This is a genomic window from Sporosarcina sp. JAI121 (assembly GCF_013408665.1).
GTDB lineage: Bacteria > Bacillota > Bacilli > Bacillales_A > Planococcaceae > Sporosarcina.
Window position 1 is genome coordinate 1,792,893 of record NZ_JACCCL010000001.1, and the last position, 57,671, is coordinate 1,850,563.

54 protein-coding genes, 1 other RNA gene and 2 other annotated features (2 of these 57 cut by a window edge) are annotated in these 57,671 nt (G+C 43.2%); of the genes, 7 read left to right on the forward strand and 48 right to left on the reverse strand.

What is annotated here, in order from left to right; genetic code table 11:
• The 11 genes from prmA to HDC33_RS08470 all read right to left on the reverse strand — a co-directional run.
• On the reverse strand, window positions 1-856 hold the 5' portion of the coding sequence (prmA, locus tag HDC33_RS08420) for a 50S ribosomal protein L11 methyltransferase (protein ID WP_179392692.1). The gene continues 89 nt to the left of window position 1, outside the view; 856 of the gene's 945 nt are visible here — the first part of the coding sequence; the start codon lies at window positions 854-856; the stop codon falls past the left edge of the window.
• 14 nt (window positions 857-870) lie between these two features.
• The gene (gene dnaJ, locus HDC33_RS08425) at window positions 871-1,995 is read right to left on the reverse strand and encodes a molecular chaperone DnaJ (RefSeq protein ID WP_179392008.1); all 1,125 of its coding nucleotides are present in this window, start codon (window positions 1,993-1,995) and stop codon (window positions 871-873) included.
• A gap of 239 nt (window positions 1,996-2,234) precedes the next feature.
• Window positions 2,235-4,055, reverse strand: a complete 1,821-nt coding sequence (dnaK, locus tag HDC33_RS08430; RefSeq protein WP_179392009.1) for a molecular chaperone DnaK — start codon at window positions 4,053-4,055, stop codon at window positions 2,235-2,237.
• Window positions 4,056-4,184: 129 nt separating this feature from the next.
• Window positions 4,185-4,760, reverse strand: a complete 576-nt coding sequence (gene grpE, locus HDC33_RS08435) for a nucleotide exchange factor GrpE (RefSeq protein WP_179392010.1) — start codon at window positions 4,758-4,760, stop codon at window positions 4,185-4,187.
• Entirely contained in the window at window positions 4,757-5,812 is a 1,056-nt protein-coding gene (gene hrcA / locus HDC33_RS08440; RefSeq protein ID WP_179392011.1) for a heat-inducible transcriptional repressor HrcA, read from the reverse strand. Before hrcA ends, grpE begins: the two co-directional genes overlap by 4 nt.
• Window positions 5,813-5,907: 95 nt before the next feature.
• On the reverse strand, window positions 5,908-7,041 hold the full coding sequence (gene hemW, locus HDC33_RS08445) for a radical SAM family heme chaperone HemW (protein WP_179392012.1): 1,134 nt from the start codon (window positions 7,039-7,041) through the stop codon (window positions 5,908-5,910).
• Between the two features lie 115 nt (window positions 7,042-7,156).
• Complete coding sequence (gene lepA, locus HDC33_RS08450) at window positions 7,157-8,980, reverse strand: translation elongation factor 4 (protein WP_179392013.1); 1,824 nt, start codon at window positions 8,978-8,980, stop codon at window positions 7,157-7,159.
• 615 nt (window positions 8,981-9,595) lie between these two features.
• Window positions 9,596-10,954, reverse strand: a complete 1,359-nt coding sequence (locus tag HDC33_RS08455; RefSeq protein ID WP_179392014.1) for an arsenic transporter — start codon at window positions 10,952-10,954, stop codon at window positions 9,596-9,598.
• 314 nt (window positions 10,955-11,268) lie between these two features.
• Window positions 11,269-11,946, reverse strand: a complete 678-nt coding sequence (locus HDC33_RS08460; RefSeq protein ID WP_179392015.1) for a DUF2642 domain-containing protein — start codon at window positions 11,944-11,946, stop codon at window positions 11,269-11,271.
• Between the two features lie 100 nt (window positions 11,947-12,046).
• Window positions 12,047-13,645, reverse strand: coding sequence for a DUF2642 domain-containing protein (locus tag HDC33_RS08465; protein ID WP_179392016.1), 1,599 nt, complete (start codon window positions 13,643-13,645; stop codon window positions 12,047-12,049).
• Window positions 13,646-13,724: 79 nt separating this feature from the next.
• A complete protein-coding gene (locus HDC33_RS08470) occupies window positions 13,725-14,213 on the reverse strand; it encodes a hypothetical protein (protein ID WP_179392017.1) in 489 nt (162 codons plus the stop codon).
• Between the two features lie 737 nt (window positions 14,214-14,950).
• Here HDC33_RS08470 and HDC33_RS08475 point away from each other — a divergent pair.
• Both HDC33_RS08475 and HDC33_RS08480 read left to right on the forward strand, forming a co-directional pair.
• Window positions 14,951-16,036: a CotH kinase family protein gene (locus tag HDC33_RS08475; protein ID WP_179392018.1), complete on the forward strand. Its 1,086-nt coding sequence runs from the start codon at window positions 14,951-14,953 to the stop codon at window positions 16,034-16,036.
• A gap of 71 nt (window positions 16,037-16,107) precedes the next feature.
• Complete coding sequence (locus tag HDC33_RS08480; RefSeq protein ID WP_179392019.1) at window positions 16,108-16,488, forward strand: SET domain-containing protein; 381 nt, start codon at window positions 16,108-16,110, stop codon at window positions 16,486-16,488.
• Between the two features lie 291 nt (window positions 16,489-16,779).
• On the opposite strand, the gene spoIIP is transcribed toward HDC33_RS08480, so the two are convergent.
• Complete coding sequence (spoIIP, locus tag HDC33_RS08485; protein ID WP_179392020.1) at window positions 16,780-17,568, reverse strand: stage II sporulation protein P; 789 nt, start codon at window positions 17,566-17,568, stop codon at window positions 16,780-16,782.
• Between the two features lie 43 nt (window positions 17,569-17,611).
• Entirely contained in the window at window positions 17,612-18,655 is a 1,044-nt protein-coding gene (gene gpr / locus HDC33_RS08490; protein WP_179392021.1) for a GPR endopeptidase, read from the reverse strand.
• A 291-nt stretch (window positions 18,656-18,946) separates the two neighbouring features.
• Here gpr and rpsT point away from each other — a divergent pair, with 291 nt between their 5' ends.
• Complete coding sequence (rpsT, locus tag HDC33_RS08495) at window positions 18,947-19,198, forward strand: 30S ribosomal protein S20 (RefSeq protein WP_179392022.1); 252 nt, start codon at window positions 18,947-18,949, stop codon at window positions 19,196-19,198.
• A 48-nt stretch (window positions 19,199-19,246) separates the two neighbouring features.
• On the opposite strand, the gene holA is transcribed toward rpsT, so the two are convergent.
• On the reverse strand, window positions 19,247-20,263 hold the full coding sequence (gene holA, locus HDC33_RS08500) for a DNA polymerase III subunit delta (protein ID WP_179392023.1): 1,017 nt from the start codon (window positions 20,261-20,263) through the stop codon (window positions 19,247-19,249).
• 163 nt (window positions 20,264-20,426) lie between these two features.
• Here holA and HDC33_RS08505 point away from each other — a divergent pair, with 163 nt between their 5' ends.
• Window positions 20,427-20,561 (forward strand): YqzM family protein, encoded by a 135-nt coding sequence (locus HDC33_RS08505; protein WP_179392024.1) that lies wholly within the window; start codon window positions 20,427-20,429, stop codon window positions 20,559-20,561.
• Between the two features lie 55 nt (window positions 20,562-20,616).
• Here HDC33_RS08505 and HDC33_RS08510 read toward each other — a convergent pair whose 3' ends face one another.
• The 11 genes from HDC33_RS08510 to HDC33_RS08560 form a co-directional block, all read right to left on the reverse strand.
• Window positions 20,617-22,887, reverse strand: coding sequence for a DNA internalization-related competence protein ComEC/Rec2 (locus tag HDC33_RS08510; RefSeq protein ID WP_179392025.1), 2,271 nt, complete (start codon window positions 22,885-22,887; stop codon window positions 20,617-20,619).
• Between the two features lie 17 nt (window positions 22,888-22,904).
• On the reverse strand, window positions 22,905-23,468 hold the full coding sequence (locus HDC33_RS08515; RefSeq protein WP_179392026.1) for a ComE operon protein 2: 564 nt from the start codon (window positions 23,466-23,468) through the stop codon (window positions 22,905-22,907).
• A 59-nt stretch (window positions 23,469-23,527) separates the two neighbouring features.
• Window positions 23,528-24,199: a helix-hairpin-helix domain-containing protein gene (locus HDC33_RS08520; protein WP_218843182.1), complete on the reverse strand. Its 672-nt coding sequence runs from the start codon at window positions 24,197-24,199 to the stop codon at window positions 23,528-23,530.
• Between the two features lie 187 nt (window positions 24,200-24,386).
• Window positions 24,387-25,127 (reverse strand): class I SAM-dependent DNA methyltransferase, encoded by a 741-nt coding sequence (locus HDC33_RS08525; RefSeq protein WP_179392027.1) that lies wholly within the window; start codon window positions 25,125-25,127, stop codon window positions 24,387-24,389.
• Window positions 25,124-25,471, reverse strand: a complete 348-nt coding sequence (rsfS, locus tag HDC33_RS08530; protein WP_179392028.1) for a ribosome silencing factor — start codon at window positions 25,469-25,471, stop codon at window positions 25,124-25,126. Before rsfS ends, HDC33_RS08525 begins: the two co-directional genes overlap by 4 nt.
• The gene (gene yqeK / locus HDC33_RS08535) at window positions 25,468-26,043 is read right to left on the reverse strand and encodes a bis(5'-nucleosyl)-tetraphosphatase (symmetrical) YqeK (RefSeq protein ID WP_179392029.1); all 576 of its coding nucleotides are present in this window, start codon (window positions 26,041-26,043) and stop codon (window positions 25,468-25,470) included. Before yqeK ends, rsfS begins: the two co-directional genes overlap by 4 nt.
• Window positions 26,033-26,602 carry a nicotinate-nucleotide adenylyltransferase gene (locus tag HDC33_RS08540; RefSeq protein WP_179392030.1) on the reverse strand — a complete coding sequence of 190 codons (570 nt, stop codon included), beginning with the start codon at window positions 26,600-26,602 and terminating at the stop codon, window positions 26,033-26,035. Before HDC33_RS08540 ends, yqeK begins: the two co-directional genes overlap by 11 nt.
• A 15-nt stretch (window positions 26,603-26,617) precedes the next feature.
• Window positions 26,618-26,908, reverse strand: coding sequence for a ribosome assembly RNA-binding protein YhbY (yhbY, locus tag HDC33_RS08545; protein WP_179392031.1), 291 nt, complete (start codon window positions 26,906-26,908; stop codon window positions 26,618-26,620).
• Between the two features lie 2 nt (window positions 26,909-26,910).
• Window positions 26,911-27,738, reverse strand: a complete 828-nt coding sequence (gene aroE, locus HDC33_RS08550; RefSeq protein ID WP_179392032.1) for a shikimate dehydrogenase — start codon at window positions 27,736-27,738, stop codon at window positions 26,911-26,913.
• Window positions 27,739-27,760: 22 nt separating this feature from the next.
• A complete protein-coding gene (gene yqeH, locus HDC33_RS08555; RefSeq protein WP_179392033.1) occupies window positions 27,761-28,861 on the reverse strand; it encodes a ribosome biogenesis GTPase YqeH in 1,101 nt (366 codons plus the stop codon).
• A gap of 2 nt (window positions 28,862-28,863) precedes the next feature.
• Window positions 28,864-29,379, reverse strand: a complete 516-nt coding sequence (locus tag HDC33_RS08560) for a YqeG family HAD IIIA-type phosphatase (RefSeq protein ID WP_179392034.1) — start codon at window positions 29,377-29,379, stop codon at window positions 28,864-28,866.
• A gap of 268 nt (window positions 29,380-29,647) precedes the next feature.
• Here HDC33_RS08560 and sigK point away from each other — a divergent pair, with 268 nt between their 5' ends.
• Window positions 29,648-30,349 carry an RNA polymerase sporulation sigma factor SigK gene (gene sigK / locus HDC33_RS08565; RefSeq protein WP_179392035.1) on the forward strand — a complete coding sequence of 234 codons (702 nt, stop codon included), beginning with the start codon at window positions 29,648-29,650 and terminating at the stop codon, window positions 30,347-30,349.
• Between the two features lie 428 nt (window positions 30,350-30,777).
• Here sigK and mtnN read toward each other — a convergent pair whose 3' ends face one another.
• The 15 genes from mtnN to cymR form a co-directional block, all read right to left on the reverse strand.
• Complete coding sequence (gene mtnN, locus HDC33_RS08570; RefSeq protein WP_179392036.1) at window positions 30,778-31,470, reverse strand: 5'-methylthioadenosine/S-adenosylhomocysteine nucleosidase; 693 nt, start codon at window positions 31,468-31,470, stop codon at window positions 30,778-30,780.
• Window positions 31,471-31,566: 96 nt separating this feature from the next.
• Window positions 31,567-32,274, reverse strand: a complete 708-nt coding sequence (locus tag HDC33_RS08575; protein WP_179392037.1) for a DUF1510 family protein — start codon at window positions 32,272-32,274, stop codon at window positions 31,567-31,569.
• Between the two features lie 209 nt (window positions 32,275-32,483).
• The gene (greA, locus tag HDC33_RS08580) at window positions 32,484-32,960 is read right to left on the reverse strand and encodes a transcription elongation factor GreA (RefSeq protein WP_179392038.1); all 477 of its coding nucleotides are present in this window, start codon (window positions 32,958-32,960) and stop codon (window positions 32,484-32,486) included.
• Window positions 32,961-33,063: 103 nt separating this feature from the next.
• Entirely contained in the window at window positions 33,064-33,702 is a 639-nt protein-coding gene (udk, locus tag HDC33_RS08585) for a uridine kinase (protein ID WP_179392039.1), read from the reverse strand.
• Between the two features lie 63 nt (window positions 33,703-33,765).
• Window positions 33,766-34,401: an O-methyltransferase gene (locus HDC33_RS08590; protein ID WP_370457428.1), complete on the reverse strand. Its 636-nt coding sequence runs from the start codon at window positions 34,399-34,401 to the stop codon at window positions 33,766-33,768.
• Window positions 34,402-34,426: 25 nt separating this feature from the next.
• A complete protein-coding gene (gene mltG, locus HDC33_RS08595; RefSeq protein ID WP_179392040.1) occupies window positions 34,427-35,551 on the reverse strand; it encodes an endolytic transglycosylase MltG in 1,125 nt (374 codons plus the stop codon).
• A 94-nt stretch (window positions 35,552-35,645) separates the two neighbouring features.
• Window positions 35,646-35,942 (reverse strand): DUF1292 domain-containing protein, encoded by a 297-nt coding sequence (locus HDC33_RS08600; protein ID WP_179392041.1) that lies wholly within the window; start codon window positions 35,940-35,942, stop codon window positions 35,646-35,648.
• A 13-nt stretch (window positions 35,943-35,955) separates the two neighbouring features.
• Window positions 35,956-36,372 (reverse strand): Holliday junction resolvase RuvX, encoded by a 417-nt coding sequence (gene ruvX / locus HDC33_RS08605; RefSeq protein ID WP_179392042.1) that lies wholly within the window; start codon window positions 36,370-36,372, stop codon window positions 35,956-35,958.
• Complete coding sequence (locus tag HDC33_RS08610) at window positions 36,369-36,641, reverse strand: IreB family regulatory phosphoprotein (RefSeq protein ID WP_179392043.1); 273 nt, start codon at window positions 36,639-36,641, stop codon at window positions 36,369-36,371. Before HDC33_RS08610 ends, ruvX begins: the two co-directional genes overlap by 4 nt.
• Window positions 36,642-36,723: 82 nt before the next feature.
• Window positions 36,724-39,357, reverse strand: coding sequence for an alanine--tRNA ligase (gene alaS / locus HDC33_RS08615; protein WP_179392044.1), 2,634 nt, complete (start codon window positions 39,355-39,357; stop codon window positions 36,724-36,726).
• Window positions 39,358-39,499: 142 nt separating this feature from the next.
• Window positions 39,500-39,706: a binding site (T-box leader), on the reverse strand.
• A 61-nt stretch (window positions 39,707-39,767) separates the two neighbouring features.
• The gene (gene recD2 / locus HDC33_RS08620; RefSeq protein WP_179392045.1) at window positions 39,768-42,218 is read right to left on the reverse strand and encodes an SF1B family DNA helicase RecD2; all 2,451 of its coding nucleotides are present in this window, start codon (window positions 42,216-42,218) and stop codon (window positions 39,768-39,770) included.
• A 15-nt stretch (window positions 42,219-42,233) separates the two neighbouring features.
• Window positions 42,234-42,899 (reverse strand): tetratricopeptide repeat protein, encoded by a 666-nt coding sequence (locus tag HDC33_RS08625; protein ID WP_179392046.1) that lies wholly within the window; start codon window positions 42,897-42,899, stop codon window positions 42,234-42,236.
• A gap of 13 nt (window positions 42,900-42,912) precedes the next feature.
• On the reverse strand, window positions 42,913-44,034 hold the full coding sequence (mnmA, locus tag HDC33_RS08630; protein ID WP_179392047.1) for a tRNA 2-thiouridine(34) synthase MnmA: 1,122 nt from the start codon (window positions 44,032-44,034) through the stop codon (window positions 42,913-42,915).
• A 22-nt stretch (window positions 44,035-44,056) separates the two neighbouring features.
• Window positions 44,057-45,199, reverse strand: coding sequence for a cysteine desulfurase family protein (locus HDC33_RS08635; protein ID WP_179392695.1), 1,143 nt, complete (start codon window positions 45,197-45,199; stop codon window positions 44,057-44,059).
• Between the two features lie 12 nt (window positions 45,200-45,211).
• The gene (gene cymR, locus HDC33_RS08640) at window positions 45,212-45,631 is read right to left on the reverse strand and encodes a cysteine metabolism transcriptional regulator CymR (protein ID WP_179392048.1); all 420 of its coding nucleotides are present in this window, start codon (window positions 45,629-45,631) and stop codon (window positions 45,212-45,214) included.
• 130 nt (window positions 45,632-45,761) lie between these two features.
• On the opposite strand from cymR, the gene HDC33_RS08645 reads away from it, so the two are divergent.
• Window positions 45,762-47,048 carry a replication-associated recombination protein A gene (locus HDC33_RS08645; protein ID WP_179392049.1) on the forward strand — a complete coding sequence of 429 codons (1,287 nt, stop codon included), beginning with the start codon at window positions 45,762-45,764 and terminating at the stop codon, window positions 47,046-47,048.
• 395 nt (window positions 47,049-47,443) lie between these two features.
• Here the strand turns inward: HDC33_RS08645 and HDC33_RS08650 are convergent, their stop codons facing one another.
• The 5 genes from HDC33_RS08650 to hisS form a co-directional block, all read right to left on the reverse strand.
• Window positions 47,444-48,259 (reverse strand): DUF6612 family protein, encoded by an 816-nt coding sequence (locus tag HDC33_RS08650; RefSeq protein WP_179392050.1) that lies wholly within the window; start codon window positions 48,257-48,259, stop codon window positions 47,444-47,446.
• A gap of 127 nt (window positions 48,260-48,386) precedes the next feature.
• Window positions 48,387-49,154: a tRNA threonylcarbamoyladenosine dehydratase gene (locus HDC33_RS08655; RefSeq protein ID WP_179392696.1), complete on the reverse strand. Its 768-nt coding sequence runs from the start codon at window positions 49,152-49,154 to the stop codon at window positions 48,387-48,389.
• 95 nt (window positions 49,155-49,249) lie between these two features.
• Window positions 49,250-49,430: non-coding RNA, 6S RNA (ssrS, locus tag HDC33_RS08660), on the reverse strand.
• Window positions 49,431-49,511: 81 nt separating this feature from the next.
• Window positions 49,512-51,278, reverse strand: coding sequence for an aspartate--tRNA ligase (aspS, locus tag HDC33_RS08665; protein WP_218843184.1), 1,767 nt, complete (start codon window positions 51,276-51,278; stop codon window positions 49,512-49,514).
• A 19-nt stretch (window positions 51,279-51,297) separates the two neighbouring features.
• A complete protein-coding gene (gene hisS / locus HDC33_RS08670; RefSeq protein WP_179392052.1) occupies window positions 51,298-52,572 on the reverse strand; it encodes a histidine--tRNA ligase in 1,275 nt (424 codons plus the stop codon).
• A 60-nt stretch (window positions 52,573-52,632) separates the two neighbouring features.
• Window positions 52,633-52,868 (reverse strand) — a binding site (T-box leader).
• Between the two features lie 152 nt (window positions 52,869-53,020).
• Between hisS and HDC33_RS08675 the strand changes: the two genes are divergently transcribed.
• Entirely contained in the window at window positions 53,021-54,544 is a 1,524-nt protein-coding gene (locus tag HDC33_RS08675; RefSeq protein ID WP_255457381.1) for an N-acetylmuramoyl-L-alanine amidase family protein, read from the forward strand.
• Window positions 54,545-54,605: 61 nt separating this feature from the next.
• Here the strand turns inward: HDC33_RS08675 and dtd are convergent, their stop codons facing one another.
• The 3 genes from dtd to HDC33_RS08690 form a co-directional block, all read right to left on the reverse strand.
• Window positions 54,606-55,046 carry a D-aminoacyl-tRNA deacylase gene (gene dtd, locus HDC33_RS08680; RefSeq protein ID WP_179392054.1) on the reverse strand — a complete coding sequence of 147 codons (441 nt, stop codon included), beginning with the start codon at window positions 55,044-55,046 and terminating at the stop codon, window positions 54,606-54,608.
• Window positions 55,047-55,062: 16 nt separating this feature from the next.
• Window positions 55,063-57,261, reverse strand: coding sequence for a RelA/SpoT family protein (locus HDC33_RS08685; protein ID WP_179392055.1), 2,199 nt, complete (start codon window positions 57,259-57,261; stop codon window positions 55,063-55,065).
• A gap of 134 nt (window positions 57,262-57,395) precedes the next feature.
• A protein-coding gene (locus HDC33_RS08690) for an adenine phosphoribosyltransferase (protein ID WP_179392056.1) crosses the window boundary here: on the reverse strand, window positions 57,396-57,671 show its 3' portion. Its footprint extends 237 nt past the window's final position; the window shows 276 of its 513 coding nt (coding positions 238-513); the start codon falls outside the window, past its right edge — the gene reads right to left on this strand; it ends in the stop codon at window positions 57,396-57,398.

The following is a 57,671-nucleotide window of genomic DNA, read 5'->3' on the forward strand; positions in this document are numbered from 1 at the left end:
CTTTTACGAGATCGCGCTTCTGTCCGATGATTCCCGAAACGATGAACAACCCATCTTCCGGTAAAATGGTATATGCATCTTGGGAAAAGGACATGATAACTTCTGCAAGGATGTTTGCGATGATAATATCGGCCGGCACCTTTACAGAGTCCAATAGGTTGCCATGCGTAACCTCTACTATTTCTTCAACATTGTTCAATTTGATATTTTCTTTAGCTGCTACAACTGCAACTTGATCCAAATCGAGTGCTTGAACACGGGAAGCGCCCAGTAGCGCTGCTCCAATTGACAACACACCTGAACCCGTACCAACATCGACAACAGTATCGCCCGGCTCGACGTATTTTTCTAGCGCTTGTAAACACATGACTGTTGTTGGATGCGTGCCCGTTCCAAACGCCATGCCCGGATCAAGTTCAATGATCAATTCATCAGATTCGACAGGAGCATAGTCTTCCCAGGTCGGGACGATCGTAAAGCGGCCGGAAATTTTGACGGGATGATAGTATTTCTTCCATGCAGTCGCCCAATCTTCTTCATCGACTTCATTCGTTTGGATGGCATTTCCCCCGACATTCAACCCGAATTCAGACAAGCCTTCAATTGACTGACCAATGTCTTTCACAGTTTCTATAAGAAAACTATTTACGGGTAAATATGCTTTTAAGATAACGCCGTCTGCTGGAAAATCGTTTTTGTCGAGCGCCCATATTTCACCGTATCGATCCTCGTGGAGGCGATCGGGCTCTGCCGAATCTTCGATAACAACTCCGCTTGCGCCCGCTTCATGTAATATATTCGCTACTGCTTCAGTTGCTTCATGTGTCGTATGAATGGAAATTTCCGACCACTTCAATGAATTCATCCCTTTCAGTCGCCTTTGATTGACCGTTTGATTTTATCGAACAGTGAACTTGAGTACTCGTCCAGCGCATCTCCGCTGATTGCTGCAAATTCACGCATCAATTCTTTCTGTTTTTCCGTCATCTTTTTAGGCGTCAGCACTTTCACTACTACATGCTGATCTCCGATTCCCCGACCATGGACGTTTTTAACGCCTTTGCCTTTCAATCGGAAGCGTGTTCCTGTTTGTGTTCCGGCAGGGATTTTCAAGTTCACATTGCCTTGCACGGTCGGTACTTCGATTTCATCTCCGAGTGAAGCCTGCGGGAATGAAAGACTGAGTTCCAAATAGATATCATCTTCTTCACGGATGAATTTCTCATGCGGTTTCACACGGAATACGATATACAAATCGCCCGCCGGTCCTCCGTTGTGACCCGGTTCACCCTGGCCAGATACACGAAGTTGTTGACCATCGTCGACACCTTCAGGTATTGTCACTTTGATTTTCTTTCTTATCGTTACTCTGCCTGCACCATGACAAGTTGAACATTTTTCAGGAATTATTTTACCAGTTCCATGACAATGTGGACATGCCCTGCGATTGACCATCTGACCAAGCGGCGTGTTTTGAGTGACGCTGATTTGTCCGGAACCGCTACAATGGGTACATGTTTTAGGTGTCGTTCCTTTTTTGGCGCCCGAACCATCACAAGTCTCACATGTTTCTTCTTTTGGAATTTCAACTTCCGTTTCCTTCCCGAAAACAGCCTCCATGAAATCAATGTTCATCGAGTATTGTAAGTCATCCCCTTTTCTCGGGGCATTCGGATCACGTCGACGGGTATTCCCTCCGAAAAACGTACTGAATATATCATCAAAACCAAAGCCATCAGCACCGCCTCCACCGCCGAAACCACCAAATCCTTGGGTCGGATCAGTATGGCCGAATTGGTCATAATTCGCCTTTTTCGAGTCGTCGCTCAGCACTTCATACGCTTCGGTCACTTCTTTGAATTTCTCAACTGCATCATCCGCTTTGTTCAAGTCCGGATGGTATTTTTTTGAAAGCGAACGATATGCTTTTCTAATTTCATCCTTAGATGCAGATTTTGACAATCCCAATACATCATAATAATCTCTTTTACTCATTATTTCACTCTCCCGAAATACTTTGGATATCGTCTATTGTATCATTAATAACTGAAAAGCGTAAGCGCCTGGTCAGCCTCAAAAAGCGCTGGAAGTCTTGAAAGTAAAGGCGCTCTTTGGCTTTATCTTCAAGACTGAAGCGACTCGAGAGGCTAGGCGCTGAAGTCTAGATCGCACAAAAAAATCGGAAAAGCCAAAGCCGGAATATCGGACTTTGACTTTTCCGTCAACAATTACTTTTATTTATTAACTTTGTCGTCAACCTCTTCAAAATCAGCGTCAACTACGCTATCGTCTTGAGGTTCGCCAGCGCCTTCAGCTGCTTCAGCTGCGGCTTGTTCATACAATTTCATAGACATCTGTTGGACGATTTCATCCAATTTTTCTTTTTTCGTGCGAATAGCATCAAAGTCGCCGGCTTCAAGTGCGGCTTTCAGCTCTTCCTTAGCTTCTTCTACACTTTTCACTTCTTCTTCGGAAACTTTTCCTTCAAGATCTTTCAAAGTCTTTTCAGCCATGAATACGAGTTGGTCCGCCTCGTTTTTCAAGTCAGCTTCTTCTTTACGCTTTTGGTCAGCTTCAGCATTTGCTTCTGCATCTTTCACCATGCGTTCGATTTCGTCATCAGATAGACCAGAACTTGCTTGGATTGTGATGTTTTGTTCTTTTTGAGTTCCAAGATCCTTGGCTTTAACTGTTACAATACCGTTTTTATCGATATCGAATGTAACTTCGATTTGCGGAACGCCGCGCGGTGCCGGCGGAATATCCGTCAATTGGAAACGGCCAAGCGTTTTGTTGTCCGCAGACATCGGACGTTCCCCTTGTAATACGTGGATGTCAACTGCAGGCTGGCTATCAGCCGCTGTTGAGAATACTTGTGATTTGCTTGTCGGGATTGTCGTGTTACGTTCGATTAGTTTCGTAAAGACGTTACCCATCGTTTCAATACCGAGTGAAAGAGGTGTTACATCTAAGAGAACTACGTCCGTTACGTCTCCGCTCAAAATGGACCCTTGAACAGCTGCGCCAAGTGCAACCACCTCATCCGGGTTAACGCCTTTATATGGTTCTTTCCCTGTTTCCTTCTTGATCGCTTCTTGTACGGAAGGAATACGAGTCGATCCGCCGACAAGAATTACTTTATCGATCTCGGATGCCGCCAGGCCTGCATCTTTCAATGCCTGACGTGTAGGTACCATTGAACGTTCAACAAGGTGAGCAGTCAATTCATCGAATTTTCCACGAGATAGTGATATTTCTAGGTGAAGTGGACCTGCCTCGCCTGCTGTGATGAATGGAAGCGAAATTTGTGAAGTTGTTACACCTGATAGATCTTTTTTCGCTTTCTCTGCAGCGTCTTTCAAACGTTGCATCGCCATTTTGTCTTTCGACAAATCAATTCCGTTGTCTTTCTTGAATTCTTGAACAAGGAAGTCGATGATGACATCGTCAAAATCATCGCCGCCAAGTTTATTATCTCCAGCAGTTGATTTAACTTGGAATACTCCGTCACCAAGTTCAAGGATTGAAACGTCGAACGTACCGCCGCCAAGGTCATAAACAAGAATTGTTTCATCGTCATCTGTTTTATCAAGACCATATGCAAGTGCTGCAGCAGTCGGCTCGTTGATGATACGTTCTACTTCAAGTCCCGCAATTTTACCAGCATCCTGTGTTGCTTGACGTTGTGCATCGCTGAAGTAAGCAGGAACTGTAATAACCGCTTTCGTCACTTTTTCACCCAGGTACTCTTCTGCATAGCCTTTCAAGTACTGAAGAATCATTGCAGAAACTTCTTGTGGCGTATATTCTTTGTCTTCAGCTTTTACTTTAAAATCTGTTCCCATATGTCTTTTAACTGACATGATTGTGTTTGGGTTCGTGATTGATTGGCGTTTCGCAACTTCTCCGACTTGACGTTCGCCGTTTTTAAATGCTACGACGGATGGCGTTGTACGGTTACCTTCCGGATTTGGAATAACTTTCGGCTCTCCGCCTTCATAAATTGCTACCACTGAGTTTGTTGTCCCTAAGTCAATACCGATAATTTTGCTCATAATAAAATTCCTCCTATTAAAAATGCTTATTATGTAAGTTGAAATAATGAACTCCATTACCCCGCCGCGGCGCTAGAAGCCTTAGCTCAGTTTATACAAAGGTTTCAATACTTCAACTTAACTAGTTCTTTATTCGTTCACTTTAACCATCGCTGGTCGAAGGACACGATCTTTCAACATATAGCCTGCTTGCATTTCTTCAAGTACGATGCCCGATGGTTTATCCTCATCTTTACCTGTCATGATCGCCTGATGGAAATTCGGATCAAATTCCTGATCTAGTGCTTTGATTTCGACAAGTCCTTCATCTTCAAGGGCTTGAACGAAAGTACGATAGATCATATCTAGTCCCGTCAACATTGTTTGCGCCTCTTCGGTTTTCGTTTCGACAGTAAGTGCCCGCGCAAAGTTATCAAGAACCGGAATCAGATTCGTCACGACGTTTTGGGCGCGATATTTTTGCAGCGCTTCTTTATCAAGAGAGGCTCTTCTTTTGAAATTTTCATAATCCGCAAGAAGTCTGAGGCGTTTGTTCTCTTCCTCTTGCAGCTTTTCTGTCAGTTCTTGCACAATAGTGTCATTCCCGTTCTCAACGATTTCAATCTCTTCAACTTTTTCATCAGAATCGATTGTTTCGTTTGCTTCTTCGGAAGCTTCCACTACAGTTTTGCCGTTCTCTTCTACTTCATCATTTACATTCGTCATTGGTCGTTCCTCCCTGCTGTTCCGCCGCCTATTGTCAGCCTAGCCAATTCTCTGGACAAATCACTACTCATTAAATCGAGCATCGTGATGACTCTTGCATAGTCCATCCGTTTGGGTCCGATGATTGCGATGGAACCCGTCATATTGTCGCCGGCTGAATATGTCGCTGTAATCACACTACAATCTTCCATCGCATTGTGATTGTTTTCAGAACCGATGCGGACATGAATACCTGTCATACCTTCCTGGAAAAACGTCATAGCCGGAACACCTTTGTCCATCAGTTCAAAAAATGTTTTCATCTTATGGATATCATTGAATTCAGGTTGTTTCATCATATTCATCTTACCGCCAAAAAACAGGCGTTCCTCCGGTTCGATTGAAATCGCCCGTTGGAATGATGCGAATAAGTCGCCCGCATGATGGATATGACGCTCCAATACTGTTTTCGATTCCTCAACGAGCATCTTTTGGAGATTGACGAGCGGTGTGCCGATGAGCCGTTCGTTCAAGATGTTCACCATTTTTTCAATATCTGATGAGGTGAATCCCTCCGGTACGTTGAAGAGCCTATTCTCAACACGGCCATTGTCTGTGACAATGATTGCAACAGCCGTTTTCTGATCCAATGGAACAACTGAAAAACGTTTTACTGCATGCAATGATGTATCGGGACCGAGTAGAATCGATGTGTAATTCGTTAAATCGGAAAGTATTGTCGCCGATTTGCGTATTAACTCTTCGGTTTCCACTACTTTTTCCCGAAAAATCGAGCGTAAGTGAATACTGTCCTCCGTGTTGAGCTTTTCTGTCGTTAATAGATGGTCGACATAAAATCGATACCCTTTTTCGGATGGTATTCTGCCGGATGAAGTATGGGTCTTCTCAAGATAACCCATCTCCTCAAGGTCAGCCATTTCATTCCTTATTGTTGCTGGACTGAATGGGGCTTCCGGCTTTTTGGATAGCTGCCTCGATCCGACGGGTTGTGCGGACTCGATGAAATCGTCAACCGTCAGTTGCAATATAAGCAATTGTCTGTTCGTCAACATAATCATCACTCCTGTTAGCACTCCGTGACTTCGAGTGCTAATACTACTGATAATTTAACAAATACAAATCGGCATGTCAACGAATAGACTCTACATTATTTAAGAAATTGTTGGAATACGTCGTTTCCTCTGTAAACGCCCCGTTGCGTCAACTTCAACGCATCATCCAACCGTTCAACCAGTCCATTTTGAATTAATGATTGCAAAGTTTCGCCGTAAACATCGTCGATTGATTTTCCAAACTTGATTTGGAATGAAGAAACGGATACGCCATCAGTTTTACGGAGCCCAAGAAACATCTCTTCTTCCATCGCTTCTGTTTCCGTTACTACATGTGTCTGTTGGAGCGGTCGTTCTCCCGACATTGTTTTCTCCATATATTTTGTAATCGGCCCGATGTTGGAGTACCTCGTTCCACTTATATACCCGTGTGCGCCAGCACCAACACCTGCGTATGTGGCATTTTCCCAATAGAGGAGATTATGGATCGACTCGCTACCCGGAATTGCAAAATTACTAATTTCGTAGCGCTGCCGTCCTCTACGCTCCATATGATCAATAAGCATCGTGAACATTTCTGTTTCGATATCCTCACCAGGCAGCGGCAATTTGCCTTTATTCATCAAGTTGTAAAAGACGGTTTTCGGTTCAACTATGAGCGAGTATCCTGAATAATGAGGGAGATCAAGCGCAGTCGCCTGTACAAGAGTGTCATGCCATTGAGCGATTGTTTGACCCGGCAACCCATAAATCAAGTCGATGCTTATATTGTCGAATCCTGCTTTTCTCGCTTCACCAACAACGCGCGCAGCATCATCTGCTCCATGCGTTCTGCCAATTTTTTTCAAAAGATCCGCGTCAAATGACTGGACACCAATACTCAACCTGTCCACACCGCCATTTTTCAGAACGGTCAATTTACCGTATGTCAGTTCATCCGGATTTGCTTCCGTCGAGAACTCTTTCAATGAACTCACATCTACATATTCATGGATAATCTCTAGCAGCCGCTCAAGTTGGTTTTCGGACAGTGAAGTCGGTGTACCGCCTCCTAAGAAAACCGTCTCAACTTCTTTGAATGAAACGCCTTCCTGCCGCATGATGGCCAGCTCTTGACCCATCGATTCTATATATTCATCGACCGGCTGGTTTTTAAAAAACACTTTATTGAAATCGCAGTAATGACAAATTTGATGGCAAAACGGGATGTGGATATACATACCCCTCATTCCGTCACTTCCTTCCTTAACTATTTATAAGCGCAAGCAAGCGCCCGTTCAGATGCGATAGAGTCCAGACACGGAAAAAAGAGGGCTTGAAGCCCCCTTTTTCTTCGTTTATTAATTATTCCTCGTCCATCTTCAAGACAGCCATGAACGCTTCTTGCGGCACTTCTACCGACCCTACTTGTTTCATACGCTTTTTACCTTCTTTTTGTTTATCAAGCAATTTACGTTTACGGGAGATATCTCCGCCGTAACATTTGGCGAGGACGTTTTTCCCCATCGATTTGATTGTGGAACGTGCAACAATCTTTTGTCCGATCGCTGCCTGTACAGGCACTTCAAATTGTTGTCTCGGGATTAATTTCCGTAACTTTTCAACAATCGCTTTCCCGCGGTCATACGAAAAGTCTTTATGGACGATGAAACTGAATGCGTCAACTTGCTCCCCATTTAGGAGGATGTCCATTTTAACGAGTTTCGATTGTTTATAGCCAATTAGTTCATAGTCGAGTGAGGCATACCCTTTCGTACTTGACTTCAACTGATCAAAGAAATCATAAACGATTTCAGCAAGCGGCAATTCATAGATGATGTTGACACGGGTTGAATCCAGATAATCCATCGTCATGAAGTTTCCGCGTTTTTGTTGACACAATTCCATTACGGACCCGACATACTCGTTCGGCACCATAATGGATGCTTTTACATACGGCTCCTCGACATAATCGACTTTCTGCGCGTCCGGCATCATAGCAGGGTTGTCCACTTTCAATTCGGTACCATCCGTCAGGACGACGTTATAAATAACACTCGGCGCCGTTGTAATCAGGTCAATATTAAATTCGCGCTCAATTCTTTCCTGAATAATTTCCATATGCAGCAGTCCAAGGAATCCACAACGGTAACCGAAACCGAGTGCCTGTGATGTTTCCGGCTCGTATTCAAGTGCTGAATCATTCAATTCAAGTTTTTCCAATGCATCGCGAAGATCATTGTATTTGGACGTATCAATCGGATACAATCCGCAGAACACCATCGGATTCATCCGGCGGTATCCAGGCAACGGTTCACTCGCCGGATTTGTCACGGTCGTAATCGTATCTCCGACCCGTGTATCTCCGACATTTTTTATGGAGGCGGATAAATAGCCGACATCTCCGACAGTCAATTCTTCTCTCGGTGATATTTTCGGTGTGAAGACACCGATTTCAAGAACTTCAAACTCTTTGCCAGTCGCCATCATATGAATCTTATCGCCCGGCTTAACTGAGCCTTGCATGATTCGGATGTTGACGATAACACCTTTATACGGATCATAATGAGAATCGAAAATCAACGCTTGGAGCGGAGCATCCGGATCCCCTTGCGGAGCGGGAACTTTCTCGACAATCTGTTCCAGTATATCTTCAATTCCAATTCCCGCTTTTGCGGATGCAAGTACCGCTTCAGAAGCATCCAATCCGATAACGTCTTCTACTTCTTTTCTCACACGTTCCGGATCAGCAGCGGGCAAATCGATTTTGTTGATGACCGGCAATATTTCAAGATCATTATCAAGTGCCAAATAAACGTTTGCCAGCGTCTGCGCTTCAATACCTTGAGCCGCATCGACGACAAGGATTGCACCTTCGCAGGCCGCAAGACTTCGGGACACTTCATATGTAAAGTCGACGTGCCCAGGCGTATCGATTAGGTGGAATGTGTACTCCTGCCCGTCCTTCGCCGAATACGTCAGCTGTACTGCATTCAATTTAATGGTAATACCGCGTTCGCGTTCAAGATCCATGGAATCCAATGTCTGGGTTTTCATTTCCCTTGATGTCAATGTTTGGGTCTGTTCTAAAATCCGATCCGCCAATGTTGATTTCCCATGATCGATATGGGCGATGATGGAAAAATTTCGAATGTTTTTTTGGCGTGCCGCTCTCTGTTCATGATTCATATCAGTTCACTCCTATTTTAACTAAATAAATTATAGCAGATATCCGTCCATCTTGTTATATATTTATGTTAAAACCTTTGTATACCAGGCTTTATAATGACTCTACTTAAACTGATTTCGTACTAATCTATAAAAAGAACAATAAAAACCCTTTTTTTATCAAAGTACCGAAAAAATATCACGGCACCCTCATTCTTAATACCAAGCTAAATGGAATTAGTTGTATAGTAGTAAATAGTATTCTTATCAAGAATTACCGTTATTAATCGATAAATTTTTAGTTTAACCGGATTATATGGTACCCTTTCCCACTAATAAAACATATACATACAAGGAATGGCTTCAAATTAGAAATGAGGATCCTTATTAATTACTTCTTGAAATCACCTAACTTTTTCACTGTTCTTCAAAGTTGGGAATAAGACGTTATTAACAATGGATTCTTTTATACGTTGTCGGATTTTTCTTAAATTCTATCGAGCCTATCTTAATGTAAAGTCCATGAACTTGTATTGGATTCACCTTAGTTTTCTTTGATATAATTAATAGTAGCAGGAAATGTTTTCATTAGGACACTTCCTGCTTCACTTGATATAAATATTTTTTATTGTAATCTTAATTGGCAAAAACCAATTGGACCCAGAAATATAACAATGTCAATGTTACGATTGTTGTTATTGGAATGACAATCAACGTTACGCTTAGGTAATCTTTCCAAGTAACTTTAATTTTGTTTTTTCTAAGGATATGCATCCAAAGAAGGGATGCAAGCGTTCCAATAGGTAGTAGCAAAGAACCCATGTCACTGCCAATGATATTCGCAAGATATATGGTCTTTAGTGTAATCGGATCTAGCCCCATTTCAGTCAAGGTAATCGTCCCAATCATTAATGCAGGATGGTTATTAAAGATGTTAGATAGCATTGAAACTAACCCTCCCATGATGAAACTTGCTTGAAATAACCCTTGATTTACAATTGGCTCACATAATTGCACTAGTAACGCTGTTAGTCCCACATTATGCAAGCCATAAATAATCACATACATAGAAAAGGCGAAAATAAGAATTTGCCAAGGAGTTTTCTTCAGTATATCTACAGGGTTAGTCCGTAAATGATACCATCGCCAAAAAAGTAGAGCGGCCGATCCGAGCACAGCTACAATTTCAATAGGGACGTTAACAAAAGATGCAACAAAAAGTAGACAACGCATGATAAAGACAAATAATAATATCTTCATCATGAATTTAGTACGTTTTTGTTTTGTTTCAACCGAAATCTTCGTCTTTAGGGGGTGGAAATTTTTACTAAAAAAGACTTCTTCAACATCATTTAAAGAATTGGGTAATTTTTTCGGGAGTCTATTTCTTAGAATCAAATACATTAGGCTCGACATAAAAAACAAACCTATTGTTGCCGGGACAAACATCATTGCCGTATGCATCCAAAGTGACATCTGAACAATTTCCAACGCGATCAAGTTAACGATATTACTTACTCCTATCGGTGCACTTGAAGCTGTTGCAATGAGTGCCCCACTTAAGAGATAAGGAATTTGTTGATGAGGTTTTAGTTGAAGATTTTTAAGTAATAATAGTAATATAGGCGTAGTAATTAGAATACTCCCATCATTATTAAACAACAGTGTCATCAAAAAACACAATATCTGAACATTCCAGTAAAGACGATACCCTGAACCTTTCGATAGTTTTGCAAGATATGCGGCTGCCCAATGGAAAAAACCGAAACTCTCCAATATAACAGCCATAACAATCGTTGCAATGATTGTTATGGAGGCACCCCCAATTTTATCGATGATATCCATGATATCCGCTTGTGACACAATCCCTGTTAATAGAATTATTGCCGCACCGATTGAAGCGGGCCAGGCCTCATTCATTCCTCTAGGTCTCCAAAATATGACTAACATTGTTGTTAGGAACACCAAACCGGTGATTACAATTTGAAAACTCATACATTTACATATCCCTTCTTTTCAATAGAATAATATCCTCTTATTGTTTGTCCGTTTCTTTTATGTATATTCGCCTCAATCGAATAGGAACGGGATGTATGTCCAATCCTTTCAAAATGTATATATGTTTGAAAGGAACAGTTTTACACATTAACTGGACAACCGTTCGTATAATGGATGAAAAATAGAATACGGAGAACTTGTCCAAAAAAAAATAGGCTGTCGATAGTTTCTCGTCAGCCCGAAAAGGGTCCTCCCCTTCTTACTATCTTCAATTAGAAGCAAATAACGTATTAATGGAATGCAACAGGGGTCTACACTTTATGCAGCGTTTTAATATGTTGAAGGTTTACATAAATGGAGTTCTTCCTAGCTGTTTGAATCTCAACGATTTGACCTTCTATATTATTTAATTTCCCTATAAAACTTTTATTTCCATCAATATTAAATACAACAATCTCACTGGCAAGCTTTTCAACTTGAACTTCAAAGGTGTTTGGCAATAATTCTTGATCCGATTGTATCGTAGTCTTCCGGTCATCCAGGCCGTAGGGTTTTTCATTTTGAGAATATGGAATCAGCCATTTCAAATGACTTAATGCAATATACATGGTCTTATAAATGGGAGAATCGAATACTAGATAGTCACTCATGATACTTGAAATACAACCATGCAGGGTATGACCGCCTGTGACATAAATTTCAACATATTTCCCTTTAGCTTTTAAAAGTACCTCTCCAAAAGTCAAATCTTCGTTATTTTCATCCGAAATAATGCTGGGGAACTCCATTGGGGCTTTTAAATCGTCTTCATTATCACGGTCAACTGCAAAGTTTTGAATATGAACTAGGGGAATGTAGACAAAGTCTATTCCGTTAAAAAGCACAATCATATCGCTGCCTAGGTCAATAACGGTCCCCTTTAGTTGTTTCTTCCCGGAAACTTCAATTTGAACAACTTCGTTAATAAGACTTTGAATAATTTTATTCAAATTCACATCTCCTTCCTGCCTACTAGCTACACTACCCATGCTTTTCAATTAAATAAATGGGGACCTTTCTACAAACCATTTATTTACGTAATACTCGTTTTCAATCATTAAACTCACGATACATCTTTGCTGCATGCTTCATTAAAGCGGAGTATTGCATTTCTTCTATCGATTTTTCTTCTGATGAATTTGTTTGCTTTTCAGGAATATGATAGGTATTTGTTTCCGCGTGCTTCATAAGTGCATAATATTGCTTCTCTAACATTTCTTTTTCATTTTTCGGATTTTCTTGAAGTTGAGGCATAGCAGGAGTATTTGCTTCAACGGATTCAATTTCTTCGTAAAAAGCTGGTAATACACTTTCTTCAGCAATGCTGTTTTGTTGTGTATTTGCGTACTTATTGCTATTCATGGTGCTCCATGTGTTTAAAAGTTTCCTCCTATTTTTACGTTTGAACTCAGGTTTAGTAATGTTAAATTGCTCTTTTTTTATAAAGCATTCAGCGGATCTTACAACATCCAGGTGACCCACTTCAAACGGTTGGACTTCATTCTTATTCACTAATTCATTTGTAACCTTTTGCAATAAGTTGAAACCTTCTTCAGTCTCAAGCTTTGAACTTACTTGTAAAATTTCATCCAAAACATTCTTTACTTCCGTTGATTCCGCGAAGGGCTTTTCATTAAAAGTCGTTTCAACATATTGTAATGGAGTCATTTTGATTGTTAGTTGTTTATCATTTGCGTTATCTCGCTGAAATTCTGTCACTTGTTCTCCCTTCGGAGTATCGGGTTGGTCATGTGTGTCGTGATCACTTAATGTAACGGTTTCTTGAATGAAATCTACGTGTCGCTCAATATCAATATCAACACCCAGGGAGTCAGATGTTACTTCCGCTTCTATCTCTATTTCTACTTCTGGTTCTGCTACTACTGCTAAATCTACTTCTACTTTCGTTTCTACCTCTACTTCCACTTCAACTGCTGTCTTTGGTTGAACTTTTGTATGTGCTTTAGCATCATTTTCAACTACCGCTATTCCTTCTAGGGGGGCACCCGCAAAGAGAGCTTCAGTACTTGTTGCTGAATCCATTTTGTTTGTCGTTTGTAAATGTTTAACGGCATCTCGCTCTTCGGCATGAACCTCCTGTAACTCATTTAAGAAGGAATCAGACTTTTCCCTTGATGCATCTTCCGTAAGAGGAGTCTGTTGTGTGTTGGATGTGATTGAATTTAAGATATTCTGTTGTTCCAGATAATTAATTTTTTTGACCTGATCATCGTTTATTGTGCTATAAATGTTGGATATAATGGATTTTTGGATATAGAGTTGTTCCGTATTACAAATTACGGTAATGTAATTTTCAAATATTCCGCTTAACACCCCGAAAAACACCTGATTGCCGACGCTATTTACGTAGACCCAGTTGTATTTCAAAGCGTTCAAAACATCTACTAAGTAGTTTCTATCAAGATATGGTGTATTTTTTGGCGAAACGTAAAAATCTTTAGCATTTTTTGAAAGGGCCCGGATATGTTGGAGTGCAAAGTAAAAAACATTTTGATCAACTTCAACAACTAGATGGTCTTGTTTAACATCTAACAAAATTCCTTTTATTAATTGATCGTCACTAAGATACAATCCAATTTCCATATCTATAAGGCCGGCTAAAGCTTTTTCAAATTTTCGCTCATGCAATTTTTTGGCCCTCCTTCATAGAATAGCGTCGCTTCTGACAAACAGAAGCGACGAATGTATCAAATAACTATTTACTTTTTCACTTCGAGTCTTTTGATTTATTATCTTTTCCTTGATTACTATCTTCGTCTGTTTTCGTTTTTTCGATTTTGACTCCGTAGCTAATATTCCTGATATGAAAAAGGGAGACTCGGATAATCTCTTCGTTTGCGACGATTGTTACAAAATCATCAGAAACAATGTCCATTATACCCTCTAGTGCTTCTGGTCCTCCGCGGTTGATTTTTACCCATCGAAGTGTTAATTTCCCCAAAACACTCTTGAAATCTTTAGCTTGAATGAATGTAAAGTCATCAGGAATTTCAACGGCAAGTTGCACTTGATCTTTTGCATTATAAGTTAGGCTTTTAATGTGCTGTGTATTGTAATAGATGATTCCTTCCTCTGCGTTAAGTAATGTAATGTAATCCTCGTCTGCTGCCAGTAACTTACCAATACGTGATTCAGGTCCCCCTCTATCGACTTTAATTACTCTATCAACCAGTGAGTGTATCATTTCCGTATTCATTAAGTTCCAACCTCCTTTTATCGTGTCCTGCTATCTATATGTATCTTAGGTTGAGAAGGTTATGGTCATTTGCCCAGTTCAAATAAATGGGCCAAGTACAAATATTTTTTATAATATAGGCCGAGCAATTATATCTCCCGCTCTTTTTCAGTTTTTGAAGAACCTTAATATGCATAAATTTAACTTCATACTATATTAGTAGTCGTCATGGTTTGCGTACTAACAGAGCATTATTACTATTAAGTTTTCCAATATGTCAAAGCAATCTATGCCCCATCAGATTTCCTGCCGACACAGTAAAAATAGTATTGAATACAATGGTATAGACTATAAAAAGAAGGTGGGATTTTTATGCCAAAAGGAAAAAAAGCTAGAGGTCGCCGTTCAAATTCAGGTTCTAATTCTACAGGTAATACATCGACGGGCTCTGGTTCAAGAGATTCTACATCGACGGGCTCTGATTCAAGAGGTTCTACATCGACAGGCTCTGGGTCAAGAGGTTCTACATCGACGGGTTCTGGGTCAAGAGGTTCTACATCGACGGGCTCTGGGTCAAGAGGTTCTACATCGACAGGCTCTTCTTCGAGAGGTCGACGGAAGGGTCGACGTAAAGGACGTCGTTGACGAAAAGAAAAAGACTACTTCCTCCTAATCAAGGAGGAAGTAGTCTCTATTTTCAAAACCTGTTGGCCGTTCACTAAATAAGCGGATTGAATAACAGAAAGGGAAGAGATTTTATGTCCTATCTAATTCCATCTTATTCTTTAAAAATTGAAGACGAGAATTTAGAAGAATTACGGAGCGATTTATGGAATAATGAACCTGTTCCCGCTGATTTGATAGTGGAAGGTGTCACCTATGATATCGATATTGCCTATAGGGGCTCTTACACACGTAAATTTCGTAAAAAATCTTATCGTGTCGAGTTCATTGATCCAAAAATGTTCTCCGGTGCCCGCGAAATTCATCTTAATGCAGAGTATAGAGACCCCTCTCTAATCCGCAATAAACTTTCTTTCGACTTCTTTCATGATCTCGGGATTCTAGTACCGCATAGTCAACATATTAATTTATCCCGCAATGAGTTCCATAAAGGTGTTTATTTACAGTTGGAATCCGTTGATGAATTTTTCTTAAAAAAGAGATGTCTTCCAATGGGTCCTATTTTTTATGCAGTCAATAATAATGCCAACTTTTCCTTGATAAGAGACGAGAAGATGAAAACATCGCTTCTTTCGGGTTATCAACGAGCTTTTGGAAACCAATCGGACGATAACATCCTCCAGGAACTTATACTTAAAATAAACACCATACCTCTTTCTGATTTCTCTACTGAAATTTGCCGGTATATCAATATCGATACACTTTTACGTTGGCTCGCAGGAGCTGTTTGCACAATGAATAACGATGGATTCACTCATAACTATGCGTTATACCATAACAGCGAGACGTGTTTGTTTGAAATCATCCCTTGGGACTATGATGCAACTTGGGGCAGGAAAGTCAACGGAGGAATCATGTCGTTCGATTACGTTCCTATTGAAGGGAAAAAGAACAATCACCTCCTCTATCTCTTAATGCGTGTCCCAGAATTCCGCAAACTATATAGAAACATCTTGGAAGAAATTTTGGAAACTAAGTTTACAGTTGACTATATGGAAAATAAAATAGTTACTCTACACAAATCCTTACGTCCACACATCCTTCTCGATCCATATAAAAAGAACGCTATTGATACATTTGACAATGAACCTGATTTTATCTATCAATTTATTCGCAACCGCAACAGTTATTTGAAAAAACACCTTGTGAAATTTGATTAAATGAGCACTTACTTTATCATCCTAAAATCACTCAATATAGTGATCAGAAGTTTTTGAAAGGAGATACTTCGGTGTTACCAATTTGTATAAAAGATACAGGAAAGTACGGCAGGGGAATATTCGCCACACGCGATATTAAAAATGGCGAACTAATTGAGATTTCGCCCGTTTTAACATCAAGTAAAAATGACTGGAAATATCTAGAGAAGACAGTACTGTATGATTACTGCTTCACTTGGGGTGAAAATTACGAACATACAGCGATTGCTCTTGGATATGGATCGCTATATAATCACTCTTATTCCCCAAATGCGATGTTTACAAATAACATAGACAATCTGTCGATTGATTTTTATGCGATTGCGGATATTAATGATGGTCAGGAAATTACGATCAATTACAATGAAGACCCTGAAGATAAATCACCATTATGGTTCGATGTAATAGTTTAAACTGGTAGTTTCATTGACATCACGACAATCATTATTTGCGATAAATATTCGGTATGAATTGTCTGTGCCGACATACATTTGGAGTTACACAAGTTAACAATTTGTGTAACTCTATTATTTTGAAGCCAAGTCAGGCCTGAAAGTTTAAATAGTTATTCGATTCATTAACCCCTAATACATACTTCAGAACATGCAACTGTAAATAAAAAAATACCATATGAATAATTGATACCTAAGGTTTACAAATGAAGTCGTTTCTACTATGAACTATTACAATGAACAGCTATTAAATCACTGTTCGACACTGTTGGATTTTTCAATGACAGTTGCGGCGGCCTTCGCAACCACAGCAATTGTACGATTCAGTTCATCTTCCTTGTTCCCGATTCCACCTAATTCAAGAACTAGAAGTGACGCATCAAGGTCCTGATTGTACTTCCCATCAACACCCGCACCGTGCTTCATAACCAAATCTCGTGTAATCCCAGGGACAAGCAGCTCCATTTCATTTTTCAGTTGCACTGCTTTTGCACGATTACGCTCAAAATTCGGATGTTCCATCCCAATGACGAAAGCAACTTTCGCATATTTTTCTTCCTCAAACAAAGTTGTCGTTATATTCGGACCAACGGAATCCCTATGAAGATCAATTATCAGATCATATTTTTTATCCTTTATCTGCTTTTCAACATATGGACGAATCTTTCTATAAGCACCGGTGTGAGGCACTTCAACCGATAAAACATCTGTTTCAATTCCATTGAACAGTAATTGTGTCTTTAGTTTTTCACCAAACTTTGTAATGTTTTCCGTTTGGTGTGAAACTGTAATTTTCCCATCCTTCGCTTGCGTGACCGGCTTGAATGCTTCTGTCCAATGTGTGAAATAAAGTAATGCTTTACCATCTGCCGTTTGTGCTATTTCCTCTTCCATAATATTGGCTGCGTATACCATGTAAGAAGGCTCTTTCACAAGCTTGGAAGATTTCGCCGGCTGTCCCTCGGGTACTGTTGTGATAATCACGGGAAACAGGAATAGAAATAAAATAAGTGTGCCCCATATTTGCAGTGTTTTTTTCAAATGGCATCCCTCCGTATTCCAACTATATGCGTTGGAAAACGGCTCAATGACTGTTTTTTATATTGGAAATCCAGCCTCCTAACGTTTCAGCAATCGTATCTGCGTAAAGGGATACCCACGCATCAATCTCTTTTGGCGAAACAAACGTTCGAAGTTCATGGTTCGTCAATACTTCTTCAAACAGTTGGATGCGATCTTCGTGCGGCCATGTCGCCCAATCACCGAAAATCGGAAGTAGATTCGCTCGGTCGGCATCCTTATTTTCACTGTGCAGCCAAGGCGTCACGGAAAGGCGCGAAGATGGACTGTCTTTCTCTTCGATTTTTGAAGCGATATAACCGAACATCGTATTAATGGCATCCGCAATAAGTACGGGACCGTCGACGACTGTTGGTATTCCGATTGCGATTACAGGCATTCCAAGTGTTTCTTGTGATATCTCTTTTCTGCTATTGCCAACGCCCGATCCTGGATGGATACCCGTGTCCGTCAACTGGATTGTCCGGCATAACCTTGAGCTATCCCTAGCGGCCAGTGCATCGACAACAATTAATAAATCGGGTTTTATCTCTTTGGCAACGGCTCTTACGAAGTCAGCCGTTTCCAAGCCTGTCTGGATAGTGACACCAGGCGCATAAACATATACTTCGCTGCCTTCCTCTGAGTAGTAATCGGGGACGATTACCCGCAGGCGATCCATCGTAAGTGGACCTACCGCGTCGGGTGTGATGTCACGATTACCCAGTCCTATTAAAAGGATTTTACCTGTTTTAAGTGAAGGGCCATCCGCCAGCATTTCATCCAATTTATCAATCAATACCCTTGACATATCGACAAGCCCTTCCTGATCATCCGCTGTTAGTGCCGGGACTGTCAGCGTAATATAGGTCCCCTTTTTCTTACCAATCTTTTTTTCACCCTGGGCATCAACTTTTACAGATGTAACGATGACCCTGCCTAACCTATTTTCGCCAAATAAAACACCATCCGATTCTTTCAGCTTGTGTTTTTCATTTTCCGTCCGGTGGCGAACCATTTCTTCACTCTCATCTACAAGATCCGTTCGGTAAAAATCATACTTCTCCATGTAATCACCTCGCTTTCAAGTTTGTGTCATATGACAAGTAAATATTCTTTGTTCTTATATTAATTGTTTTCTTTGTAGCCGCCTTATGTCCAGGCCATAACCAGCGCCTTCCGCGCAAATATCGGCGCCACCCATCCTGCCTGATCCTTACATGACACATCTCATTTGATAGCTTGCGCATTTCTTGTTGCAATCTGGCGCTTGATTTGATAAAATTATGCTTGTTGTGAAAGAGATATCCGAAACTTCGTGGAAACACTCTTGCCTTACCTGAAACTGGAGGTGAATGAAATGCCAAACATTAAATCTGCGATCAAACGCGTAAAAACTAGCGCTGCTGCAAACGAGCAGAACTCGAATACGAAGCACGCAATGCGTACTGCTGTCCGTAAAGCTGAAGCTGCACTTGACGCTAAAGACGAGAACGCTACTGGACTTCTAAGAGATGCGATCAAAAAAATGGATACAGCTGCACGTAAAGGCCTTATCCATAAAAATACTGCATCACGTCAAAAAGCACGTCTTACTAAAAAAGCACTTTAATTCTTCATTGTAAGAAAGGCCGTCCGAATTCGGGCGACCTTTCTTTTTTTATTTCCTTAGGGGTTCCATGAAGAATAACTCCAAAATCCGTTCTCTCTTACCGCTTGACGATTTCAATTTATAGTCGATTCCCGCAAGTTTATTCAACACCAATAATAATCGTTCTGAATTCGGCAGACTTCTATTTTCCATCATTAATTTCACCCGGTATGGGTGGACACCTAACGTTTTCGCAATTTGATGCTGTTGATAGCCTTTTTTCTGTAATAATCCCACGTGTACCATCAACCTTACTTGACTCGCGATGAGTGACGTCAGCATAATCGGTTCCTCTCCATTGCGTAAGAGATCATGATAAATGGCAACTGTATCAGAAACCTTCCCCGAGACATATGCATCCGTTAATCGAAAAACATCCATCTCAGGCGTCCGTGGTACAAGCAACTCGATCACATCCGTTGTGATTTCTCCTTCACCGTTCAAATAGGTAGCCATCTTGAAGATTTCCGATGACAATGTCATAAGATCATCCCCTGCCATTTTCACAAGTAACTCGGCATCATTCGGACTGATTCGTGACCCGTTCGCACCAGCTTCCTGTTGGATCCATGTGAAAAGATCCTTTCCCTGCAGACGTTTTGACTCTATAACTGTCGCCTGTTCTTTCATTATTTTCGTAATCCGTTTCCGTGCATCAAGTTTTTCATACGGCGCTATAAATACCACCGTCGCGGTCGGTGACGGATTTGCAAGCCAGGTTTCCAGTAGCGATAAATTATGCGTCACTTTTTCCCTGGCTTTATCTTGGGCTTTTAAAAAAGAAGCGTTTCCCGCTATAATCAATTTGCGGTCTTCCAAGAAAGGTAATGTATCCGCCTCCTCAATCACCGTTTCCACAGGCGTTTCTTCCAAGTCAAATCGGATAACCGATGCCTCATCGATATCTGGTAACGCTTTTTTCAAGCGGGTAATTGTCGAGTCGAATAAATGTTGTTCGAGTCCAGTTAGTAAGTAGACTGAATCGATTTCTCCTGCGGCTATTTTTTTCCATATTGCAGTCGCCACATTACTCACCTCTTCCGATTAAATTCATTCCAATTATACAGTATAGCAAAAAGACTGTTTGAACAAATTGTGTCAGTTACGGACGAACCTGTTTAAAAAGTTGATTGCTATGGATTTTTCCCCAGGAATCATCTATACTATAATGGAATCAGGAGGTGTAGCAATGAATGAGTTTGAACATGATGTACAGTCCAAACGTAATGATTTAATCGATTCTGGAATCGGCTTCATCGTCTCTTTCGTAGCATTTACAGCAATTTTTGTTATTGCTACAATAATCGACTTTGTCGCTAGCTAATAAGCTTGAAGAAAAACGGACATTGAATCCCACTTCGGGATTCAATGTCCGTTTTTTATTCTGTCATGGATGAAACGTAATAGCCGTCTTTTTTAACAGATACAGTAATCGAACCAAATTCGGCCGTCGACATTGTCCGTAAACCATGTTTCCTAAACGTATCGACAACCTCCGGATGTGGATGTCCGTAACGATTGTTCCTGCCAGCGGAGAAAATCGTTAATTCTGGACGGAGCACTTTTACAAACTGGTCTGTACTCGATGTCTTGCTGCCGTGATGCCCCGCTTTTAAAATGACAGTACCAAAATCGGAATGTCCATGCTTCTGAAGAAATTGACTTTCCCCCTCTTTCTCCATATCTCCAGTTAATAATAAAGAAGGCCCGGTTGTTTTCATGAACAGTACGAGTGAACTTGCATTTCCTTCATACTTCCCATCCGACGGTGCCACATAATGAAAAGACAGCTCTCCTTCTTTCCACGAAATTCCTTCTTTCATCGAGTGTATCGGAATGCGTTTATGCTCTGCGATACGAAGTATATCCTTCATCGAAGCTTCAAACCCACTGCCGGGTGATATATGGATTTCATCAACTTTCAGATCTTCCAGAACTTCATCCGCCCCTTCCATATGATCGGCGTCGGCATGAGAGATTATTAGTTTGTCAATCGTTGTAATACCGCGTCCCTTCAAATAGGGCACTACGATTTTTCTGCCGACCTCAAACTTCTTTTCGGGAGTTTTCCAATTCGACTCCCCGAATGTGATTGTCCCGCCCGTATCCACTACATACACCGCTTTTCGATAAGGCAATTCAATGACCATGCTGTCTCCTTGCCCAACATCCAAAAATGTCACATGCAAGGAGCTGTCCATATACGGTGTGAAGTGGATAATGAGAGCAGGCAATATTACAAAAGGAAGGGATCGGACGATACTTGCACCTTCTTCACAGCGGATAAAAAACAGCAAAACCCCTGCTATTGCAATGGAAACCCATATCGCATCAGGTTTCCCTGGTGTCCATAATTGGTATGGCAGAGAAGAAATCCAGCTTGTCACTACTCCCACATTCCCCCTGAATGGTTCATACACCATGAACAAAATGTCAGCCATTTTCGGAAAAACGAATGTCGTGATAAGTAATACAATATTCGCCGGCAATATGATGATTGAATATAGCGGAACGTAAGCAAGATTGACGGCAAAGGATGAAATGGACAATTCGTGAAAATGGGATAGCAAAATTGGATATAAAGAAAGCTGGCTGATTGATGTTACCAAGAACGATAACCCAATAGCGGTCTTGGATTTTGATAACATACTTGAAGAATAGACGAGTGAACAAGCCGCTAAATAAGACAACTGAAATCCCGGCTGAAACAAAACAAATGGCTCATAAAGGATAAAACAAACCGCACTGATTCCCAATGCATCATCAAGTCTTACTTTCACCCTGCCGGATGATGCTAGTAGTACGAGAACCGTCACTGACACCGCCCTCCAGACTGAAGGTGCCCCGCCTGCCATAATTGCATAAAGAGGCAGTAACACCATGAGGAGCGTATCTACGGTCTCTTTCCGCATCGTCGCCTTTAGCAAGATTTCACGCAGCAAAAATGTCAGCAATCCTACATGCAATCCCGAAATCGCAAAAAGATGCGTAATACCAAGCGTCCGGTATTTTGCCGCCAACTCTTCATCCATCCCGCTTCGGTCGCCAATGAGCAGCGCCTCCGCCTCCACTTTCAACGTTTCAGGGAATGCGACCCCGATATGACTTTTCACTTTCCATCTTTGTTCGGATAACCGGGTACGAATACCTGACTTTCTCTCTGTTTGAATGATCGTCGCCGATTCAAATATCCCTGAAGCACCGAACATTCTCATATATTTCACCATGTCGAATGAATAATCATGTGATGGAATTTCAGAATCACGAAACGAACCTGACATTGTAAATGTTATTGAAGGGATATTCATTTTCAGGAATCTTGTTTTTTCTTGTTCGCTGGCTAGTGTATAGATGGCATAGATGGTATCACCGGAAGAGGTTTCGGCGAAACCTTTCATTTTTGCGCCATCGATTTTCACATTATCGAACCAAGTTAGGGTCAAGGTGGCTTCGCCGGATTCTTCTAAAGTGGGAATCGTTGCAGATATATATAGAAAAGAAAAGATGGCGGCCGCAACCGCGAGGATAGGTGTGAGGAAATCTTCTTTTCGCATCAAGAAGATGGGGAAGAGGAAGAGATTACAAAGCAGAAGATGGACCGGACCGTAGGCAGCAAACGCTGATACGGCGACCGGGATTGCTATATACATAAAACGGACACGGGAAATCATTTCTCGAATAAATCATCAACCCTTTGCTTGTAAGGGGAGAGTTCTTCAGGTCCAACGCCGAGTGCTTGCATTATTTGAAGCATTTCGTTAAATAAATCCAGCTTTCTATCGCTGGAAAAGTCGACTTTCTTATCATCGAAGGGAATATGCTGAACAGAAATACCTGACTGCTCGAACAGCTTTAACGCATATTCATCGTTTTTATAATCTGTAGCGTAGATGACATGCTGAATGCCTGCTTGAATAATTGCCTTGGAACATTGCAGACATGGGAAATGCGTGACATACAGCGTTGAGCCCGCAACTGGAATACCATACTTTGAGCATTGCAGCAACGCATTCATCTCTGCATGAATCGTCCTTACGCAGTGACTGTCGACGACATAGCAGCCATGATCTATACAATGATCCCCTCCCGAAATGGAGCCGTTATATCCTCCTGCGATGATCCGGTTATCCCTGACGATTGACGCTCCAACGGAAAGTCTTGTACATGTACTCCTTACTGCTAATAGATGGCACTGGGCCATGAAGAACTGGTCCCATGTTATTCGCTCCATTTGTATGCCTCCAATGACTATTTCGTTTGGAACATTCCTCTATCGGAAAGTCCTCCCGATTATTTCACTTTTATCTGTGATTCCAACTTCTCAAATGTTTTCTGGCCGATTCCAGACACTTCCATCAAGATTTCAGGCGATTGAAAAGGCCCTTGATCCGTTCTGTATTGAATAATGGCCGCAGCTTTAGATGGACCTATCCCGGGGATGGTCATCAGTTCTATTTCATCTGCAGTATTAATGTTGATTTTTCCGTCATCTTGCTGTGAGCTTGTCCCATTCATCTGGACGGTAGAAATATCCACCGCTTCCTCCCCTTCAACTGGGACGTAGATAACAAACTCATCTACAAGTTTCATAGCGTGATTTAACATGCGGGAATCCGCATTCGGCAAATAACCGCCAGCTGCATTGATTGCATCAATCAGACGGTCTCCATCATGCATTGAATAGACACCGGGATGCCTAACAGCCCCTTTCACATCGACAACGACGATAACTGGATCGGGCTGAATACTATTTTCCACTAGTTCTTCACTATCTTCTTCAATCAATTCAGGGAATGGGGGTTGTTCGCTCATGACAAACGAAGTGTTATCTGCCTGTCCTTTGGGGAAGAACAGTAAAGCGGATAGCACGGCAATTGCTGCAATGGGGGTGATGATTTTACGCCATTTACCGGATACAAACGAAAGAAACAGTACAATCACCCTTTCTTCGGAGGCATCCATATGGAGTCTATTCAACTATAAGTGAATGCAACCAAAAAATCAATTACGGCTCGGCGTTTTTTTGACTGCCGCTTCGCTTTCGTCGCGGAAACATAGCTTGATAAAATCATCTAACAATCCGCAGTATCCGCCAGAAGCTTACCTTCATTCATTGCAGGGTGATCCTAAAATGAATGAAGGTAAAGGATCATTTTCGAACTTGAAAAAATATTCTTTCACTTTCTTCATTCGGCGGTTCGTCTTCCCAATCTGCAAAAATCCGTTCTATCGAAAAACCTGCGTCCAACAGCATATCCGCATACTCATTTACCGGAAACGTCCTTTGAGCATGAACTTCATCGAAACGTCTGAACAATCCGTTATCGACCTTGACGAAAAAAGCCAATTCGGAATAAACGGAGTGGGGCTCTTCCCCTACATCCGTTACCCATATGTACGCAATTCGGCCATTATCATATGTAAAAGGGCTCTCCAAGAAAATTTCATCCGTTTTGAAGGTGGAATGGACATCAAAGATTAGTTTTCCGCCAATCGCAAGAGCAGAATGAATATGACGGAATGTCGATATCACATCTTCACGATTCGGTAAGTAGTTCAACGAATCAATGGCAATGACAGCAATATCATAGTCCGAAAAATCATTCAGCTGCTGCATCGGCTGTTCAAAAAACTGCATAGGCAAGGAAAGTGACTGTGCACGCTCTTCTGCGATAGCTAGCATATCGGCGGAAAGATCGATTCCTGTAACTTGTGCTCCTGCCTTCGCAAGTTTCATGGATAGGAGTCCTGTTCCACATCCAATATCCAATACACGTTTGCCCGCAATTCCCCCTGCCGCTACATCGATTAGATCAATGTAAGCGTCATAGGGGATGTCGGTCATCAGTTCATCGTAGACTGAAGCGAAGTCGGAGTAAGCCCGATTCATTTTTCTTCAGCCATATCCAGCATCGGAGCGTCTCCCCAAAGCTTTTCAAGGTTATAGTATCCACGTTCATCCTTATGGAATACATGGACGACGACATCCCCGAGATCGACGAGTACCCATCTAGCCATGTCCATTCCTTCAATTCTTCTTGTACTAAACCCGAATTCGGCAGCTTTATCAGTAACTTCTTTCGCGATTGCTTGGACTTGGCGCCCGGAGTTGGCATGACAGATGATGAATTGATCTGCTATAAGCGATACTCCCTCCATGTTCAGTACTACGATGTCTTCACCTTTTTTATCTTCAATTGCTTTATAAGCTGTTGCTAGTAATGTAGTTGTCATAATTTCACTGTTCCCTTCTTCTCTAAGTGCTGATTGTAACAGTCTATTGAGTCCGGAAAGACCGGTGCTCTTTTATTCACTAGAAACTGCACCGACTGATGGATGCAAGATTCCATGGCCGTTTCAAGATTTTCTGCAGCCTTTTTTCTTAAATCTTCTATTCCAGGAAAGTTGCGTCCAGGTTCAATCATATCTGAAATGTATATAAGTTTTTCCAGCGGTGACATATTTGCCCGACCGGTCGTATGATAACGGATTGCATTCAAAATATCCTTGTCGTTAATCCCGAATTCATCACGCGCGATGATTGCGCCGACTGGAGCATGCCATAATTCGTGATGAAATGAAAAGAGCCGTGGATCTTCGTCTGCAGTTTCGAGTATATGTTGCTGGTCAGACTTGTCCATGAATTTAGCTATATCGTGAAATAATGCCGCTTGCTCCGCTTTTTCTATCGAAATCCGATTTGTCGCAGCAAGTTTTTTTGCCGTTTCGGTTACCCGCAAAACGTGTTCATATCGTTCTGTCGACATACGTTGCGCGATTTCCATTTTCAACCGATCAGCTTCCATACAATCCCTCCTCACGAATAAATTCTTCCACATCCGGCGGGATAAGTAATTGAACTGTGCCATTTTTTGAAAAGCGATTCCGAATTACCGTTGAGGATAATTCAATCTGCGGGACATCCACCATAATGATTGGTAAATCAGTTGTTCCAACAGCGCCAGGACGCCTGACACCGACGAATTTGATGAGCGTGACTAGTTCTTCGATCCGATACCATTTCGGCAACATATCAATCATATCACCACCGATGATGAAGTGAAAATCGACATCGGGTTCAATTTCCGTCAACTGTTTCATCGTGTCAAATGTATAGGAAACACCGCCCCGTTCCACTTCGAACGCTGACAGAGTTAAACCATCAACATTTTTCACGGCTAATCCTGCCATACGCAACCGCTGTGCCGTTGACGCATCACCCGGTGCAGACTTATGAGGCGGGACCGCAGTCGGCATTAACCGGACTTCATCAAGTCCCAGTGCAAGCTTCACTTCATTCGCAACAATCAGATGACCGATATGAGGCGGGTTGAATGTACCACCAAGTATGCCAATCCGTTTCATAAGGAACTTACCCCTTTATGGAAGTTCAATCCGTTTTTTCTCAACAGATTCTTTATACAGCACAATGATTTTACCGATTACTTGAACGACTTCAATACCTGCCTGTTCTTCAAGCTTAGCTGCAATTTCATTCTTATCTTGGTCACAGTTTTGTAAAATAGTCACTTTGATCAATTCTTTCGCTTCAAGCGCTTCTTCAATCTGCTTGATGACTGACTCCGTCAAACCGCTTTTTCCAATATGGACAAGCGGTTGCAAATGATTCGATTCACTGCGAAGAAAGCTTTTTTGTTTATTAGTTAACATGATTATCCTCCAAGAGTTGTTGTTATTTTTTCTATCATGATTTCAGTTCGGGGGCGGACGTCAGTCCATGTCTCGAACGCAAGTGCACCTTGGTGGACGAACATTCCGACCCCGTTCAATATATTAGCCCCCCTTTTGTGGGCTTCTGTAAGGAATTCCGTTTCAAGCGGATTATAGATAATATCTGCAACAATGGTTCCTTCATATACATTCTCCGGGTTCAAAGGCATTCCTTTTTGGGCATAGTTCATGCCGACTGATGTCGTCTGGACAACCAAGCCGAACCCCGAGAGGGATAATTCGGCTTCTACCATGGACAGAGCCGTCGAATCTGTAAGATCGGCCGCTAATTGTTCGGCTTTTTCCAACGTGCGGTTTGTGAAAAATAGCGGTCCGTATCCCGCGGATTGAAGGGCAAAGGCGATACCACGGGCTGCTCCGCCCGCTCCGATAACAAGAACCTTTTTACCTTTACACAGCGTGCCATACGCTTCTTCCAACGACCGGACAAATCCATTTCCGTCTGTATTGTAGCCGATAAGCGAGCCATCCTCAAGAACACGGACGGTATTCACTGCATTCATCCGCTCAGCTGAAGGGTCCAATTGATTCAGAAAAGGAATGATAGCACTTTTATGCGGCACGGTTACGTTCCAGCCTGAACAACCCAAATTCTTCAAGCCTTCCACCGCTTCCCGCAACCTGTCCGATTTAACTTGAATCGGAATATAGGTTGCATCCATTCCATTTTCCTCAAACCAAGCTTCGTGCATGGACGGAGACATAGACTGTGCGATAGGATCTCCGATAACTGCATACCATTTTTTCATACCATGCTCCTTCTCTAGTCTTTTAGATTAACGACGGTCGGAGAACAACATCAACGCCCCGCGGTGCATGGACTGCAACAACTACGTCAGGATGCTGAATCGTGATCCAACCAAGCCCCGAAATGACAATATCCGTTTTCGCTTTTTTAATCGAATATTCGTGACGGACAAACGGAGGCATTTTCTCGAGTGATTCACCGGATGGCGGTGATAGCATCTCACCGAGGTGCTCTTTATACAATGAATCTGCATTTGAAAGCTTAGTCCGATGAATCGGCAGATCATTCGAAACATGAATGGTAAAGGACGATCTAGCACCGGAAATAAAATCAAACCGCGCGAGCCCGCCAATATACAATGTCTGTTCGGCGTTCAGTTGGAATACTTTGGGCTTCAACTCTTTTTTAGGTGTGATCGCTTTCAGATCTTTTGCGTCCAAGTGATGTGCGATTTGATGGTCATTAATGATACCAGGTGTATCATATATCGCTTTACCATCATCAAATGGTATCTCAACAAGATCTAAAGTTGTTCCAGGGAAATGGGAAGTCGTAATCACTTCACCAACGCCTGTTGCACCTTTAATGATGCGGTTGATGAACGTCGATTTCCCCACATTCGTACAGCCGACAACGTATACATCTTTGCCTTGGCGGTATTTATCAATCGCCTGGAGTGCTTCTTCCATCCCTTGTCCTTTATGTGCCGAAACAAGCAGGACATCGACAGGCTTTAATCCAAGTTTTGCAGCTTCTGCCTTCATCCAATTGATAAGGCGATTCGGATTTATTGATTTCGGTAAAATATCTGCTTTATTGCCGATTAATAATATATTTTTAGCACCTACGAAGCGGTGCAAACCATTAATCCAGCTACCGTTGAAATCAAATATATCAACGATTTTAACGACCAATCCGTCTTTTTGTCCGATACCGTTTAAAATGGCAAGGAAATCATCGCCGGATAATGATACGGGCTGCAATTCGTTATAATTGCGCAATCTGAAACAGCGCTTGCAGATGACATCCTCATTTTCTAAGGAAGCCGGTGGCGTGTAGCCTTCCATTTTCGGGTTTTCAGTTTGGATTGTTATTCCACACCCGATACATTTAATTTCTTCCAATCTTATTCCTCCCACTTAATCAAGCCACGGCTTTTCAAACCCGCCATGATTCTTCTTTCGATCTTCCTGTTGAATTTCGTAATGGCCGCATCTGACGTAGCAACAGGGACCACGAGAATCGTATGCAGCCCTTTCCTGTTGCCGCCAAGTATATCGGTAAGCAACTGATCGCCGATGACGACCACCTCTTCTTTCCTGACGTTCATTGTGGAAAGGGCTTTCTGAAATGATTTCCGCATCGGTTTACGTGCATTACAAATGAATGGAATACCGAGCGGGTCACAAAATTCTTTCACCCGCAATTCATTGTTGTTTGAAACGATGGTCACTTGTATACCGGCATCTTCCATCGATTTCATCCATTCGATGATTTCGGGCGTCGCATCTGGTCTATCCCACGCAACAAGTGTATTGTCAAGATCCGTTATTACACCTTTAATCCCTTTATCTTTTAGTGCCTCAGGCCGAATATGAAAAATATCTTTTACATATTCATCCGGCAGAAAATAGTTGTACATGATATCCACTCCGATTTAATACTGAATCTGAAACGATTATAACATAACAACACAACTTGCATGCATTGATAAGAATAGCCGAAGGCGTCTTAAGTCAAGACACCAGGAAAAGCGTAAGTCAGGTTTTCCTGGAAACGAAGCTTAGGTTCCCCGCTCATCCCGGGAACCAAAAACAGGACATCCTTTATCGCCTGTCCGACTAAAAAAACGGTGATACGGCAAGACCCGACCGCATATGCTGTCATACAACGACACAGGAGGTGGCCCGATGAGCGGGTTTGTCATGGCGATTGTCCAGCTATGGCTCGAAGTTCCTGCAGTGATCGGCTATATTCGGGGGCAGGCTTTCCAGCGGCCCTTATCGAAGGAGGAAGAAGCAGCTTGCCTGCAACGTCTTGCAGATGGCGACGAAGATGCAAGGGACGAATTGATCGAACGCAATATGCGGCTCGTCGCCCATATCGTAAAAAAATTCCATCCAAAACACGAACTACTTGATGATTATATCTCAATCGGCACTATTGGCCTTATGAAAGCGGTGAACAGTTTTACACCGGACCGGAAAACGAAACTGGCCACATATGCCGCCCGCTGCATTGAAAATGAAATACTCATGTATTTACGGACGCAAAAAAAAGTGCAAAAAGACGTTTCCCTCTTCGATCCGATCGGCATGGATAAAGATGGTCAATCTCTACAAATTGCTGATTTACTGCAAACTGATGATGAATCCCCAGGCGATGCGGTCGAACAGAAAGAACGAAAAGAAAGACTCTACAGACACCTTGGAAAGCTTGACGGACGTGAACTCGAAATCATTCAACGACGATACGGCCTGCTTGACGATTTGCCGATGACACAAAAAGAGATTGCGGAACAGCTCGACATTTCAAGAAGCTATGTCTCTCGAATCGAAAAACGTGCAATCGTTAAATTGTATCAGTTATTCAAACACGAATACAATGAATGAAAATAAGAAAAGCGCAGGGCACGTTCCAGTCCCGACAGGCATAAGTGAAATAGGAAGGCAGTCTAAAATCGCTACTTCCTGTTGCAACAAGGAGGGATAAAGTTCAATCCCTCTAAAAGCAAAACGATTTATGACCCGAGGGAGTCGCGTCCGGAGCTGTTCAGTATTCATTGTTGATACTTACACTTTCTATTCTATTAACAAAAGCGTAACCCAGATAAAGAAAAGGCGTTTCCATGCGGGAGTGATCCCAGCATAGGAAACGCCTCTTCTATTACAGATCAATCCGCGCTAACCTCGCGGGAGATGACGACTGCAATGATTGTTGATACGATAAAAACGCCTGCCATTAAAAACAACATAGTTAAATCCCTCCTCGAAAAAGCATGTACAAGATCTACTCATACACCTATCTTACCACGAAACGCTTAAAGTTTCGATAGTACTTTTAAAACAATATCCGTTGAATGACGTGCTGCAACAGGAAGGAACTCTTCAAAACTGACTGATGATTCTTTTCCTGCGATATCCGATAGTGCACGGATGACAACAAACGGCACACCGAACTGATGGCACACTTGTGCAACAGCCGATGCTTCCATCTCCGCAGCAATCATAAGCGGAAATTGCTCTTTCACTTTTCCGACATGCGTAGCATCACTCATAAATGTATCCCCTGAAGCAATGAGTCCTGTTGCGTGTGCATGCTCTCCAATTTCTTCGACAGCAGCACGGGCTGTATCGACTAATTTTAAATCTGCACTATATGCCGCTGGCTGTCCCGGAACTTGTCCAAGCTCATAGCCAAATGCAGTGACATCGACATCATGATGACGTACTTCATTTGAAATCACTACCGTCCCGACTTCTAGAGACTCGTGAAATCCTCCTGCCGAGCCAGTATTGAGAACAGCATCCGGTTTGAAGTTGTGTAACAAAAGAGTTGTTGCAATCGCCGCATTCACTTTACCGATGCCGCTCTTCACAAGCACAACTTCATGATTCCCGATTTCCCCTTCAATGAATTCACACCCTGCAATTGAAGTTGCATGGGCTGAATCGATTTCTTCACGTAAAAGCGTCACTTCTTCTTCCATTGCACCGATTACCGCTATTTTCATATTATTCCCTCCACATCATTGTTAAAAACACATATATTGAAGGCAAGTACTCCTAACGTCTGCTTCGGCGCTACTCATACGTTCAATATATAGAATTTAATAGTCAAAATCCAACGTAGTCAATTTATCCACTTTCACGGGTTTCCAACCTTGACCATCAATCCATTCCAGATAGACGCGGTATTTCTCCGTGCTATCCTTGGAAGATACTATACCGACGGATTTCTGGGGCCCCCCGCCATTTTTAATCTTCCAGAATATCATTGAATCTTGGGATAATCCGGTTGCATACGCTAGTGCCTGTTTCTTTTCATTCCAATCAACCGAATTTCCATCATAAAGCGATACATGATTACCTGTTTGAGTTGTGCCAATAGGCTTCCATGCTGCATTGACAACCGTTTCTGCAACGACTTTATCGTCCGATGGTCCATAAGTAACCATACCGGCACCTTCGTCCTCTTTTCCGTCCTCACTTGTACCTGGATCTTCTGTTTCTCCTGATTCATTGACAGTTGTTGATTCAGAATTATCCTCTTCCCCACTGGAAGCATTATCTTCGTCCTCATCATCTACAACAGCAGATCCCGTTTCGTCAGAATTACTATCATCGTTTGTTTTTTCCGTGTTTGCCATTTCTTGTTCATCGGCTGTCTGGTTATCATCATTACCCGTGAATATCACGGATGCAGTGATAATGATTAGCAATACGACGACAGCTATCAAGATATTCAACATTCTATTCGTTCGATTGCGTCCTTTTTTACGTTCAACCCTAGAAAAATCAGGTCCTCGTTCTGTCATACGCAACTCAACTCCCGCTAAAAATTTTTGGTGATTTCGTCTATGTATTGGACGACATAAAGGTGATTTTGTTTCGTTTAATTGAAAATCGATAGTAAATGGCCGTTCCCCCCTTAAGTAGAAGGGAAGATTATAAAGGAACATTCCGTATTTACCCGCTAGTAAAAATTACGATAGCCGCCCTCAATTTGAAGGCGGCTATCGACATGTCATTTTATATCCAATATTGTAACGATCATTTCTCCACCTGGAGTTACAATTCTAACTTCATCGCCTTTGGAACGTCCGATTAACCCTTTTGCAATCGGTGAATCATTTGATATCAGACCTTCGATTGGATTCGCTTCAGCAGATCCGACAATCGTATACGTTTCTTCATCTCCGTCCGGTAGTTCTTTAAATGTGACGGACTTCCCAAGACGCACTTCATCAGTATTCATTTCGTCTTCTGTAATGATCACTGCATTACGGATCATTGATTCAAGCGATGATATTTTACCCTCAAGGAAACCTTGGTCCTCTTTTGCAGAATCGTATTCCGAGTTCTCCGAAAGGTCGCCGTAACTGCGTGCGATTTTTATGCGCTCGACGACCTCTTTCCGCTTAACCGTCTTTAAAAAGTCTAGTTCCTCTTCCAGCTTCTGTTTACCTGTTGCAGTCATTGGAAATTTCTTTTCTGTAACCATTACAACACCACTCCCTATATTCCTGTTCATAAAAATACTATGCCACTCCTACGAGAGGTATGCGACATAGTGCTAATCTATATAGAATTCTGTCATCATCATATTACAATTCTGTTCCAGATTCAAGAATTGTTTTTATTTTCGTAACCATTAGATCGATTGCGACTTCATTATGACCGCCCTCTGGAATGATGATATCTGCATATCTCTTCGTCGGTTCGATGAATTGGTTATGCATCGGTCGGACGACGGATAAGTATTGCTCTATCACCGATTCAATCGTCCGCCCCCGCTCATTTATATCGCGCATAATCCGGCGGATAATGCGCAAATCTGCATCCGTATCGACAAACAATTTGATATCCATCAGTTCACGCAGCTTCTCATCCTCAAGAACCAAAATCCCTTCCAGAATGATGACATCTTTCGGTTCGATGATAATCGTCTCTTCAGAGCGTGTATGCAATGAATAATCATAAACCGGTTTTTCAACGAATTTTCGATCTAGAAGCGTTTCGACATGGTGAATCAATAGATCTGTATCGAATGCGAGCGGATGGTCATAATTCGTCTCCAGCCGTTCCTCGTATTTCAAGTGGGACTGATCTTTGTAATAATAATCTTGTTCTATAACGACAACGGAATGCTCTTTAAACACTTCATAAATTGATTTGGTAACACTCGTTTTACCTGATCCCGAGCCACCTGCAATACCGATGACGAGAGGTTTTCTTAATTTCATGTCAAACTCCCTTAATGTATCAGATTATCCTATAGAAATTGGATAACTGCACTTATATTTCTTTTATTTTTTCACCGCGATCAATAGTCCGTCCCCTACAGGCAGCAAAGATGTTTCGTAATCAGGATGGGTCATGACCCATTCCGTGAATACTTTCAAATTGCGTATCATCGTACGATTCCGCTTCGGGACATCTTGATCCACGTGCAGAACCATACCATGCATGAACATATTATCGCAATATATAACGCCGCCACTCTTTACAGAAGGGGCATATTTTTCAAAGAAACGCTTGTATTGTCCTTTGGCTGCATCGATGAAAAGTGCATCATACGTCTTGTCGAAGATTTCATCACTTTCCGTGAGCAGGGCATCCGCCTCCAGAATAGCGATACGTTCCGAGTATCCGCTTTCCGCGATATAGTCAAGCGCTTTCAAATACCGTTCGGTGTCCCTCTCAATCGTCACGATGGATACTTCAGGCAGTGCACCTGCAATCCGGATTGCCGAATAGCCGATCGCACTGCCGATTTCAAGGATATTATCCGGTTGTTGGATTCGCAACAGACTGATGAACATCTCGATACCGTCACTGTCCATAATCGGAACATGATTTTCTTCAGCGAATTGTTCCATTTCGGAGATGAACGGATCTTTTACTTTCATGAAACCTGCGATGTATGTTTTATAATTATCCACTTCGTTCATCTCCCGTTCAAGGTCATCAGTCACCTGACAAATAACGTGTCCGATTTTTTAAATGTTCTTCATAAGAATCCGTGAAATGATTGTTACCTTTAGGATCAGCAAGGAAAAAGAGGTAATCTGTCTTTGCTGGATCAATGACCGCTTCGAGAGACGATTTTCCCGCTCCCGCAATCGGTCCCGGCGGCAATCCTTTGTTCACATACGTATTGTATGGATCTTTCACTTCCAAATCGGAATAGAGCACACGGTCTTTATGTTCGCCTAACGAATAGAGGACGGTCGGGTCCGTTTGCAGGGGCATATCTATTTCGAGTCGGTTATAAAAAACGCTTGCAATCGTTTCCCTGTCCGATTTTGCTGTCGCCTCTTCTTCAAGCAAGGAAGCGAATGTCAACAGCCAATGAACCGATTTTTCATTATTTTGAAGATAATCAAGGTAAGGCGTCACATTTAAAGCAGTTGCCTGTACCATCATATCAACAATTGTTTCCACAGATGGTTTTTCTTCATAAAAGGGATATGTCGCCGGGTATAGATACCCTTCCAGCGGGAATTTAATATTTTCCGCTTTAATATCCTCCTTCAGGATTTTCGAATATTTACCCATCAGCATATTGATGGTTGCTTCATCATTCACATATTCCAAGAATTCCTTCTCGGGAATGCTTGTGCGCTGATCGACAATTTTCGCAATCTGTTTCAATGTTAAGCCTTCCGGAATCGTCATAGTGAAGACAGGTTCTCTATAAACCTTTCCCGTTTTCAAGCTTTCTATTATTTCATCGAGTGTCATCGCTTTCGTTAGACCGTATGTACCTGCTTGGAATTGAGAGCTATTGTTGAATTTGGCGTAATATTTAAACAGACGCGCGTCTTTAACAATTCCGGCCGCTGCAAGTTTACTAGCGATGGTATCCACGCCGGATCCAATTGGAATTTCCACTTCGATTACTTTTTCTGAATCCGGGTCGACTGGCTGAAGGCCACCCGTTATGTATTTATAGGCGTAGCGGCCGCCAATTAGGCCAATTATCAATACAACCAGCGCAATTATTAGTACAATTCTTCTGACAATCTTCACTTCTTTCTTCTTTTCGCGCATTCGCTCGAACATTACTTCTTTTTTCGAACCATTATCCATGCGGATTCCACCTCTTTCGTTCGAAAACCTTAGCTGTTTTCAATGAAAAAACGGCACGGCCTGCACCGCACCGTCCCGTCCGTGCATATATTATTTATTCTTCGTCTTCGTCCTCTTCTGCAAGGAACGTATTCAACATTTCTTCAATCATTTCCCATTCAGCATCGTCTTCAATCGGCATCAATTCACCGTCTTCATTGTCTTCGGATGGTACAAAAGCAGATGCATGGATTTCGATTTCTTCATCATCATCAGCTTGCTCTTCGCCAAGTACATGATAAAGAACGTAAGATTTGTTGAATTCCTCGGAATCGAATGTAAAGATGACCTCACATACGTGCTCTACACCGTTTTCGTCTACAATCGTCATTGTTTCTTGTCCGTGTTCCATTACGATCACCTCATTAGTTTTTTGAGTCAAGATACCCTTGCAGTATCATGATTGCTGCCATTTTATCGATGACAGCTTTTCTTTTCTTACGGCTGACATCCGCGTCGATCAACACCCGTTCGGCTGCCATCGTCGTCAGCCGCTCGTCCCACAATGTAACAGGAAAGCCGAATGTCTGCTTCAAAAGTTCCGCATAGTTTTGGGATGCTTCGCCTCGTGGTCCGACTGTATTATTCATGTTTTTAGGGAAGCCTACGACAAATCCGCTAACTTCATACTCTTTTACGAGTTCCCCGATTCTTTCCATACCAAACTGGCCGGCACCTTCATCGACCCTTACCGTTTCGATGCCCTGAGCCGTCCACCCAAGCGCATCACTGATCGCGATGCCAACCGTTTTGGTTCCTACATCCAATCCCATTGTCCTCAATCCGCTTTTCCCCCGTTTTCACGAACGTAAAATTTCACGAGTTCTTCGAGGATCTCGTCCCGTTCCAACTTTCGGATTAGATTACGAGCATCTTCATGACGTGGTATATAAGCTGGATCGCCCGAAAGAAGATAGCCGACAATCTGGTTTATCGGATTGTAGCCCTTTTCGTCGAGTGCCTTGTGCACATGAAGCATGACCTGTTTCACTTCCTGCTCCATCGACTCTTCAGGAAAATTGAATTTCATCGTCTTGTCGTATGATTCCATAATAGACACCCCGCTTTCAGATCATCCGTTTTACGAATCGGATATCATTCCGCTTCTTATTATACCCGAAATGCTTCGTTGATTAAACAGATTTGACATAATCATACACGGATTGAAGGGCATCATCAAGTTTAGATGCATCTTTCGCACCTGCCATTGCCATATCCGGTCGACCTCCACCTTTTCCGCCGCATTGTGTCGCTACATGATTGACGATTTTACCCGCATGATAGTTCCCGGATTTTAAATCTTCCGTCACACCCGACACTAACATCACTTTACCATCTGCCGCCGTACCTAGGACGATAACACCCTTCGACAATTTCTGTTTCATTTCATCCATCATTTGACGGAGTCCGTTATTGTCTTTCACATCTACACGTGCAGCGATGACTGTAATATCGTCGATTTGCTTGGCAGTCGCTATGACGTCAGTCAATTGGCTATTCCCTAATTTAGCCGATAATGAATCATTCTCACGTTGCAGTTCCTTCATGTCAGATAGTACTGTCCCGATTTTTGTTACAACGTCTTTTGGATTTGCTTTCAAAAGGGCTGCAGCATCAACGAGGACTCCCTCCTCTTGTTTGAACGAACGGTAAGCCTGCTGTCCCGTAAGTGCTTCGATACGACGTGTACCTGCCCCGATCCCACTCTCAGAGACAAGTTTGAACAAACCGATGACAGACGTGGACGGTACATGACATCCACCGCAAAGTTCCAAGGAGTAATCGCCTACCGAAACGACGCGCACGACTTTTCCGTATTTTTCTCCAAAGAGTGCCATAGCGCCAAGTCTTTTTGCTTCTTCAATAGGTTTTTCGGCGATATCCACCGAGATATCTTCCCAAATCTTTTCATTGACTATCTGTTCGATTTTCTCAAGTTCTTCAATCGTCACCTGTCCAAAATGCGAGAAGTCAAAACGCAGACGATCAGGACCTACATATGAGCCCGCCTGATTGACATGTTCACCGAGGACTTCTTTCAACGCTTTGTGAAGAAGATGTGTTGCGGTGTGATTTCGAACAGTAAGCTTCCTTGCAGCTTGATTTACTTCGGCATGTACCACCGCACCTTTGTTCATTTCACCCGAACGGATGATTGCTGTATGCAAGTTTTGTCCGTTTGGTGCTTTCTGTACGTCTTTGACATCCGCAATGAATGTCTCGCCGCTAATCGTCCCTTTATCCGCCACTTGTCCGCCACTTTCCGCGTAGAATGGTGTCCGATTCAAGATGAACTGGATTTCATCTCCTTCGGACGCATTATCCACTAATGCACCATCCTGTAATAGTGAAACTACCACAGATTCACATTGTAGCTGATTATAGCCGATAAATTCGCTTGGTTCATGAATTTCACCGAGTACTCCGGATTGTACATGCATCGAGTCGACGTTTTGACGGGCTGCGCGAGCACGTTGACGCTGTCCGTCCATTTCCGTATCGAATCCCGCACGATCCACTGTGACACCGGCCTCTTCAGCTAGTTCTTCCGTTAATTCAAACGGGAAGCCATAAGTGTCATAAAGTCGGAATGCATCAGCCCCGGGAACGATAGGTGTACCTGATGATTTTGCTTTGTCGATTACACCTGAAAGGATTGCCATTCCATCGGTCAATGTTTCATGGAATCGTTCTTCTTCATTTTTAACGACTTTCATGATGAAGACTTTCTTCTCAGCCACTTCCGGGTAGAAGTCCTGCATGATTTCCCCTACAACCGGCACAAGTTCAAACATGAACGGTTTATTGATGCCAAGTTGTTTCGCAAAACGGACGGCTCTGCGCAGCAATCTTCTCAATACATAGCCCCGTCCTTCATTGGACGGCAGTGCTCCATCACCGATTGCGAACGCGACCGTGCGGATATGATCTGCAATCACTTTGAATGCAATGTCTTTTTCTACATCCTTGCCATATGTCTCACCGGAAACTTTTTCAATGGCATGCATGATCGGCATGAAAAGATCTGTGTCAAAGTTTGTCGGAACGTCTTGGATAACCGATGCCATCCGCTCGAGTCCCATCCCTGTATCGATGTTTTTTTTCGGTAGCGGTGTATACGTATGGTCAGGATTATGATTGAACTCTGAAAATACGAGATTCCAGATTTCAAGGTACCGTTCATTTTCCCCGCCCGGATATAATTCCGGGTCAGAGAAGTCGTCGCCGTACGCTGGCCCTCGGTCGTAGAATATTTCCGAGTTCGGTCCACTTGGGCCTTCCCCGATATCCCAGAAGTTCCCTTCCAGGCGGATGATACGATCTTCTGCAATGCCCACTTTATCACGCCAAATCGCATACGCTTCTTCATCTTCCGGATGGATTGTGATGGACAGCAGTTCTGGATCGAAGCCGATCCACTTGTCATCCGTCAGAAATTCCCAAGCGCGGACGATTGCTTCTTCCTTGAAGTAATCCCCAATTGAGAAATTGCCGAGCATTTCGAAAAAGGTATGATGGCGGGCTGTTTTCCCGACATTTTCGATATCATTCGTACGGATGGATTTTTGTGCATTGACGATACGGGGATTAGCAGGTACAACCCGTCCGTCGAAATATTTTTTCAATGTGGCAACGCCGCTGTTGATCCAAAGTAGGGATGCGTCGTCAATCGGTACGAGTGGTGCGGAAGGTTCAACGCTGTGACCTTTTTCTTTGAAGTAGTCCAGAAACATAGTGCGGATTTGGGATGTTGTCATTTTTTTCATAAGTGTGTCCTCCTCATTAGTTAAAAGGTGCAATTTCGCGCTCCTGTTGTAAATTACAACAATGTTTGTCTATTGATGCCCCATTTTGCAACTTGCTAAATCTTTCCGACTTGCAGGCACAAAAAAATCCCCGCCCCTTAAAACAAGGGACGAAGATGTTAGTCTCGCGGTACCACCCTAATTACCGGACATATTGCATCCGGCATCTCTGGTTGCCTTAACGCGGCGGACGGCAGGGATGAGCTGCACTCAGGAGTAGCTTTTCAACATTTCTCTCGAGTGCTTTTTCAGCCAAGAAGCACTTTTCTGGACGAGTGAACATGTCTACTTTCTCCATCAACGTATTACATATGATGCCTGTCCAACTTCAGCATTTCTTAATTGGATTATAGAAAAGTTCCGTCTTCTTGTCAATCGGAAGCTTCAAGAAATTCATATGGCGTTATGCCTTTCATTCCAACAAGAGGGTCGATTGTCAGGAATGTTTCCATCGTAAGCTCATAGATGGCTGGTCCGGATTCATTCGAACTGATGCTTGGTTCCTTATCAACTTCCCCTATTTCTTGCTCACGCGTTTCCAACGATACTGGCTCAACAACATCACCGTTCAGCCGTTCTTTCAACGTTGTCTGTCTTTCCAATTCATCTGTCCGCGCTATGCCCGATCTGAACTCTTCAGGTTCCCCGCAGAGAATGAGAAAGTTTTTCGCACGGGTGATTCCCGTGTATAACAGATTACGCCTTAACATTTTACGATGACTGCGAACAATCGGCATGATGACGATTGGAAATTCACTGCCCTGGGATTTATGGATTGAACAACAGTAAGCAAGCGTTAGCTGATTAAGGTCATTGCGTTCATAAGTGACTTCAATCCCATCATATGAAACGACAAGCAATTCTTTTTTATCGATTGTTTCTTTCGCTTTGATAATCGCGATAACTTCACCCATATCCCCGTTGAACACATTGCTCTCCGGCTGATTGACTAGCTGAAGCACTTTATCGCCGATCCGGTAAATCGCTTCCCCGAAAACGACTTCTTTCCGTTTCGGTCCCGGCGGATTGACCATTTCCTGAATCATCTTGTTCAAGCCGTCGATACCAGCCGGTCCTCTATACATCGGTGCAAGCACTTGGATATCTTTTATGGGGTGGCCCTTGGTGATTGCACTTTTCACGACTTGCTCGACTACTTCAAGAATTCGGTCGCTGCTAGCTTTGATAAATGAACGGTCCGAAGTCTTCTTTGTTATGTCATCTGTCCATTCTGAACGTTTGATCATATGTGCCATTTCGATGATTGACGAGCCTTCACTTTGACGGAAGACTTCAGTCAGCTCGATAACGGGAACTTTACCTGAATCCAGCATATCCCGCAATACTTGACCCGGTCCGACGGGCGGCAGCTGATCCTGATCCCCGACGAACAATAGTTGAACGTCATTAGATAGTGCCTTCAGTAACTGATGGGCTAGCCAGGTGTCTACCATCGACATCTCATCAATGATAATGAGACGTCCTTCAATTTCCCGTTCCGTTTCCTCTTCCTTTTCCTGTCCATTGAATCCAAGCAAACGGTGGATTGTCATCGCAGGCAACCCTGTCGATTCGGACATGCGTTTCGCCGCACGTCCAGTCGGTGCCGCTAAAACGATGGGAAATGTTTCTTTCTTTTTGGCATACTCTTTCGGGTCCAGTGACAAGCCATGCAGTTCTGCATACACTTCAACGAAACCACGAATCACGGTTGTCTTCCCCGTCCCAGGTCCACCCGTTAAAATCATTAACGGTGAATGTAGAGCTGTTTCAATCGCGGCCACTTGTGTTTCTGCATAATTTACGCCTAGCCGTTCTTCAACTTCCCCAACCGCTTTCCTTATTTCAGATACAGGGAACTGATCGGCAGTATCGTTTTCCATTATCCGTTCAAGTTTGGTCGCGATGCCAATCTCAGAAAAGTATAGGGATGGTACGTACAGCCTTCTTTCTTCAGCTGACAGTTTCCCTTCTTCTACCAGTTCAATAATTGCCCGGGAAATATCTGAAAATTGAATATCAACTCGTTGACTCATTTCAAGTAGACGTTTCACATCCGGTAGGACAGCTTCCGCCTCGATGAATACGTGACCGGCTGATTGTACGGCTAAATTCATCGTATGGAGAATGGCCGCTTTTATTCTTGAAGGATGATTTCCCGTGATGCCTAGATTCCTGCCGAGATCGTCTGCACGCTGGAAACCTACCCCTTCAACCTCTTCAATAAGACGATACGGATTTTCAGTCAGCATCGAAATGGATTCTTCACGGTACAGCTGATAAATACGCATAGCGATTTGAGGGCCAAATCCCCATTCATTCAGCTGAATGATCGTCCGTTCAAGTCCCATATTTTGTGCAAGCACGGAGACAATCGTCTCTTTTTTTTCATGGGACAACTTTGGGATCATACCAAGGACGGACGGATCGTCAAGTATCTTTTTAATCGCATCCTTGCCAAGTTTTTTCACAATTGTTTGGGCTGTCTTCATCCCGATACCCGGAAACAAATCGCCTGATAAATAATGGATAAGTCCCGTTTCTGTTGCAGGCATCTCTTTGGCAAACGTATGCACATCGAACTGTGCACCGTATGTCGGATGATTGACTAGCTTTCCTGTGAATTTATAGTCATCCTCAGCATTCAACTGTGGAAAACTGCCTTTGACGATAATTTCTTTATCTTCATAACCGCTGTTTGTTTCCCTTACTTTTAATTTAGCAATCGTAAAAAGGCTGTCGGGGTTATGGAAGATCGTCACGACCGGTCGTCCGATCAAAAAAATCTCATCCGTATTTCCCACTTCGATGTTCCCTTCCATCACCGCCACCCCTTCTTATTTTCCGTTTTCGCCCAATTGGATCATGTCATATATATAACGGGCTTGTACGTGATCCGGATCGATTGTAAATGCTTTTTCTAGATGATGTAATGCATCTTGTTTCTGTTCCGTCGACACTGCATATAAGAAGCCAAGGTTGTAATGCGCATCGGCATTTTCTCCGTCCTGTTCGATGATGAAACGGAATTCATTCCCCGCCTCATTGAACAGTTCCATATTCGCAAGGACAATGCCGTACGACAACCGTATTTCTAGATCTTCCGGTGCAAGTTCTGCCGCACGCTGTAAATAAGGTAATGCCAATTTTTCATTATTGGAACGTTCAAGACTTTTACCGAGCATGAAATAAACGTCTGCCTCTTCAACGCCTTGCCGGATAGCTTTTTCATATAATTTTGCCGCTTCTTCAAAACGTTCTTTATTATAGTATAGGTTGGCAAGCCCATAAAAAGCTGTGCCCGCTTCAGCGTCAAGTGTAATCGCCTTCTGGAAAAACGGTTCTGCTCTTTCAGCATCTCCGAGAGAAGCGAAAACATTGCCTAAATTGATATAGCCTACTGCATTATCGGGATCCTTTTCGACTCCTTGCATAAATGCTTCTACTGCTTTTTCATATTCGCCATTTTGCAGTGCGGCGATTCCAATTTCATTGTATTCCATAGTAAACTTCCCCTTATCCAACATATTCAAGCTGTTTGCCATTTTTGATAACTGTGTCAATCGTTCCGCCACCAAGACATTCTTCCCCGTCATAGAAAACGACGGCTTGTCCAGGTGTGATTGCACGAACAGGTTCCGCAAAGCGGACGATTGCTTGCCCGTCGCCTTTTAGTTCAACTGTCACCTGCGTATCTGGCTGACGGTAACGGAACTTCGCTGTACAACTGAACGTTTGCGGCAATTCGCGGACTGTCGAAAAATTGACGTCAATTGCAGTTAAACTATCGGAATAAAGTGCATCGTTATCGAAGTTTTGACCAACGAGTAGAACATTTTCTTTCAAGTCTTTCCCGATAACAAACCAAGGTTCTCCGGCTCCGCCGATACCAAGACCGTGGCGCTGACCGATCGTGTAGTACATGAGTCCGTCATGACGCCCTACGGCTTCGCCTTCCATCGTCTTCATATCTCCTGGCTGGGCAGGAAGATATTGACCTAGGAATTCCTTGAAATTCCGTTCACCTATGAAACAGATACCAGTGGAATCTTTTTTCGTTGCTGTCGTTAGTCCAGCTTCCACAGCTTTTTCACGGACAGCACTTTTTTCCATATTTCCGATTGGGAACATCACTTTTTGTAGTTGCTCCTGCGATAACTGATTAAGGAAATACGTCTGATCTTTATTTGCATCTTTCCCGCGCAGCATCGAAACACCGCCATCCACTTCGACGACTTGTGCGTAATGGCCCGTCGCCAAATAATCTGCACCTAGGCTCATCGCATGTTCAAGGAACGCTTTGAATTTGATTTCTTTATTACACATGACGTCGGGGTTTGGAGTCCGGCCGGCTTTGTATTCTTCTAGAAAATACGTGAATACCTTATCCCAATATTGTTTTTCGAAATTGACTGCATAATAGGGTATGCCGATATCATTGCAGACGCTGATGACATCTTCGTAGTCCTCGGTTGCGGTACAGACACCGAATTCGTCCGTGTCATCCCAGTTTTTCATAAAGATACCGATAACTTCATAGCCTTGTTCTTTCAATAGTAATGCTGCAACCGATGAGTCAACGCCGCCTGACATACCGACGACGACGCGTGTATCTGCTGGCGATTTAGTTGTTTTCATTCTATATACATCCTTTTTAATTTCATTTCACAGATCGTTTGACAATTTCAGCAGTCTTCTTAGCTGCCTTAAGAACCATTTCATCGTTTAGTCCTAGTCCGAAACTGAACCGGACTGAATTTCTCAATTTGGAAGAGCCCTCACCATACATCGCTGTCAAGACATGAGACGGGTCAAGTGAGCCCGCAGTGCATGCAGAGCCGCTGGATACAGCAACACCCGCCATATCGAGATTCACAAGGAGCGATTCAATATCCGTTCCCGGAAAGCTGATATTGACAATGTGCGGAAGTTTTTCTGCACATTTGGCGGACACTTCATAAGCGACTGCTTGTTCATCAAATACAGTTGTCATTATTGACATGTATCTCTGATAGTTTGCAGTGTTTTGCTCCATATATTGTTGTGCAATCGACACCGCTTCTGAAAAAGCGACAATTGCTGGAAGGTTTTCCGTGCCGGCCCGCCGTTTCCGTTCTTGTTCCCCACCGAATAGAAGCGGTGTTGTATCAAGTCCTTTACGCTGATATAGAAAACCTATCCCTTTTGGTCCGTTCAATTTATGCGCAGAAACCGATAATAAATCGACACCGAGGTCATCCACATTAAGCGGAATGAGTCCATAAGCTTGGACAGCATCGGTATGGAAAACTGCTTGGTGTTCCTTCAGTAACCCACCGATTTCACGAATCGGCTGGATTGTACCCACTTCATTATTTCCATACATAATCGATACGAGAACTGTTTCATCCGTAAGTGCATTTTTCACTTGGTCCGTACTTATTTGCCCATTTTCATCAACTTCCAAGTACGACACTTTGAAACCTAGCATCTCAAGCTGTTTACATGGATTTAAAATAGCATGGTGTTCGCTATTTGTCGTAATTATATGATTTCCTTTGTCTTTCATTGTCGTGACGGAACCAAAAATTGCTATATTGTCAGCTTCAGTGCCGCCCGAAGTAAAAATGATTTCCGATGGTTCCGCATTGATGGACTGTGCCAACACTTTACGTGAGTCATCGAGCCATTTCCGGGATTCCCTGCCGAAACTGTGGATGCTGGAAGGGTTGCCGAAAACAGTTTCAGAAACTTTTATATACGTAGCGCTTACGGCTGGATGAACCGGCGTCGTCGCTGCATGGTCAAGATAAATTTTCATTATGATAGGACCCCTTTAAATGTAAAACATATAGCTATCACGGTCATCTTCTTCACCGGATTTCATCAAATCTTCAATTGTCGTTGTATCGAGAACACTGCGGACAGCTTCTCCGATCCGTTTCCACAGTTCTTGCTGCGGGACATCGGATCCATCCAACCCTTCCACAAGTTGTATGGGTCCTTCAAGAATCCGTATTACATCTCCGGCCGTTATCTCCGCCGGTGGTCTAGCTAGCATATATCCCCCATAAGCCCCGCGGACGCTTTTCACGATTCCGCTATTGCGGAGCGGTGGAATTAGTTGTTCAAGATATGCTTCGGACAATTTTTGTTCTTCGGCGATTTTTCGGAGCGGTACAGGACCTTCCCCGAATTTGGAGCCAAGTTCAACGACAATTGTTAAACCATATCGGCCTTTTGTAGAAATCTTCATAATATCCCGTCCTTTTTACGATTGCTTCAAAATATTATAGCATAACTAAACTGCAAGCTTACCTAAAATGATTTCCGGTTGGCTAACGTGTATAATAGAGGAACGGATGTACTGTGAGGAGTGATTTTTTTTGCATAACGAGCCATTGGCGTTTCGCATGCGCCCGAGAAATATAGATGAGATTGCTGGACAGAAGGATATCATCGGCGAAAAGACGGCATTGTACCGGATGATTAAAAACGGGCACGTTCCATCGATGCTGCTGTACGGGGAACCTGGGATTGGGAAGACGTCACTTGCCCATGCAATCGCAGGTACTACCAACCTTCCTTTCATCGCCATGAATGCGACAGTTTCGGGAAAGAAAGATGTCGAAGATGTTGTCGCGGAATCACGGATTACAGGAAAAGTACTATTATTCCTCGATGAAATTCATCGGTTCAATAAATTACAACAAGATACTTTACTGCCGCACGTCGAAAGTGGAGCGATTGTCTTAATTGGGGCAACCACTGAAAATCCATACCACGACGTCAATCCCGCCATCCGTTCCAGGTGCGGTGAAATCCGACAATTATCCAGGTTAGAACCTGATGATTTGTTGGTAGTGCTAGAAAAAGCTATGTCCGATGAAGAACGTGGGCTTGGAAGAATGCCGATTACCATAACTGATGATCAGCTTACGATGATTGCGGAAGGTGTCAACGGTGATGCACGAAAGGCGTTAACTGTTCTTGAGTCGGCCGTATCCGCTAGTGATGAAGTCGATGGGAAAATAATCATTGAAGACTGGCTACTTGAAAATCTCCTTGGGCGCATCGGTTTATTCGGGGATAAAAAAGGCTCGCATTTTTATAATTTATTGTCTGCGCTTCAAAAGTCGGTCCGCGGGAGTGACGTCGATGCCGCTATTTATTACCTAGCAAATCTTCTTGAGACTGGTGATTTAGTAGCCGTGAATAGACGTTTGCTCGTGATGGCCTATGAAGATGTTGGACTAGCATCGCCTGAAGTCGGTCCGCACGTCTTGGCTGCTACTGATGCCGCGGTACGGCTCGGAATGCCCGAAGCGCGTATCCCTCTGGCCAACGCAGTAATCGAAATGTGTCTGGCATCAAAATCGAATTCCGCCTATAAAGCGATCGATGCCGCCGTGAACGCCATTAACGAAGGCAAGACCGGAGACATTCCGTTACATTTGCGGGATACACATTACGCCGGCGCAGCTAAACTTGGCCATGTCGGTTACAAATACCCGCACGACTCACCCCTTGGTTCGTTCGGCGGCTGGATAGATCAGCAATACTTACCTGATAAAATTAAAAATATATCGTTTTATAAGCCCGTTATTGCGGGCGAGGAGAAAAAGATGGGTAGCATTTACGATAGACTGAAAGAGTTTAGGAAAAAGAAATGATAAAAACCCACTAGATTGCCGTCGCTAGACTGGACGTTGGATTTCCCATACTATACGCTTCGGCGCTTGGGGTTGCCTCCCGCCATAAGCCAGACAACTTCTCCGTCAGTCTTATGGCTTCGGCTCCCCTGTAAGGCGCCTTCGCTGGTTTTCACCCAGGTTATACCGAATGCCTCTGTATAGGTTGTTTGAGAGACAGGCGGGCTTTCGATGACAATGTTTGCAATCAATCACAAACCGATCTGAGAACTCAGAGGAAAATAATGAATAGGAAAGGCGACATTTCGTTCATAATCGAACGAAATGTCGCCTTTTAGATTTCAAATTTACTTACAAGGTTTAAAACACAGGTTTTTCAATGCCCTCCGATTGTCGGGAGGTTTTTTAGTGACTGATTATTGGGCGACGGCATCCAAGACGTCCGCAGGCATTTTTATGTCAACCGCTTTATCGAAATGACTGTAAACTGCATTAATCGTCTGCTTAACACGATGTGAATTGCCGTCGATTTGTGTTGTTGAGTACGTTGTGGTGTCGAGCATCATTTTGAAGTCGGTTATATAAAATGTGTTGATATCGATTCCGATGACTATATCGAACTTATTGATAAGCGGAAACTCACTATTCAGTACTTCCATGTCGGTTTCACTGCCATCGTCTAAATTGAATAGTAGCTTTTTGAATTCCTTATATTGCTCACGTGACAACGATAGTTTCAAATTATAGCCATAATCAATCGGTTCCAGAACAAAATCGTCTTTAAAAGCATCAAAAAACTCCAGATTCAATGTCGGATGGACATTTGCGATCATCGAACCGAACAGCTCCGCAATTGAACCGGAAGGCAACTCTTCCCAAATATTTTTTTGATCGTCTTTTATAAAAACACGATCTTCCAGCTGATACACTTCCGCATCCCACGCGTTCCCGTCTACAGGCCGTGCTTTTACATTTTGTTTAAATGCAACCGGATTTAATGCTGCATCCGAAGTCATTTCAAATTTCACACTGTGCCTCTCTTCAGGCGTTGTTGTTTTCCAAAAATCGTCGTAAGAGATATGTGTACGCACATTTTTCAATTCAGCAGATGCTTCTTTCGCTTTTTCAAAAACATCTTGAGCTGACATACCCTTTTTCGCTTCCACATTGCTACATGCCGTTAATAAGAGGGCAATTAAACCGAAAACCAGTATCTTAAACGCTTTATTCACACGGAAACATCCTTTCTTCAGTTCCAAGTTCGTTTACTAGGCAACCACTACATTATAACCCTACTATTATTTTGGTTACAACCAAAAAGGAACCGCATGAAGTTAGGCACTCACGCGGTTATTATAATTATATTTTATCTTTTACACGCCGAATAGGTATGTCCGCAACGATATCATTCATTACCCAGCTTGCGCATACAAGTCCTGCAACAGATGGAACGAATGCGTTTGATGCAGGCGGCATTTTGGCTTTCCTAATTTGCGCATCGGGCTTACCAACAGTATCGACGACATCTTCCCTGATGACAATCGGGCTTTCATCGGAAAAAACGACCGGCACGCCTTTGTTGATGCCTTCTTTTCGCAGTCTGAGACGGATCACCTTCGCAACCGGATCCGTATGTGTCTTTGAAATATCCGCAATTTGAAACCGGGTCGGATCCATCTTATTGGCAGCGCCCATGCTTGAAATGATTTTAACGTTCCGTGCAATGCATTCTTTTATCAAATGAATCTTAAAACTGATTGTATCAGATGCATCGATAACATAATCGGGTTTGTAGCTGAAAAACTCTTCAGCCGTTTCTTCCGTATAAAACATATGGAGCGAAATGACTTCACATTCTTCGTTTATATCAGCAATGCGCTCTTTCATCACTTCCGCTTTAGAACGGCCGACCGTCGACAAATTAGCGATAAGCTGACGATTGATATTCGTTATATCAATATCATCTTTATCAACAAGGATAATACGACCGATCCCACTCCTGGCACAAGCTTCCGCCGCAAAAGAACCGACTCCCCCTACGCCAAGTATCGCAACAGTCATATCCCGCATACGCCTTACACCTTCTGTACCGATGGCTAATTCATTCCGTGAAAATTGATGTAACAAGAAAAACTCCGCCCTTCCACATAATAAGATTTTAATTTTCCCCAATATAAAACCCCTCCGCACGTAAGTCAGAGGGGTGTATGTTCATGTAATAAACGAATCCCGAATGTGCCGTCTTTGTAGTATCGCTTTGAACCCGCACTCAGCAGGTGGGTGTCCTATCCGATTCATTTGAGGTCCCGATGAAGGGCATGTCATCCGAATCGAAATGCGGACTCCCGACGAAAAAATGTTCGGTCAAAACTGATTGGCAAATAACGAACACTTCAGGATTCGTATTACTAGTATAATACCATATCCATTTAATCAGTTCAACGATTTTAACGGAATACTTTCAAATTTTTCCGATATGACTGATTACTTCTTGTTTGCTGACATGATTTTAATACCGAGTTCTGCAAGTTGCGCATCATCCACCCGATCAGGTGCCGAGGTTAACAAGCAGCTGGCACTTGCTGTTTTCGGGAATGCGATCGTATCGCGCAAATTCGTTGAGCCCGATAGCAACATGACGATTCGGTCTAATCCGAAGGCGATGCCCCCATGCGGAGGTGTTCCATAATCGAACGCTTCAAGAAGGAATCCAAATTGTTCATTCGCCTGCTCATTACTGAAGCCTAAAGCTTCGAACATTTTCTCCTGAACATCCCGTTTGTAAATCCGCAGCGATCCGCCGCCAAGTTCATAACCATTTAAAACGAGGTCATACGCTTGCGCTTTTACTGTTTCTGGACTTGAAACTAGTTCTTCTACGTCAGAAGGCATTGTAAATGGATGATGTGCTGCATAATAGCGGCCGTCTTCTTCGCTATATTCGAATAGTGGCCATTCTGTCACCCACAGGAAATTGAATTTTGATTCGTCGATTAAGCCGTGATCTTTCGCGAGCTTGGATCGAAGAGCTCCCAGTGCATCTGCAACAACTTTCTTTTTGTCCGCTACGAACAACAATAGGTCGCCCGCTTCAGCATCCGCTGCCGATTTCAGTACATCGGCCGCTTCCCCTTCGAAAAACTTCGCTATCGGACCTTTCAAACCTTCTTCATCGACTTTCAACCATGCAAGTCCTTTTGCGCCGTAGACTGCCGCAAACTCCCCAAGTGCATCGATGTCTTTGCGAGAATAGTTGTCAGCTACTCCTTTTACGTTGATGAGTTTAACTTGCCCCCCAGCCTCAATTGCTCCAGTAAACACTTTGAATGATGAATCTTTCACGACTTCCGATACATCTGTCAGCTCCATTGCAAATCTTGTATCCGGCTTATCAGAACCGAAACGTGCCATCGCTTCATCATAAGGGATACGATTGAATGGAACTTGTACATCGATGCCTTTGACGTTCTTCATCACCTTTTGCATTAACCGTTCATTCAACCCAATGATGTCCTCAATTGACATGAAACTCATTTCCATATCAATTTGAGTGAACTCGGGCTGGCGGTCGGCACGGAGATCTTCATCACGGAAACAGCGGGCAATCTGGTAATAGCGGTCGAACCCGGATACCATCAGCATCTGTTTGAACAGCTGCGGTGATTGCGGAAGTGCATAGAACTCCCCTTCGTGCACCCGGCTAGGTACGAGATAATCCCGTGCGCCTTCCGGTGTGGACTTCGTCAAAATCGGCGTCTCCACTTCAAAGAATCCTTCGTCGTCAAGGAAGTTACGGACTGTTTTCGTAATGTCCGAGCGCATTTTGAAAGTCTTTGCAAGTTGTGGACGGCGTAAATCGAGGTACCTGTATTTCAATCTGAGCTCCTCGCTTACATCCGTATCATCTTCAATCATGAAAGGCGGATTTTTCGCCTCATTTACAATCACCAATTCCTCAACTTGAATTTCAATCGATCCTGTTTTCAGGTTGGGGTTTTTTGTTTTTTCTTGTCGTTCAATGACTTTTCCCGTAAGTTCCACTACGAATTCATTGCGCAGTTTGTCTGCAATTTCAATTGCTTCCTTCGAAAAATCCGGATTGAATACTGTTTGAACTAATCCTGAACGATCCCGGATATCAACGAAAATAAGTCCGCCAAGGTCCCTCCGCTTTTGAACCCACCCTTGTAACGTAACCGTTTGTCCGATTACCTCTTCTGTTAAATCACCGCAATAATGTGTACGTTGCATCACTTTCATCCGCCTCTCTTTATCCAATCAATGTTTCTTTAATTTTTTGAACCAGTTCACCGAAAGGCACTTTCTCTTGTGCCCCGTCCGCCATTTTTTTCAATATAGCTACGCCTTCCGCCACTTCATCTTCACCGATGAGAACAACAGTCCGCGAGTTGAGCCTGTCAGCCGATTTCATCTGCGCTTTCATTTTCCGATCCATATAATCCATATCCGACCGGATGCCCGCTTCGCGAAGTGCTCCTAACAGCTTAAAGCCCGGACGACGTGCCGTTTCGCCAAGTGTGACGATATAAACGTCAAGTGCCGGCTCGGCGTCAAACGATTTCCCTTCGGCAGCCATAGCAAGAAGCAATCGCTCGATGCTCATCGCAAAGCCGATACCCGGCGCAGAAGGCCCTCCGATTTCCTCGGCAAGGCCATTGTATCTACCCCCGCCGCATAAAGTCGTTATCGCGCCGAACCCTTCCGATGTACTCATAATCTCAAATGCAGTGTGGTTATAGTAATCAAGTCCGCGCACAAGATTTGCATCGACTTCATACACAATTCCAGCGTCGTCAAGATAGCTTTTTACATCCTCGAAGTATTGTGCAGACGCTTCATTCAAATAATCTGCCAAAGATGGTGCAGACGCGATGAGCGGATTGCCGCTGTCGACTTTACAATCCAAAATACGCAATGGATTCTTTTCCAACCTTGACTGGCAATCATTACAGAATTCTCCAATATGCGGACTGAAATGTGCTATAAGTGCTTCCTTGTGAGAGGTTCTGCATTCTATATCGCCAAGGGAATTGATGACTAGTTTCAATTTTGTCAGTCCAACGCGTTTATAGACGTCAAGTGCCAGAGCAATCACTTCTGCATCAATGGCGGGATCTGCACTGCCGATTGCTTCTGCTCCGAACTGAACGAACTGACGATAACGCCCTGCCTGCTGACGCTCATAACGGAACATCGGACCCGTATAGAAAAGCTTTACCGGCTGATCCGGATATCCGAACATTTTGTTCTCCACGAATGAGCGGACGACTGGTGCAGTCCCTTCTGGACGCAGCGTCATTGAACGTTCGCCTTTGTCCATAAATGTGTACATTTCTTTTTGAACGACATCCGTCGTTTCCCCCACCAAACGCTGGAACAGTTCCGTTTGTTCGAATATCGGTGTACGAATTTCTTTATAGCGGTAGACATCACACACTTCATTGATGATTTTTTCCGCTTGCTGCCATTTCCATGTTTCAGAAGGCAAAATATCCTGGGTTCCTCTTGGCACTTTAAAATTCATGTGAATTCCCCTTCCTATGATTAAGTAGACACTAAAAAAAGGCCCCCATCCCTTGCCTATGCAAGGGACGAGAGCCTTTATAGCTTCCGCGGTTCCACCCAAATTGACGCAAAAATCCGCGCCCACTCTACAACCGGATAACGGCCGGTTCCGTCTGTACCTACTGAATGGAATTCGTTCAGCACAGAGCCTCGATGGTGTTATTCATTGTAAACCTCTGTAGGGTGGATTTCAGCCACGTCCGCCCCTCTCTTGTCAGTCGGTTACACAATTACTTTCCATGTCTTCAGCATAAGTCTATTCTTAACTTAAAAAGCGATATAAATTGTTAATTAACCATCATCTTAATGATTCTGCGTCATAGTGTCAACCTTTTTCGATTAATTGTAGTTTTTTGGACTGAAAACTTCTACAATGGATTACAGGGGAGGATGATAATTTGTCTAAAATGAGCAAATGGATGATTGCATTCATATTTTTATTCAGCGCATTCCATGATAATCAAACGGTTTATGCGGATTCGAAATCAATCATAGTAGATGCCAAATCTCTTCATGTCCGATCAGGGCCCGGGCTTACATACCCTATAACTAGTTCGCTGAAAAAAGGTGAACGGGTTGATATTATTTCCACTTCGGGGGATTGGTACGAAATCCGGAACGGCAACAACTCGGGATGGATCGCCTCCTGGCTGACCGTTTCAGAAAACCAATCGAATGGGACAAGTATTTCAGTCGTTTCCCGTGTCGATCAGCTGAATATGAGGTCTAGCCCTTCCATCGGTTCTGCGGTATTAGGACGGCTTGCCGCCGGGGATGAGGCGGTAATGACAGGACAGGATGGAGAATGGGCTTCCGTCACTTTCAATGGCATAAACGGCTGGGTTCATACAGACTATATTACAGAGTTAACGGGTCAAACGACGGCGGCTGTACCTACCGAACAAGCCCCGACACCCGAGCTATTCACCGTTTCGGTTGACGCCCTCAATGTCAGAAAGAATGCCGACCTATCCTCGAAACGCGTAGGGCTCATTCATGAAGGTGAGTCATTCCCCGTGAAGGAAGTCGACGGCAACTGGGTCCGGATTTTATTGGATGATAAAAAACAGGGTTGGATCTATTCTTTCCATGGTACGTTCTCATCAAATGTCAAACAGTCTTCTGAAAAATCGGATCTTGGAATGGTGACCATCCTTTCAAACGGCACGAATATCCGTGAAGCGGCGACGACATCTTCACAAATCGCTACTCGGGCAGATGCAGGCGAAAAGTTTCCTATTAGCAAAATGGATGGAGACTGGTATGAAATTGCATTGCCGACTGGTAAATCCGCTTTCGTTGCACAATGGGTTGTTTCAACGGACGATGAATCTTTCACGACAGAGCCTGTCATGAAAGAAACGAAAGCCCGTGTTCCAGGCACCTTAAAAGGACTTACCATCGTCATTGACCCGGGGCATGGTGGGAATGATCGCGGGACAACAGGGACTCGAGGAACAGACGAAAAAGATATTACGATTCTTACTTCCGAACTCCTAGCAGCTAAATTGAAAGCAGCTGGTGCAAATGTTGTAGCGACCCGGGAAACAGATACGTATGTATCGCTAAGAAAACGGGTCGCTGTCAGCAACCAGTATGACGCGGATGCCTTCATCAGTCTTCATTACGATGCTAATCCCGATTCAAGCGTGAACGGTTTCACGACGTATTATACACATCCCTATCAGCAGGCACTTGCCTCTGCGGTTAACGACGGGCTCGCGTCATCAGTTAATCTGCGCAACCGCGGATCACAGCCAGGGGATTTCCTAGTCCTGCGTGAAAATAGACGTAATGCTATTTTGATTGAACTTGGTTTCCTATCGAATACCGCAGAAGAGCGGACAGTTACAAACGGGATGTTCCGTGAACGGGCAACACAAGGCATCTACAAAGGACTACTCGATTATTTTAATTCGAATGAAAATTAAAGGAAATTGTATTACGCACTTAAAAGGACCTTCCCCGCTGTGGGGAAGGTCCTTTCCTATGTTATTTCGACTCTAGTATAATTGTCACCGGTCCGTCATTAATAAGCTCGACATCCATCATTGCGCCGAAAATGCCTGTCTGAACTGCCAAACCTTCTTCTTCCAATCGATGGTTGAAGTATTTCCAAAGAGGTTCCGCCTGTTCAGGTCGCGCCGCCTCGATGAAACTTGGACGACGCCCTTTTTTCACATCTCCGAATAGAGTGAATTGGGATACTGAAAGAATATCTCCACCAGTCTCGAGGATGGAATGATTCATTTTCCCTTCGGCGTCTTCCCACAAACGGAGGCCGGCTATTTTTTTCGCCAGATAAGCTGCGTCTTCTTCAGTATCCGAGTGGGTGATACCAACAAGAAGGACATAGCCCTTTTCAATCGTACCCGTTACCTCACCATCAACTCGGACAGCAGCGGGACCTGATCTTTGTAGCACGACTCTCACCTATTACACCTTCCAATCAATTGATGACACGTTGCACAGAATAAATATCTCGGATTTGCTTGATCCGATCGATGATTCGCTGCAAATGTGAAATATCTGTAATTTTAATCGTCATATGAATACGTGCGATTTTATCACGATCCGCTTTGCCACTTACCGCAACCATCGGCGTTTTCGTATCTGCGACAGCCATCATCACTTCATTCAACAAACCTTGTCGATCGAATGCCGACACTTCGATGTCGATTAGGAACTCTTTCCGCGCACTGGAAGGCCCAGTTGCCCATTCAACATCGATAATCCGATCATTTTCATCATCTTCAACCATAATATTCGGGCAGTCTGCATGATGGACGGATACTCCGCGCCCTTTCGTGATGAACCCCACAATCTCATCGCCTGGTACTGGATTACAACACTTCGACAGCCTGATAAGCAGATTGTCGATGCCTTTGACGATAACACCGGATTCAGTCATTTTTTCTGGTTGTGGAGATTTCATATCCGACACGATTTTATCAATCGTATCCTGTTGTTCACGTACTTTCCGTAATTTTTCCGCCAACCGATTCACGACTTGCTGAGCTGTTATACCATTGAATCCGACTGCCCCATACATGTCCTCTTCGGAGGTGAAGCTGAATTTATCGATTGTGCGCTTTATGTTCTCTTGCGTGAGCACTTCTTTCAAGTCGTACTCTTGCGCTTTTATTTCTCTTTCTATCATTTCCCGGCCTTTCAGGATATTCTCTTCCCGAAGCTGTTTCTTGAAAAATTGCCGGATTTTATTTTTCGCTTGAGAAGTGTTGGCGATTTTCAGCCAGTCACGACTCGGTCCGTACGATTGTTTCGATGTTAAGATTTCAATAATATCGCCTGTAAATAATTCTGCATCCAGCGGGACCATTTTACCATTCACTTTTGCACCGATTGTCCGATTCCCGATTTCGGAATGGACACGGTAAGCAAAATCTATCGGGACCGAACTTGCAGGCAGTTCAATTACATCGCCATCCGGAGTAAATACATAAACCATATCTGAGAACAGATCGAATTTCAGTGATTCCATGAATTCTTCAGCATTGGAAGATTCGTTCTGGAATTCGAGTATCTCCCTAAACCAAGTCAATTTCGAGTCAATATCACTTGGATGATCAGTCAGCGATTTCCCTTCTTTATACGCCCAGTGTGCCGCAACTCCGAATTCGGCAATTTTATGCATTTCTTCCGTTCGGATTTGTACCTCGAGCGGGTCTCCGGCTGGTCCTACAACAGTCGTGTGCAGCGATTGATATAGATTTTGTTTCGGCATTGCGATGTAATCCTTGAAACGTCCGGGCATCGGTTTCCAAAGTGTGTGGATGATCCCTAGTACCGCGTAGCAATCTTTAATACTTGAAACAAGGATTCTTACTGCCAGAAGGTCATAGATTTCATTGAATTCTTTCTTCTGAACGACCATCTTCCGATATATCGAGTAAAGGTGTTTCGGACGGCCTGAAAGGTCAGCGCCGATTTCCATCTCTCCGATTTCCCTCTTGATCTGATCCATGACGTTTGCTAAGTAATTTTCCCGTTCGACGCGTTTACGTTTCATCATATTGACGATCCTGTAATATTGCTGTGGGTTCAAATAACGCAGTGCTGTATCTTCCAGTTCCCATTTAATGGCTGAAATACCAAGCCGATGTGCCAGCGGTGCGAATATTTCCAAGGTCTCGGCCGCAACCCGTCGCTGTTTTTCTTCCGGAACGTGTTTCAACGTTCGCATATTGTGAAGGCGGTCCGCCAGCTTGATAAGAATGACACGGATGTCCTGTGCCATCGCAACGAACATTTTCCGGTGGTTTTCCGCCTGTTTTTCTTCTTTGGATTTATATTTTAATTTTTCGAGTTTCGTCACTCCGTCGACAAGCATTGCCACTTCTTCGCCGAAAACACGGATGATGTCTTCCCTGCTGATCTCCGTATCTTCCACCACATCATGGAGAAATCCGGCTGCAACTGTCGAAGGGTCCATTTGTAATTCGGCTAGAATCCCTGCAACTTGGACAGGATGGATGATATATGCCTCGCCTGAACTCCTGTGTTGCCCCTCGTGTGCAGTTTTCGCCGCTTCATATGCCTTTTTGACGAACGCAACGTGTTCTTCATTCATATAGGAGGCGACGAGTGTGAATATTTCTTCCGCCGTCATGTCACGATTTTTCGCCATACTATTACCCCTTCCGACCTTATCCGCAAAAACGATAGTATTCCTATTGTATGTATAAACTCATGCATATGTAAAGTGTTGCGATGTAATAAAAATATAGAAAAATCCTCCACTTTAATGCGGAGGACCATTTTTCAGTATGTGATTAATGAACGCATGTCGTAATCTTGTAACTTTTCACGGCCGTTTAAATACGACAGCTCGATGATAAAAGCGCATCCTGCAACGATTCCGCCAAGTTTTTCTACGAGCTCCACCGTCGCACCGACCGTTCCGCCCGTCGCAAGTAGATCATCTACAATCAAAACGCGCTGACCGGGTTTTATGGCATCTTTGTGAATTGTTAATGTATCTTTGCCATATTCAAGGTCATATTCGACCTCTATCGTTTCCCTAGGCAGCTTTCCTGG

Excerpts from the sequence above, each read along its gene's own strand:
- hisS (WP_179392052.1), bottom strand. The coding sequence starts at position 52,572 with ATGAATTTTAAAGTGCCAAGAGGAACCCAGGATATTTTGCCTTCTGAA.
- HDC33_RS08520 (WP_218843182.1), bottom strand. The coding sequence starts at position 24,199 with ATGGATGCCTCCGAAGAAAGGGTGATTGTACTGTTTCTTTCGTTTGTA.
- mtnN (WP_179392036.1), bottom strand. The coding sequence starts at position 31,470 with ATGAAAATAGCGGTAATCGGTGCAATGGAAGAAGAAGTGACGCTTTTA.
- HDC33_RS08455 (WP_179392014.1), bottom strand. The coding sequence starts at position 10,954 with ATGAGTTTTCAAATTGTAATCACCGGTTTGGTGTTCCTAACAACAATG.
- greA (WP_179392038.1), bottom strand. The coding sequence starts at position 32,960 with ATGGTTACAGAAAAGAAATTTCCAATGACTGCAACAGGTAAACAGAAG.
- recD2 (WP_179392045.1), bottom strand. The coding sequence starts at position 42,218 with ATGGAAGGGAACATCGAAGTGGGAAATACGGATGAGATTTTTTTGATC.
- rsfS (WP_179392028.1), bottom strand. The coding sequence starts at position 25,471 with ATGACAACTACATTACTAGCAACAGCTTATAAAGCAATTGAAGATAAA.
- HDC33_RS08510 (WP_179392025.1), bottom strand. The coding sequence starts at position 22,887 with ATGTATATAGCAATCCCGGTCGCCGTATCAGCGTTTGCTGCCTACGGT.
- aspS (WP_218843184.1), bottom strand. The coding sequence starts at position 51,278 with ATGCAACGTACACATTATTGCGGTGATTTAACAGAAGAGGTAATCGGA.
- udk (WP_179392039.1), bottom strand. The coding sequence starts at position 33,702 with ATGAAATTAAGAAAACCTCTCGTCATCGGTATTGCAGGTGGCTCGGGA.
- gpr (WP_179392021.1), bottom strand. The coding sequence starts at position 18,655 with ATGGAGAAGTATGATTTTTACCGAACGGATCTTGTAGATGAGAGTGAA.
- HDC33_RS08560 (WP_179392034.1), bottom strand. The coding sequence starts at position 29,379 with ATGTACAACTATTTTCTGCCGGATGAATATGTAAAAGATATTTTTCAT.
- lepA (WP_179392013.1), bottom strand. The coding sequence starts at position 8,980 with ATGAATCATGAACAGAGAGCGGCACGCCAAAAAAACATTCGAAATTTT.
- HDC33_RS08610 (WP_179392043.1), bottom strand. The coding sequence starts at position 36,641 with ATGGAATCATACGACAAGACGATGAAATTCAATTTTCCTGAAGAGTCG.
- mltG (WP_179392040.1), bottom strand. The coding sequence starts at position 35,551 with ATGGATAATGGTTCGAAAAAAGAAGTAATGTTCGAGCGAATGCGCGAA.
- sigK (WP_179392035.1), top strand. The coding sequence starts at position 29,648 with ATGAGCGGGTTTGTCATGGCGATTGTCCAGCTATGGCTCGAAGTTCCT.
- hrcA (WP_179392011.1), bottom strand. The coding sequence starts at position 5,812 with ATGTTGACGAACAGACAATTGCTTATATTGCAACTGACGGTTGACGAT.
- grpE (WP_179392010.1), bottom strand. The coding sequence starts at position 4,760 with ATGACGAATGTAAATGATGAAGTAGAAGAGAACGGCAAAACTGTAGTG.
- HDC33_RS08525 (WP_179392027.1), bottom strand. The coding sequence starts at position 25,127 with ATGAATCGGGCTTACTCCGACTTCGCTTCAGTCTACGATGAACTGATG.
- aroE (WP_179392032.1), bottom strand. The coding sequence starts at position 27,738 with ATGAAAAAATGGTATGCAGTTATCGGAGATCCTATCGCACAGTCTATG.
- rpsT (WP_179392022.1), top strand. The coding sequence starts at position 18,947 with ATGCCAAACATTAAATCTGCGATCAAACGCGTAAAAACTAGCGCTGCT.
- yhbY (WP_179392031.1), bottom strand. The coding sequence starts at position 26,908 with ATGTTAACTAATAAACAAAAAAGCTTTCTTCGCAGTGAATCGAATCAT.
- dnaK (WP_179392009.1), bottom strand. The coding sequence starts at position 4,055 with ATGAGCAAAATTATCGGTATTGACTTAGGGACAACAAACTCAGTGGTA.
- HDC33_RS08515 (WP_179392026.1), bottom strand. The coding sequence starts at position 23,468 with ATGGAGCGAATAACATGGGACCAGTTCTTCATGGCCCAGTGCCATCTA.
- HDC33_RS08575 (WP_179392037.1), bottom strand. The coding sequence starts at position 32,274 with ATGACAGAACGAGGACCTGATTTTTCTAGGGTTGAACGTAAAAAAGGA.
- dnaJ (WP_179392008.1), bottom strand. The coding sequence starts at position 1,995 with ATGAGTAAAAGAGATTATTATGATGTATTGGGATTGTCAAAATCTGCA.
- HDC33_RS08675 (WP_255457381.1), top strand. The coding sequence starts at position 53,021 with ATGAGCAAATGGATGATTGCATTCATATTTTTATTCAGCGCATTCCAT.
- HDC33_RS08600 (WP_179392041.1), bottom strand. The coding sequence starts at position 35,942 with ATGGAACACGGACAAGAAACAATGACGATTGTAGACGAAAACGGTGTA.
- HDC33_RS08540 (WP_179392030.1), bottom strand. The coding sequence starts at position 26,602 with ATGAAACGGATTGGCATACTTGGTGGTACATTCAACCCGCCTCATATC.
- mnmA (WP_179392047.1), bottom strand. The coding sequence starts at position 44,034 with ATGAAAACAACTAAATCGCCAGCAGATACACGCGTCGTCGTCGGTATG.
- HDC33_RS08625 (WP_179392046.1), bottom strand. The coding sequence starts at position 42,899 with ATGGAATACAATGAAATTGGAATCGCCGCACTGCAAAATGGCGAATAT.
- cymR (WP_179392048.1), bottom strand. The coding sequence starts at position 45,631 with ATGAAGATTTCTACAAAAGGCCGATATGGTTTAACAATTGTCGTTGAA.
- HDC33_RS08685 (WP_179392055.1), bottom strand. The coding sequence starts at position 57,261 with ATGGCGAAAAATCGTGACATGACGGCGGAAGAAATATTCACACTCGTC.
- hemW (WP_179392012.1), bottom strand. The coding sequence starts at position 7,041 with ATGAGGGGTATGTATATCCACATCCCGTTTTGCCATCAAATTTGTCAT.
- HDC33_RS08505 (WP_179392024.1), top strand. The coding sequence starts at position 20,427 with ATGAATGAGTTTGAACATGATGTACAGTCCAAACGTAATGATTTAATC.
- HDC33_RS08470 (WP_179392017.1), bottom strand. The coding sequence starts at position 14,213 with ATGAATACGGAAATGATACACTCACTGGTTGATAGAGTAATTAAAGTC.
- alaS (WP_179392044.1), bottom strand. The coding sequence starts at position 39,357 with ATGAAAAAAATGACAACATCCCAAATCCGCACTATGTTTCTGGACTAC.
- HDC33_RS08475 (WP_179392018.1), top strand. The coding sequence starts at position 14,951 with ATGTCCTATCTAATTCCATCTTATTCTTTAAAAATTGAAGACGAGAAT.
- yqeK (WP_179392029.1), bottom strand. The coding sequence starts at position 26,043 with ATGGAAGCTGATCGGTTGAAAATGGAAATCGCGCAACGTATGTCGACA.